Origin of the sequence: Isoptericola sp. AK164, from assembly GCF_029643425.1 — a bacterium.
Taxonomy (GTDB): domain Bacteria; phylum Actinomycetota; class Actinomycetes; order Actinomycetales; family Cellulomonadaceae; genus Isoptericola; species Isoptericola haloaureus.
In genome coordinates this window covers 738,359-793,312 of record NZ_CP119106.1, presented here as the reverse complement: position 1 = coordinate 793,312, position 54,954 = coordinate 738,359, and the positions used below count along the sequence as shown (strand labels likewise).

The 54,954-nt window shown below is 70.7% G+C and carries 63 protein-coding genes (2 of these 63 only partly in view); 7 read left to right on the top strand and 56 right to left on the bottom strand.

Annotated features, from left to right (window positions below; all coding sequences use genetic code 11):
- Together PO879_RS03650 and PO879_RS03645 are read left to right on the top strand one after the other, a co-directional pair.
- A protein-coding gene (locus PO879_RS03650; protein ID WP_278236568.1) for a cytochrome c biogenesis protein CcdA crosses the window boundary here: on the top strand, positions 1-443 show its 3' portion. It extends 397 nt beyond the left edge of the window; only the last 443 of its 840 coding nucleotides appear in the window; the start codon falls outside the window, past its left edge; its stop codon occupies positions 441-443.
- An 8-nt stretch (positions 444-451) separates the two neighbouring features.
- Positions 452-934 carry a glutathione peroxidase gene (locus PO879_RS03645; RefSeq protein WP_278236567.1) on the top strand — a complete coding sequence of 161 codons (483 nt, stop codon included), beginning with the start codon at positions 452-454 and terminating at the stop codon, positions 932-934.
- On the opposite strand, the gene PO879_RS03640 is transcribed toward PO879_RS03645, so the two are convergent.
- Positions 909-1,442: a GNAT family N-acetyltransferase gene (locus tag PO879_RS03640; RefSeq protein ID WP_278236566.1), complete on the bottom strand. Its 534-nt coding sequence runs from the start codon at positions 1,440-1,442 to the stop codon at positions 909-911. The two genes, PO879_RS03645 and PO879_RS03640, sit on opposite strands and share 26 nt — an antisense overlap.
- Positions 1,439-3,070: a bifunctional ADP-dependent NAD(P)H-hydrate dehydratase/NAD(P)H-hydrate epimerase gene (locus PO879_RS03635; protein WP_278236565.1), complete on the bottom strand. Its 1,632-nt coding sequence runs from the start codon at positions 3,068-3,070 to the stop codon at positions 1,439-1,441. Before PO879_RS03635 ends, PO879_RS03640 begins: the two co-directional genes overlap by 4 nt.
- A 73-nt stretch (positions 3,071-3,143) precedes the next feature.
- On the opposite strand from PO879_RS03635, the gene PO879_RS03630 reads away from it, so the two are divergent.
- Positions 3,144-4,214 carry a TIGR03560 family F420-dependent LLM class oxidoreductase gene (locus PO879_RS03630; protein WP_278236564.1) on the top strand — a complete coding sequence of 357 codons (1,071 nt, stop codon included), beginning with the start codon at positions 3,144-3,146 and terminating at the stop codon, positions 4,212-4,214.
- Between the two features lie 254 nt (positions 4,215-4,468).
- Here the strand turns inward: PO879_RS03630 and PO879_RS03625 are convergent, their stop codons facing one another.
- Together PO879_RS03625 and glmS are read right to left on the bottom strand one after the other, a co-directional pair.
- Positions 4,469-4,819, bottom strand: a complete 351-nt coding sequence (locus PO879_RS03625) for a holo-ACP synthase (RefSeq protein WP_278236563.1) — start codon at positions 4,817-4,819, stop codon at positions 4,469-4,471.
- Between the two features lie 31 nt (positions 4,820-4,850).
- Positions 4,851-6,737: a glutamine--fructose-6-phosphate transaminase (isomerizing) gene (glmS, locus tag PO879_RS03620; protein WP_278236562.1), complete on the bottom strand. Its 1,887-nt coding sequence runs from the start codon at positions 6,735-6,737 to the stop codon at positions 4,851-4,853.
- Positions 6,738-6,862: 125 nt separating this feature from the next.
- Between glmS and coaA the strand changes: the two genes are divergently transcribed.
- The gene (coaA, locus tag PO879_RS03615) at positions 6,863-7,837 is read left to right on the top strand and encodes a type I pantothenate kinase (RefSeq protein WP_278237448.1); all 975 of its coding nucleotides are present in this window, start codon (positions 6,863-6,865) and stop codon (positions 7,835-7,837) included.
- Here coaA and PO879_RS03610 read toward each other — a convergent pair.
- From PO879_RS03610 to rplM, 5 genes are all read right to left on the bottom strand, one after another.
- Complete coding sequence (locus PO879_RS03610) at positions 7,823-8,518, bottom strand: DedA family protein (RefSeq protein ID WP_278236561.1); 696 nt, start codon at positions 8,516-8,518, stop codon at positions 7,823-7,825. The genes coaA and PO879_RS03610 overlap by 15 nt on opposite strands.
- A gap of 184 nt (positions 8,519-8,702) precedes the next feature.
- A complete protein-coding gene (locus PO879_RS03605) occupies positions 8,703-9,317 on the bottom strand; it encodes a peptide deformylase (RefSeq protein ID WP_278237447.1) in 615 nt (204 codons plus the stop codon).
- A gap of 50 nt (positions 9,318-9,367) precedes the next feature.
- The gene (gene glmM, locus PO879_RS03600; RefSeq protein WP_278236560.1) at positions 9,368-10,732 is read right to left on the bottom strand and encodes a phosphoglucosamine mutase; all 1,365 of its coding nucleotides are present in this window, start codon (positions 10,730-10,732) and stop codon (positions 9,368-9,370) included.
- A gap of 142 nt (positions 10,733-10,874) precedes the next feature.
- Entirely contained in the window at positions 10,875-11,363 is a 489-nt protein-coding gene (gene rpsI / locus PO879_RS03595; RefSeq protein ID WP_278236559.1) for a 30S ribosomal protein S9, read from the bottom strand.
- 32 nt (positions 11,364-11,395) lie between these two features.
- On the bottom strand, positions 11,396-11,845 hold the full coding sequence (rplM, locus tag PO879_RS03590) for a 50S ribosomal protein L13 (protein WP_278236558.1): 450 nt from the start codon (positions 11,843-11,845) through the stop codon (positions 11,396-11,398).
- Between the two features lie 252 nt (positions 11,846-12,097).
- On the opposite strand from rplM, the gene PO879_RS03585 reads away from it, so the two are divergent.
- Positions 12,098-12,511 (top strand): DUF5709 domain-containing protein, encoded by a 414-nt coding sequence (locus PO879_RS03585; protein WP_278236557.1) that lies wholly within the window; start codon positions 12,098-12,100, stop codon positions 12,509-12,511.
- Positions 12,512-12,727: 216 nt separating this feature from the next.
- Here PO879_RS03585 and truA read toward each other — a convergent pair whose 3' ends face one another.
- Complete coding sequence (gene truA / locus PO879_RS03580; RefSeq protein ID WP_278236556.1) at positions 12,728-13,648, bottom strand: tRNA pseudouridine(38-40) synthase TruA; 921 nt, start codon at positions 13,646-13,648, stop codon at positions 12,728-12,730.
- Between the two features lie 28 nt (positions 13,649-13,676).
- Here truA and PO879_RS03575 point away from each other — a divergent pair, with 28 nt between their 5' ends.
- A complete protein-coding gene (locus PO879_RS03575) occupies positions 13,677-14,432 on the top strand; it encodes an ROK family protein (RefSeq protein WP_278236555.1) in 756 nt (251 codons plus the stop codon).
- On the opposite strand, the gene PO879_RS03570 is transcribed toward PO879_RS03575, so the two are convergent.
- The 31 genes from PO879_RS03570 to rpsJ form a co-directional block, all read right to left on the bottom strand.
- Complete coding sequence (locus tag PO879_RS03570) at positions 14,322-15,143, bottom strand: alpha/beta hydrolase (RefSeq protein WP_278236554.1); 822 nt, start codon at positions 15,141-15,143, stop codon at positions 14,322-14,324. The two genes, PO879_RS03575 and PO879_RS03570, sit on opposite strands and share 111 nt — an antisense overlap.
- Before the next feature lie 78 nt (positions 15,144-15,221).
- Positions 15,222-15,749 (bottom strand): 50S ribosomal protein L17, encoded by a 528-nt coding sequence (gene rplQ, locus PO879_RS03565; protein ID WP_278236553.1) that lies wholly within the window; start codon positions 15,747-15,749, stop codon positions 15,222-15,224.
- Between the two features lie 76 nt (positions 15,750-15,825).
- The gene (locus tag PO879_RS03560) at positions 15,826-16,839 is read right to left on the bottom strand and encodes a DNA-directed RNA polymerase subunit alpha (protein ID WP_278236552.1); all 1,014 of its coding nucleotides are present in this window, start codon (positions 16,837-16,839) and stop codon (positions 15,826-15,828) included.
- A gap of 139 nt (positions 16,840-16,978) precedes the next feature.
- On the bottom strand, positions 16,979-17,383 hold the full coding sequence (gene rpsK, locus PO879_RS03555) for a 30S ribosomal protein S11 (protein ID WP_171246390.1): 405 nt from the start codon (positions 17,381-17,383) through the stop codon (positions 16,979-16,981).
- 80 nt (positions 17,384-17,463) lie between these two features.
- Complete coding sequence (gene rpsM / locus PO879_RS03550) at positions 17,464-17,838, bottom strand: 30S ribosomal protein S13 (protein ID WP_278236551.1); 375 nt, start codon at positions 17,836-17,838, stop codon at positions 17,464-17,466.
- Positions 17,839-17,999: 161 nt separating this feature from the next.
- On the bottom strand, positions 18,000-18,113 hold the full coding sequence (gene rpmJ, locus PO879_RS03545) for a 50S ribosomal protein L36 (protein ID WP_171246392.1): 114 nt from the start codon (positions 18,111-18,113) through the stop codon (positions 18,000-18,002).
- 82 nt (positions 18,114-18,195) lie between these two features.
- Complete coding sequence (infA, locus tag PO879_RS03540; protein WP_020016137.1) at positions 18,196-18,417, bottom strand: translation initiation factor IF-1; 222 nt, start codon at positions 18,415-18,417, stop codon at positions 18,196-18,198.
- 286 nt (positions 18,418-18,703) lie between these two features.
- Complete coding sequence (gene map / locus PO879_RS03535; protein WP_278236550.1) at positions 18,704-19,579, bottom strand: type I methionyl aminopeptidase; 876 nt, start codon at positions 19,577-19,579, stop codon at positions 18,704-18,706.
- Positions 19,580-19,602: 23 nt separating this feature from the next.
- Positions 19,603-20,160, bottom strand: coding sequence for an adenylate kinase (locus PO879_RS03530; protein ID WP_278237446.1), 558 nt, complete (start codon positions 20,158-20,160; stop codon positions 19,603-19,605).
- An 80-nt stretch (positions 20,161-20,240) separates the two neighbouring features.
- Positions 20,241-21,539 carry a preprotein translocase subunit SecY gene (gene secY, locus PO879_RS03525; RefSeq protein WP_278236549.1) on the bottom strand — a complete coding sequence of 433 codons (1,299 nt, stop codon included), beginning with the start codon at positions 21,537-21,539 and terminating at the stop codon, positions 20,241-20,243.
- Between the two features lie 337 nt (positions 21,540-21,876).
- Complete coding sequence (rplO, locus tag PO879_RS03520) at positions 21,877-22,353, bottom strand: 50S ribosomal protein L15 (RefSeq protein ID WP_278236548.1); 477 nt, start codon at positions 22,351-22,353, stop codon at positions 21,877-21,879.
- Between the two features lie 2 nt (positions 22,354-22,355).
- Positions 22,356-22,538: a 50S ribosomal protein L30 gene (gene rpmD / locus PO879_RS03515; protein ID WP_172152853.1), complete on the bottom strand. Its 183-nt coding sequence runs from the start codon at positions 22,536-22,538 to the stop codon at positions 22,356-22,358.
- On the bottom strand, positions 22,538-23,203 hold the full coding sequence (rpsE, locus tag PO879_RS03510; RefSeq protein WP_278236547.1) for a 30S ribosomal protein S5: 666 nt from the start codon (positions 23,201-23,203) through the stop codon (positions 22,538-22,540). The genes rpmD and rpsE overlap by 1 nt, the downstream gene beginning before the upstream one ends.
- 43 nt (positions 23,204-23,246) lie before the next feature.
- A complete protein-coding gene (gene rplR / locus PO879_RS03505; protein WP_278236546.1) occupies positions 23,247-23,618 on the bottom strand; it encodes a 50S ribosomal protein L18 in 372 nt (123 codons plus the stop codon).
- Positions 23,618-24,154, bottom strand: coding sequence for a 50S ribosomal protein L6 (rplF, locus tag PO879_RS03500; RefSeq protein WP_278236545.1), 537 nt, complete (start codon positions 24,152-24,154; stop codon positions 23,618-23,620). Before rplF ends, rplR begins: the two co-directional genes overlap by 1 nt.
- A gap of 20 nt (positions 24,155-24,174) precedes the next feature.
- Positions 24,175-24,573, bottom strand: a complete 399-nt coding sequence (gene rpsH / locus PO879_RS03495) for a 30S ribosomal protein S8 (protein WP_278236544.1) — start codon at positions 24,571-24,573, stop codon at positions 24,175-24,177.
- 77 nt (positions 24,574-24,650) lie between these two features.
- On the bottom strand, positions 24,651-24,836 hold the full coding sequence (locus tag PO879_RS03490; protein WP_013837851.1) for a type Z 30S ribosomal protein S14: 186 nt from the start codon (positions 24,834-24,836) through the stop codon (positions 24,651-24,653).
- A 1-nt stretch (position 24,837) separates the two neighbouring features.
- The gene (gene rplE, locus PO879_RS03485; RefSeq protein WP_278236543.1) at positions 24,838-25,410 is read right to left on the bottom strand and encodes a 50S ribosomal protein L5; all 573 of its coding nucleotides are present in this window, start codon (positions 25,408-25,410) and stop codon (positions 24,838-24,840) included.
- The gene (gene rplX / locus PO879_RS03480) at positions 25,410-25,751 is read right to left on the bottom strand and encodes a 50S ribosomal protein L24 (protein WP_278236542.1); all 342 of its coding nucleotides are present in this window, start codon (positions 25,749-25,751) and stop codon (positions 25,410-25,412) included. Before rplX ends, rplE begins: the two co-directional genes overlap by 1 nt.
- A gap of 2 nt (positions 25,752-25,753) precedes the next feature.
- The gene (gene rplN / locus PO879_RS03475) at positions 25,754-26,122 is read right to left on the bottom strand and encodes a 50S ribosomal protein L14 (protein WP_278236541.1); all 369 of its coding nucleotides are present in this window, start codon (positions 26,120-26,122) and stop codon (positions 25,754-25,756) included.
- 135 nt (positions 26,123-26,257) lie between these two features.
- Positions 26,258-26,542, bottom strand: coding sequence for a 30S ribosomal protein S17 (gene rpsQ / locus PO879_RS03470; protein WP_278236540.1), 285 nt, complete (start codon positions 26,540-26,542; stop codon positions 26,258-26,260).
- A gap of 7 nt (positions 26,543-26,549) precedes the next feature.
- Positions 26,550-26,789, bottom strand: a complete 240-nt coding sequence (gene rpmC, locus PO879_RS03465; RefSeq protein WP_246246410.1) for a 50S ribosomal protein L29 — start codon at positions 26,787-26,789, stop codon at positions 26,550-26,552.
- Positions 26,789-27,208: a 50S ribosomal protein L16 gene (gene rplP / locus PO879_RS03460; RefSeq protein ID WP_278236539.1), complete on the bottom strand. Its 420-nt coding sequence runs from the start codon at positions 27,206-27,208 to the stop codon at positions 26,789-26,791. The genes rpmC and rplP overlap by 1 nt, the downstream gene beginning before the upstream one ends.
- 3 nt (positions 27,209-27,211) lie before the next feature.
- On the bottom strand, positions 27,212-28,045 hold the full coding sequence (rpsC, locus tag PO879_RS03455; protein WP_278236538.1) for a 30S ribosomal protein S3: 834 nt from the start codon (positions 28,043-28,045) through the stop codon (positions 27,212-27,214).
- The gene (rplV, locus tag PO879_RS03450) at positions 28,045-28,413 is read right to left on the bottom strand and encodes a 50S ribosomal protein L22 (RefSeq protein ID WP_278236537.1); all 369 of its coding nucleotides are present in this window, start codon (positions 28,411-28,413) and stop codon (positions 28,045-28,047) included. The genes rpsC and rplV overlap by 1 nt, the downstream gene beginning before the upstream one ends.
- Before the next feature lie 55 nt (positions 28,414-28,468).
- The gene (gene rpsS, locus PO879_RS03445) at positions 28,469-28,750 is read right to left on the bottom strand and encodes a 30S ribosomal protein S19 (protein ID WP_278236536.1); all 282 of its coding nucleotides are present in this window, start codon (positions 28,748-28,750) and stop codon (positions 28,469-28,471) included.
- 15 nt (positions 28,751-28,765) lie between these two features.
- Positions 28,766-29,602, bottom strand: coding sequence for a 50S ribosomal protein L2 (gene rplB, locus PO879_RS03440; protein WP_278236535.1), 837 nt, complete (start codon positions 29,600-29,602; stop codon positions 28,766-28,768).
- 31 nt (positions 29,603-29,633) lie between these two features.
- Positions 29,634-29,936 carry a 50S ribosomal protein L23 gene (rplW, locus tag PO879_RS03435; protein WP_278236534.1) on the bottom strand — a complete coding sequence of 101 codons (303 nt, stop codon included), beginning with the start codon at positions 29,934-29,936 and terminating at the stop codon, positions 29,634-29,636.
- Positions 29,933-30,631 (bottom strand): 50S ribosomal protein L4, encoded by a 699-nt coding sequence (rplD, locus tag PO879_RS03430; protein WP_278236533.1) that lies wholly within the window; start codon positions 30,629-30,631, stop codon positions 29,933-29,935. Before rplD ends, rplW begins: the two co-directional genes overlap by 4 nt.
- Positions 30,632-30,636: 5 nt before the next feature.
- Positions 30,637-31,290 (bottom strand): 50S ribosomal protein L3, encoded by a 654-nt coding sequence (gene rplC / locus PO879_RS03425; protein ID WP_278236532.1) that lies wholly within the window; start codon positions 31,288-31,290, stop codon positions 30,637-30,639.
- Positions 31,291-31,304: 14 nt separating this feature from the next.
- The gene (gene rpsJ, locus PO879_RS03420; protein ID WP_013837837.1) at positions 31,305-31,613 is read right to left on the bottom strand and encodes a 30S ribosomal protein S10; all 309 of its coding nucleotides are present in this window, start codon (positions 31,611-31,613) and stop codon (positions 31,305-31,307) included.
- Positions 31,614-32,106: 493 nt separating this feature from the next.
- On the opposite strand from rpsJ, the gene PO879_RS03415 reads away from it, so the two are divergent.
- Positions 32,107-33,153 carry a M12 family metallopeptidase gene (locus PO879_RS03415; protein ID WP_278236531.1) on the top strand — a complete coding sequence of 349 codons (1,047 nt, stop codon included), beginning with the start codon at positions 32,107-32,109 and terminating at the stop codon, positions 33,151-33,153.
- A gap of 106 nt (positions 33,154-33,259) precedes the next feature.
- Here PO879_RS03415 and tuf read toward each other — a convergent pair whose 3' ends face one another.
- The 15 genes from tuf to nusG all read right to left on the bottom strand — a co-directional run.
- The gene (gene tuf / locus PO879_RS03410; protein WP_278236530.1) at positions 33,260-34,456 is read right to left on the bottom strand and encodes an elongation factor Tu; all 1,197 of its coding nucleotides are present in this window, start codon (positions 34,454-34,456) and stop codon (positions 33,260-33,262) included.
- 126 nt (positions 34,457-34,582) lie between these two features.
- Complete coding sequence (gene fusA / locus PO879_RS03405; RefSeq protein ID WP_278236529.1) at positions 34,583-36,688, bottom strand: elongation factor G; 2,106 nt, start codon at positions 36,686-36,688, stop codon at positions 34,583-34,585.
- Between the two features lie 116 nt (positions 36,689-36,804).
- Positions 36,805-37,275, bottom strand: coding sequence for a 30S ribosomal protein S7 (gene rpsG / locus PO879_RS03400; RefSeq protein ID WP_278236528.1), 471 nt, complete (start codon positions 37,273-37,275; stop codon positions 36,805-36,807).
- Positions 37,275-37,649, bottom strand: coding sequence for a 30S ribosomal protein S12 (gene rpsL / locus PO879_RS03395; RefSeq protein WP_106267324.1), 375 nt, complete (start codon positions 37,647-37,649; stop codon positions 37,275-37,277). The genes rpsG and rpsL overlap by 1 nt, the downstream gene beginning before the upstream one ends.
- 476 nt (positions 37,650-38,125) lie before the next feature.
- Positions 38,126-42,007, bottom strand: a complete 3,882-nt coding sequence (locus PO879_RS03390) for a DNA-directed RNA polymerase subunit beta' (RefSeq protein ID WP_278236527.1) — start codon at positions 42,005-42,007, stop codon at positions 38,126-38,128.
- Between the two features lie 56 nt (positions 42,008-42,063).
- Positions 42,064-45,576 (bottom strand): DNA-directed RNA polymerase subunit beta, encoded by a 3,513-nt coding sequence (gene rpoB, locus PO879_RS03385; RefSeq protein ID WP_278236526.1) that lies wholly within the window; start codon positions 45,574-45,576, stop codon positions 42,064-42,066.
- Between the two features lie 446 nt (positions 45,577-46,022).
- Positions 46,023-46,415: a 50S ribosomal protein L7/L12 gene (rplL, locus tag PO879_RS03380; protein WP_278236525.1), complete on the bottom strand. Its 393-nt coding sequence runs from the start codon at positions 46,413-46,415 to the stop codon at positions 46,023-46,025.
- Positions 46,416-46,496: 81 nt separating this feature from the next.
- Entirely contained in the window at positions 46,497-47,027 is a 531-nt protein-coding gene (rplJ, locus tag PO879_RS03375; protein ID WP_278237445.1) for a 50S ribosomal protein L10, read from the bottom strand.
- A gap of 265 nt (positions 47,028-47,292) precedes the next feature.
- Complete coding sequence (locus tag PO879_RS03370) at positions 47,293-49,797, bottom strand: CHAT domain-containing protein (RefSeq protein WP_278236524.1); 2,505 nt, start codon at positions 49,795-49,797, stop codon at positions 47,293-47,295.
- 115 nt (positions 49,798-49,912) lie between these two features.
- Positions 49,913-51,652: a S8 family serine peptidase gene (locus tag PO879_RS03365; RefSeq protein WP_278236523.1), complete on the bottom strand. Its 1,740-nt coding sequence runs from the start codon at positions 51,650-51,652 to the stop codon at positions 49,913-49,915.
- Between the two features lie 67 nt (positions 51,653-51,719).
- A complete protein-coding gene (locus tag PO879_RS03360; RefSeq protein WP_278236522.1) occupies positions 51,720-52,217 on the bottom strand; it encodes a hypothetical protein in 498 nt (165 codons plus the stop codon).
- Positions 52,208-52,816 carry a sigma-70 family RNA polymerase sigma factor gene (locus tag PO879_RS03355; protein WP_278236521.1) on the bottom strand — a complete coding sequence of 203 codons (609 nt, stop codon included), beginning with the start codon at positions 52,814-52,816 and terminating at the stop codon, positions 52,208-52,210. Before PO879_RS03355 ends, PO879_RS03360 begins: the two co-directional genes overlap by 10 nt.
- A 259-nt stretch (positions 52,817-53,075) precedes the next feature.
- Positions 53,076-53,783 (bottom strand): 50S ribosomal protein L1, encoded by a 708-nt coding sequence (gene rplA, locus PO879_RS03350; protein WP_278236520.1) that lies wholly within the window; start codon positions 53,781-53,783, stop codon positions 53,076-53,078.
- 112 nt (positions 53,784-53,895) lie between these two features.
- Complete coding sequence (gene rplK, locus PO879_RS03345) at positions 53,896-54,327, bottom strand: 50S ribosomal protein L11 (protein ID WP_278236519.1); 432 nt, start codon at positions 54,325-54,327, stop codon at positions 53,896-53,898.
- A gap of 96 nt (positions 54,328-54,423) precedes the next feature.
- Positions 54,424-54,954 carry the 3' portion of a transcription termination/antitermination protein NusG gene (gene nusG, locus PO879_RS03340; protein WP_278236518.1) on the bottom strand. Its footprint extends 273 nt past the window's final position, so 531 of the gene's 804 nt are visible here — the last part of the coding sequence; the start codon falls outside the window, past its right edge — the gene reads right to left on this strand; it ends in the stop codon at positions 54,424-54,426.

Below are 54,954 nucleotides of genomic sequence, written 5' to 3'. Positions count from 1 at the left end.
TGGCGTCGCTGACCTGCACCATCGCGCCGTTCCTCGCCGTCGTCGTCACCGCGTTCCGCGCCGGGTCCGTGGGGCAGGGCGTCGCGCTGTTCGCCACCTACGCGGCCGGGATGGCGCTGCTCGTCGGCACGGCCGCCGTCGTCGTGGCCGTCGCGGGGGCCGGTGTCGTGGGTCGCGCCCGCCGTGCCGGACCGGTCCTGGCCCGCGTCGGCGGCGCCATCCTCCTCGTCGCGGGGCTGTACGTGGCCTGGTACGGGTTCTGGGAGCTGCGGGTCCTGTACGGCGGGGCCGGCACCGACCCGGTCGTCGAGGGTGCGGCCGCCGTCCAGCGCTGGCTGGCCTCGACCGCGGAGAGCCTGGGCTGGGTCGGTCTGCTGGCGGTGCTCGTCGTCGTGCTCGGGTCCGTGGCAGGCCTGACCTGGTGGCGTCGACACCGGGCATGATGGGACGCATGGACATCTACGAGATCCCGTTCGACCGGATGGACGGCACGACCGCGACGCTGGCCGAGCACCGCGACGACGTGGTGATGGTCGTCAACGTCGCCTCGCGCTGCGGCCTGACCCCGCAGTACACCGCCCTGGAGCAGCTCCAGCAGAAGTACGCCGAGCGCGGGTTCACGGTCGTGGGGTTCCCCAGCAACCAGTTCCTGCAGGAGCTGTCCACCGACGAGAAGATCGCGGAGTTCTGCTCGGCCACCTACGGGGTGACGTTCCCCGTGGTGTCCAAGGTCAAGGTCAACGGCAGGAACGCCCACCCGCTGTACGCCGAGCTGACGAAGACCCCGGACGCCGGCGGCCACGACGGCCGCATCCGGTGGAACTTCGAGAAGTTCCTCGTGCTGCCCGGTGGCGAGGTCCGCCGCTACTCCCCCAAGACCGTGCCGGACGACCCGGAGATCGTCGAGGTCATCGAGTCCCACCTGCCGCGCTGACCGGCGGGGCGGGTGCCGGCAGGTCGGCGCCCAGCAGCACCCCGACGCCGCCCGCGAACCGCACCCCGTGCAGCGCGGAGGAGCGCACCACCTCCCGGAACCCCCACGGTGCGTGCAGCGCGATCGACGCGGTGTTCGCGGCGTTGACCATGTAGTGCACCCGCCCGGCGCGCTCGGCCAGCCAGTCCATCCGCACGGCGGTCAGCGCCGTCCCGACACCGCGGCGCCGCCATGTCGGCTCGACGGTCACCCCGCCGAGGTAGTGGCCCGCCGGGGCGACGCCGTCGGACGTCGCGTGCACGTGGGTCTTGGCCCAGCCGACGACGGCGCCGGCGGCCTCGGCGACCACCACCAGCCGCTGCGGGTCGTGCAGGGCCGCCCGCACCCCGTCGAGGAGCTCACCGCGGCCCGCGGCCTCCTGGACGTCCTCGATCGCGAGCAGGTCCGCCGCGCGGGCCCGTCGCACCGACACGCCCGCGGGGCCGTCCGGCGCGGTCAGCGGCATCATCCTCGCTGCTCGAGCAGCCCGGCCACGGTGGCGGGCACCGCCGCGGCGACGTCCAGGGCGGCGACGGGGCCGCCGGGGTTCGCCCGCTCGGCCGCGAGCCCGTGCACCAGCGCGGCACCCGCCGCGACCTGGGCCGCGAGCGCCGGCTCGGCGACGATCTCCTCCGACCGGGCGGCGATCATCGTGCCCAGGATCCCCGCGAGCACGTCGCCGGCGCCGGCGGTGGCCAGCCAGCCGGGCGCGTCGGCCTGGGCCCAGGCACCGTCGGGGCCGACCACGAGGGTCACGCCGCCCTTGAGCAGCACCGTGGCACCGGTGAGCTCGTGGGCGCGCCGGGCCCAGTGCAGCGGAGCCGCCTCGACGTCGTCGCGGTGGACGTCCTCGCCGCGGGAGCGCAGCAGCCCGGCGAGCTCGCCGGCGTGCGGGGTCAGGACGAACCAGGGCGGGCTCGACTCCGCGAGCAGCGGCAGCCCGCCCGCGTCGACGACGGCGGGCACCGGCCCGTACGACGTCCCCGGCAGGTTCCCGGCGGCCACGGCGAGGCCGCCCCGCCCGCGGTCGTGCTGCCCGTCGTCGGCGGGGTCGTCGCGGTCGCGGGTGGTGGGGATCCCGGGGCCGACCACCCACGCCTGGACGCGCCCCGTCGCGGTGACGACCTCGGGGCGGGCGGCGAGGACGGCCCGCGCCACGGGGGCCGAGCCGCGGTAGCGCACCATGCCGGTGCCGGTGCGCACCGCGGCCGACGCGGCGAGGACGGCGGCCCCCGGGTAGGTGGCGGTGCCGGCCACCACTCCGACGACACCGCGGGTGTACTTGTGGTCGGCCGGGCCGGGCACCGGCCAGCGCGCGCCGACGTCGGCGGGCTCCAGGCGGCGGACGGCGGGCGGCCCGCTGGGATCCAGGCCGATGTCGACCACCGTCACCTCCCCGACGACGCGGGCGGCCGGCGGGAGCAGCAGGCCCGGTTTGGCGGCGCCGAAGGTGACGGTGCGGTCGGCCGCGAGCACGGGGCCGGGCAGCGTGCCGTCGTCGACCCCGATGCCGGAGGGCAGGTCGACGGCCACCACCCACGGGCGCCGCGCCCGCTCTCGGCCGCCCCCCGATGCTGTGGGCGTGGAATCTGCAGGCTCGGGACGTTCCGATCCTGCGGATCTCACGCCCACAGCACCCCGGGAGACGAGGGCGGAGACGAGGTCTCCGGCGAGCCCGCGCAGCGCGCCCCGGGCGCCGATCCCGAGCAGCCCGTCGAGGACGACGTCGGCGCCGGCAACGTCGGCGGCCACGGCCTCGGTCCGCTCCGGGACGGCGGGGAGGTCGACGACGGTCCCGGAGACGCCGCGCAGCGCGGCGAGCCCTCCCGCGTGGACCTTCTCGGAGGTGAGGACCGCGGTCACCGCGACACCGCGGCGCGCGAGGACCGCGCCGGCGTGCAGGGTGTCGCCGCCGTTGTTGCCCGCCCCGACCAGCAGGACCGCGCGCGCCCCGCGGACGTGCCGCCGTCGGGCGCGCAGGTCGGCCAGGACCTGCACCGCCAGGGCGAACGAGGCGCGCTCCATGAGAGGTTCGCCGGCCGCCAGGAGCGGTTCCTCGGCGGCGCGGACGTCGGCGGCGGTCCAGGCGGAGATCATGTCCTCGATCATGCCGCCTGACCGGGGCGGCTCGCAGCGGCGCGGCGGGCCGCAGGGGAATAGGCTCTCAGGCATGCGATTCGGACTCTTCATCCCGCAGGGCTGGCGGATGTCCCTCACGGACGTCCCGCCGGAGCAGCACTGGGAGACGATGCTGTCTCTCCTCCACTACGCCGACAACGCCGCGGCCGGCGAGGCGGTACCGGGCGGTGAGTTCGCCTGGGAGTCGGTGTGGGTCTACGACCACTTCCACACCGTACCCGTGCCCAGCACCGAGGCGACCCACGAGGCCTGGTCGCTGATGGCCGCCTTCGCGGCCGCGTCCCAGCGCGTCCGCCTGGGGCAGATGTGCACGTGCATGGCCTACCGCGAACCCACCTACCTCGCCAAGGTCGCCTCCACCGTGGACGCGATCTCCGGCGGCCGCGTGGAGATGGGGATCGGCGCCGGCTGGTACGAGCACGAGTGGCGCGCGTACGGGTACGGCTTCCCCACCGCCGGGGAGCGCCTGCGCGCCCTGGACGAGGGCGTGCAGATCATGGCGAACATGTGGCGCACGGGGTCCTCGGGCACGTTCACCGGCGAGCGGTACCAGGTCGACGGGGCGCTCTGCTACCCGCAGCCGCTGCAGCGGTTGGCCGTCGGCCCCTCGGACAGCTCGGGCGGCGCCGACCTCGTGCCGTCCATCCCGCTGTGGATCGCCGGCGGCGGGGAGCGGAAGACCCTGCGCACCGCCGCGAAGTACGCCCAGTACACCAACTTCGCCGGCGACCCGGAGGGCTTCGACCACAAGTCGCGCATCCTGGAGCAGCACTGCGCCGACGTCGGCACGGACTTCGGGGCGATCACGCGGTCGGCCAACTACAACGTGGTCATCGGCGAGAACCAGGCCGAGATCGACGACAAGCTGGCCTGGGTGGCCTCGCACTTCTCGCGGTACGCTCCGGGCGAGCCGGGCGAGCGCGAGATCGCCAACTGGCGCAACGGCCCCCTGGTCGGCACCCCGGAGCAGATCGTCGAGACGCTGCAGGACCTGAGGTCCCGCGGCATGACGTACGCGATCACCTACTTCGCGAACGCCGTCGGCGACCGCGAGCAGATCGAGCTGTTCCAGCGTCAGGTCATCCCCGAGCTCCAGGGCTGACCACTCCCCTGGGTTCGAGCCCGTCCCCGAGACGACGCTCCGTCGTCGAGATACCGTCCGGTCGTCGAGATACCGGCCCGTCGCCGTCGTCGGCGTCGATCGACCGGTATCTCGGCGACGGAGCGGTATCTCGAGGGGTCGGTCAGCCCTCGGCGCACGAGGGTCGGGCCGACCCTGCACTCGCCAGCTCGCTCCGGGTCAGCCCTCGGCACCCCCGGGTCGGGCCGACCCTGCACTCGCCAGCTCGCTCCGGGTCAGCCCTCGGCGACCACCATCGCCGAGGAGATCCCGGCGTCGTGCGAGATCGACAGGTGCCAGTGCCGCACCCCGAGCTCGTCCGCCCGCGCCTGCACCGAGCCGCGCAGCTCGACCTGGGGCGGCCCGCCGACCACACGGTGCACCGTCGCGTCGTGCCAGTGCATGGTCCCCGGCGCGCCGAGCGCCTTGGCGATGGCCTCCTTGGCCGCGAACCGGGCCGCCAACGACGACGCCGGCAGCTCCCGCTCGGCCTCGGTGAACAGCTTCTCGCGCAACCGGGGCGTGCGCTCCAGGGTCGCCATGAACCGCTCGACGTCCACGACGTCGATGCCCACCCCGATGATCACCGTGTCACCCCTGGTCACCCCTGCCGACGGGTCACTCGACGGTGACCGACTTGGCCAGGTTGCGGGGCTGGTCGACGTCGAGCCCCTTGGCGCCGGCGAGCGCCATCGCGAAGATCTGCAGCGGCACCACGGCGAGCAGCGGCTGGAGCAGCGACGGGGCCTGCGGGATCCAGAAGATCTCGTCGGCGTACTGCCGCACCGCGTCGTCGCCGTCCTCGGCGATCACCAGCGTGCGCGCCCCGCGCGCCCGGATCTCCTGGATGTTGGAGACGACCTTGGAGTGCAGCTGGTCGCGGCCCCGCGGGGAGGGCACCACGACGAACACCGGCTGGCCCTCGTCGATCAGGGCGATCGGCCCGTGCTTGAGCTCGCCCGCGGCGAAGCCCTCGGCGTGGATGTAGGCGAGCTCCTTGAGCTTCAGCGCACCCTCCATCGCCACCGGGTACCCGACGTGGCGGCCGAGGAACAGCACCTTGTCGGCGGCTTGCATCGACCGGGCGGTGGCCCGGACGTACTCGCCGCGCTCGATGACGGTCTGCACCTTGCGGGACATGTCGCGCAGCTCGTCGAAGAGCTGGGCGACCTCGTCGGGGAACTTGTTGCCGCGCAGCTGGGCCAGGTACAGCCCGAGGATGTAGGCGGCGGTGATCTGGGCCAGGAAGGCCTTGGTCGAGGCCACCGCGATCTCCGGACCGGCGTGCGTGTACAGCACGGCGTCGGACTCGCGCGGGATGGTGGAGCCGTTGGTGTTGACGATGGCGAGCACCTTGGCGCCCTGCTCGCGGGCGTGGCGCACCGCCATCAGGGTGTCCATGGTCTCGCCGGACTGCGAGATCGCCACCACCAGGGTGCGCTCGTCGACGATCGGGTCGCGGTAGCGGAACTCGTGCGCGAGCTCGACCTCGACCGGGATGCGGCACCAGTGCTCGATGGCGTACTTGGCCACGTGCCCGGCATAGGCCGCCGTCCCGCAGGCGATGACGATGATCTTGTTCACGCTGCGCAGCACGGACTCGTCGATGCGCAGGTCGTCGAGGATGATCCGGCCCGAGGAGTCCGTCCGGCCGAGCAGGGTGTCGGCGACGGCGTGGGGCTGGTCGTGGATCTCCTTGTCCATGAAGGAGTCGAAGCCGCCCTTCTCGGCGGCGGCCGCGTCCCAGTCGACGGTGAACCGCTTGCCCTCGGCCGGCGCGCCGTCGAAGTCGGTGACGGTCACCGCGTCCGGGGTGATCGTGACGATCTGGTCCTGGCCGAGCTCGAGCGCCTCCTTGGTGTGCTCCACGAAGGCCGCGACGTCGGAGCCGAGGAAGTTCTCCCCCGCGCCGAGGCCGACGACGAGCGGCGAGTCGTGCCGGGCGCCCACCACGGTCTGCGGGTCGTCGGCGTGCACGGCGAGCAGGGTGAAGGTCCCGGTGAGCTGGCGGGCGGTGGCGGCCATCGCGGTGGCGAGGTCACCGGCCGCCCGGTACTCGCGCGCCAGGAGCTGGGCGGCGACCTCCGTGTCCGTGTCGGACAGGAACGTGACGCCGTCGGTCGTCAAGGAGTCGCGCAGCTCGCTGTAGTTCTCGATGATGCCGTTGTGGATGACCGCGAGACGGTCGCCGTCGGCCAGGTGCGGGTGGGCGTTGGTGTCGGTGGGGCCGCCGTGGGTCGCCCACCGCGTGTGCCCGATCGCGGCCGTCGCGGCCGGCAGCGGGTGCGCCGCGATCTCCGCGACGAGGTTGTCGAGCTTGCCGGACTTCTTGGCGAACGCCGCCTCGGGGCGGCCGGGGCCGACGAGCGCCACGCCCGCGGAGTCGTACCCGCGGTACTCGAGTCGCTTCAGCCCGGCCAGGGCCACCTCCAGCGGACGCTCGCTCGCGTCCGGGCCTCCGGCGACGGCAGTACCAGTCCCGGCGTATCCGACGATGCCACACATGCGCCGGAGTCTACCCGCGCGCCCTGGGCGTCCCCGAGCACCGGATTGCCGTCATCGGTCCCGACTCGGGCAGAATCGTCCCTGTGACCTTCGCGAGCCAGCACAGCCCCGCACCCGGCGAACCGGTGCCGCCGCGGCCGCTGAGCGAGCACCTGTCCCGGTTCGCCCCCGCCTCGCCGTACGTGGACTTCGACCGCGCGGCGTGGAGCCGGCTGTCGGAGCAGACGCCGCTGCCGCTGACCGACGCCGACGTCGAGCGCCTGCGCGGCCTGGGCGACCCGATCGACCTGGCGGAGGTCGACGCCGTCTACCGGCCGCTGTCGCGGCTGCTGAACCTGTACGTGACGGCGACGGGCGGGCTGCACCGGGCGACCTCGACGTTCCTCGGCGAGGACCCGCCCCGGACCCCGTACGTCATCGGGGTGGCGGGCTCGGTCGCGGTCGGCAAGTCGACGACGGCGCGCGTCCTGCGCGAGATGCTGGCGCGCTGGCCGGAGACGCCGCACGTCGAGCTGATCACCACCGACGGGTTCCTCTACCCGAACGCGGAGCTGGAGCGGCGCGGGCTGATGACGCGCAAGGGGTTCCCCGAGTCGTACGACCGCCGCAAGCTCATCCGTTTCCTGTCCCGGATCAAGGCCGGCCAGGCCGAGGTCCGCGCCCCGGTCTACTCCCACGTCACCTATGACATCGTGCCGGGCGAGGAGACGGTGGTGCACCGTCCCGACGTGCTGATCGTCGAGGGGCTGAACGTGCTGCAGCCGGCGCGGTACTCCTCCATCGACGAGTCGACGGTGGCGGTGAGCGACTTCTTCGACTTCTCGATCTACGTCGACGCCCGCACCCGCACGATCCGCCAGTGGTACGTCGACCGCTTCCTCAAGCTCCGACGCACGGCGTTCAGCCGGCCCGAGTCGTACTTCCGGCGCTACGCCGAGCTGTCCGACACCGAGGCGACGGACCGCGCCCTGCACATCTGGGAGACCATCAACGCGGTCAACCTCGAGCAGAACGTGCTGCCCACCCGCAGCCGGGCCACGCTCGTCATGAGCAAGGGGGCGGACCACGCGGTCCAGCGGGTCAGGCTACGCAAGCTCTGAGTCGTCGCGGCCGACGGCGACCTCCTGGGGCAACGGCGCCTGCTCGCGCATCTCCTCCAGCACCTCTTCGCGCGGGGTGAAGACCTGCACGACCCGGTCGACCAGCAGCCCCAGCAGCCCGCCCCCGACGACGCCGACGGCCATGGCCAGCAGCGGGTCGTGGCCGAGCACGCCGGCGGCGGCCACCCCGATCAGCGTGGAGTAGGCGGACCAGAGCACCGCGGCGATCGCCGAGAAGATCATGAACCGGCGCTGGGGGTACGCCACGGCGCCGGCGGTCATGTTCACCGCGACCCGGCCGACCGGGATGTAGCGCGCGGCGATGATGAACACGGCACCGCGCCGCGAGAGCGCACGGCGCGCCCAGGAGACCGCCTTGCGGCCGCGCTGCGAGCGCAGCATGCCGATGCGGTCGGTCCCGACCCGGCGGCCCAGGACGTAGGCCAGGTTGTCGCCGAGCCAGGCGCCGACGCCGGCGATGGGCACGATGAGCCAGAGCCACGGCAGGCCGGTGGCCTGGGCGGAGATGACGAGGGTCACCAGGACGGACTCGCTGGGGACCGGCGGGAAGAAGCCGTCGATGAACGCCGAGGCGAACATCGCCGGGTAGATCCACAGCGACGCGGCGACCTCGAGGATCCATCCCTCGAGCTGCTCCAGCAGCGTCGTCAGACCCGGCACGCGTTTCCCTCGTTCGTCAGCCGGGCGTCCCCCCGGCGATGGGTGGCACCGACCGGTGCCCGGGAACCAGCGTAGGGGTCCGCGGGCACCTGGTGGGTCCGCCGGACGCCCCGACAGGCCCTGCGCCGCGAACGTTCACAGGGGATTCACAGAGCCGTCTCGCCCTGTCGACGTGGTCCCGTCCTCAGGCGCCGGGCAGGTCGAACCCGAGCTCCTGCGCGGCCCGGCCGGGGTCCGGGTCCCCGGCGAAGTGCCGCAGCAGGTTCTCGTTCGAGGTCAGCGACCGCGGGACCGCCGCGTCGAGGTAGAGGCGACCGTGCAGATGGTCGGTCTCGTGCTGCACGATCCGCGCGGGCCAGCCCGTCAGCACCTCGTCGAGCGCCGTCCCGTGCTCGTCCTGACCCGTCAGCCGGACCCGGCGGTGACGCGCGACGACGGCCTGCCAGCCCGCCACGGACAGGCACCCCTCGTAGAAGGGGACGTCGGGGGTGTCGTCGACCGGCGCACACCGGGGGTTGACCAGCACGCGGAAGGGCAGGGGGTGCCGGTCCCTCGGGTCGTCGGGGACGCCGGCGTCCTCGCACACGGCGATCGCCAGCCCGATCCCGACCTGCGGGGCGGCCAGCCCCACGCCGGGAGCCGCGTGCATGGTGCGACGCATCGCGCCCAGCAGCCGCGGCAGCACGTCGCCGAGCTGTCCGGTGTACGGCGCGGCCGGACGCCGCAGCACGGGGTCGCCGGCCTGCACGATCGGCAGCACGCCGGGGTGGTCGGTGCGCCCCTCGGCCACGTCGAGCAGGTCGGCGACGGCCTCGGCGAGCTCCGGACGGACCGGACCCGACCAGCCGGTCACAGGGCGAGCTGCTCCCGGACCACGGCCGCGAGCCGCTCCGCGACGCCGTCGGCCTGCGCCTGGCTGGCCGCCTCGACCATGACCCGCACGACCGGTTCGGTGCCCGAGGGTCGCAGCAGCACACGCCCCGTCTCGCCGAGCACCGCCTCGGAGGCCTCGACCGCCTCGACCACGCGCTCGTCCGTGCTGGCGCGGTTCTTGTCGACGTCCTTGACGTTGATGAGGGTCTGGGGCAGCCGCGGGATCTCTGCGGCCAGGTCGGCCAGCCGCTGACCGGAGGCCTTGACCCGCGCCGCCAGGTGCAGCGCGGTCAGGACGCCGTCCCCCGTCGTGGCGTGCTCGGCCAGGATGATGTGCCCCGACTGCTCCCCGCCGAGACCGAATCCGCCCGTGCGCATGTCCTCCAGGACGTAGCGGTCGCCGACGGCGGTCTGCCGGGTGGCGATCCCCGCGTCGCGCATCGCCAGCAGCAGACCGAGGTTGCTCATCACGGTGACCACGAGCGTGTCCTGCGGCAGACGGCCGTCCACGCGCAGCGACTTGGCCAGGATGCCGAGGATCTGGTCGCCGTCGACGAGCACCCCGCCGTGGTCGACGGCGAGGCAGCGGTCCGCGTCGCCGTCGAAGGCGACGCCGAAGTCGGCCTCGGCAGCGACGACCACGGCCTGCAGCTGCTCGGGGTGGGTCGAGCCGGCCTTCTCGTTGATGTTGCGCCCGTCCGGGCTGGCGTTGATGACCACGACGTCGGCCCCGGCCTGGCGCAGCGCCTCCGGGCCGACCTGGCTCGCGGCACCGTTGGCGGCGTCCACGGCGATGCGCAGGCCTTCCAGCGGCCGGTGGTCGGGCGTGGTGCCGATGCTGGCGGTGACGTGGTCGACGTACTGGCGGACGGCGATGCCCTGGTCGGCCCGGATCCGGCCGACGTCGGCACCGGTCGGGCGTTCGCGGCCCGTGCCGAGCAACGCCTCGATCTCGTCCTCGACGCCGTCGTCCAGCTTGAGCCCGCCGCGGGCGAAGAACTTGATGCCGTTGTCGGGCATCGGGTTGTGCGAGGCGGAGACCATGACGCCGAGGTCGGCCTGCATGGCGCTCACGAGGAAGGCGAGGGCCGGGGTCGGCACGACGCCGAGGTCGACGACGTCGACGCCGGAGCCGGCCAGACCTGCGCTCACGGCGGCCGAGAGGAACTCGCCGGACGCCCGGGGGTCGCGCCCCACGACGGCCTTGGGGCGGTGCCCCACGGTGTCGGTGCGACGTCCGAGCACGTCCGCGGCGGCGCTGCCCAGGTCGAGCGCCAGCTCGACGGTCACGTCGCGGTTGGCCAGGCCACGGACACCGTCCGTACCGAAAAGTCGTCCCATCAGTCCTCCTCGCCCCACATCCGGTCGATCCTAGCGGGCGGGGCACCCTGCCCCACTCCCTGCCCCGGGCGGCTCCGTCCCCGGGGACGCGAACGGCCCCGTCGGGCGGACCGACGGGGCCGTTCGTGCGAAGCGGCGACGATCAGCGCTTCGAGTACTGCGGAGCCTTGCGGGCCTTCTTGAGACCGGCCTTCTTGCTCTCCACCGCGCGCGCGTCGCGGGTGAGGAAGCCGGCCTTCTTGAGAGCGTCGCGGTTGGCCTCGCGGTCGATCTCGTTGAGGGCACGGGCGATCGCGAGACGCAGCGCGCCGGCCTGGCCCGAGGGGCCACCACCCGCGATGCGGGCGATGACGTCGAAGCGGCCCTCGACCTCGACCAGCTTCAGCGGGTCGTTGACGAGCTGCTGGTGCACCTTGTTCGGGAAGTACTGCTCGAGGGTGTGACCGTTGATCTTCCACTCACCGGAGCCGGGCACGAGGCGAACGCGCGCCACGGCCTCCTTGCGGCGGCCGAGGGCCTGCCCCGGGGCGGTGATGGACTGACCGCTGTTGGCCACGGGGGCCTCGGTCTCGGAGGTGTAGTTGCTGGGCGTGTTCTCGTCCAGCTCGGTGTCGACGGTGGTGTCAGCCACTGGTATTCCTTCGCTCGGCGTCGGGCAGCGGCTCAGGCCTGCTGCGAAAGCTGGGTGATCTCGAACGGCTGGGGCTTCTGCGCCGCGTGCGGGTGCTCCGCGCCGCGGTAGACCTTCAGCTTCTTGAGCTGCTCGCGAGCGAGCTTGGTCTTGGGAAGCATGCCGCGCACAGCCTTCTCGACGGCGCGCTCGGGGTTCTTCTCGAGCAGCTCGCCGTACGAGATCGAGCTGAGACCACCCGGGTACCCGGAGTGGCGGTAGGCCCGCTTGTTCTCGTGCTTGTTGCCGGAGAGGGCCACCTTCTCCGCGTTGATGACGACGACGAAGTCGCCGCCGTCCACGTGCGGGGCGAAGGTCGGCTTGTGCTTCCCGCGCAGGAGCGTGGCGACCTGGCTGGCCAGACGGCCCAGCACGACGTCGGAGGCGTCGACGACGTACCAGTCACGCTGGATGTCGCCGGGCTTCGGGGTGTAAGTACGCACGGTTGCGTCACCTTTTCGTGTTCGGTGTCGTCGGGCGAGAAGCGGCGCCCGATGAAGACAGCTGTTGTGCGCGGGTGCCCCGGGAACGTCCTGGCCTGGTGCCGTCGCACGGTGGGATCGCCGACGACACGGACGTTGGGGCATAGCACAACGACTCATCAGTCTAGCGGTGGCGGGGAGGAAGGGCAAAGCGACCTCGGTCACGTCCGGCCCCGGGCTGCAGACCGCCGCCCGGAGGTGCACGGTAGGAGCATGAGCGAGGACACCTCGGGCACGAGACCCGACCCGGAGAACGGAGCCGAGGGCGACAACGACCAGCTGTCGGCGGAGGACACCCTGGTCGACCGCGGCACGCAGGACGTCCTCGACGAGGGCTACTCGCCGCCGGAGCGCCCCCGGGCGAACCACTGGGGCGAGACGGCCTGGGAGGAGCTGACCGGGGAGCCGCTCGACCGTCGGCTGGCCGAGGAGCAGCCCGACTACTGGGAGGTGGACCCCCTCACCCATCCCGACACCACGCGGGCCGGACGCCTGGTCGCCGACGACGAGGCCGACCCCAACCAGGACGGTGGCCGGTCCAACGACCTCTACGGCACCGACGCGGGCGTCGACGGGGCGGGCGCGAGCGCCGAGGAAGCGGCGGTCCACTGGGTCGAGGAGCCGTAGCGCGTCCCGCGGGACGACAACGCGACCCCGGCGCGCCGTGTGCGGGCAGCCGGGGTCGCGTCGCCGCCGCAGACCGGGTCCCCCAGTCGCCCGTCCACGGGGCTCGTCAGGGGAGGTGCTCCCCACGTCCTCGGTGTCGAGTCCGATGTTCAGTCTAGGGAGCGGACCAGCACGCACGAGCGGGCCCGGCGGGTGAAGCAGGGGTGAAAACGGCGCTCACCGCCGCCCGTCGACCTCGTCGGCCCGACGGCGGGCCCGGATCCGCAGCGCCCTGCGACCCAGCTCGGCCTCCGCCACCGGGTAGGCCACGTGCTCGAGCGTCAGACCGCACGCCGGCGCGACCGCCGCGGCCGCGCCCCGGTCGCCGCCGGCGAGGACCGTCGCGGCGTCCGCGGCCGGACGCCGCCCCTCCCCCACGGCGAGCGACATCCCGACCAGGGCGCGCACCATCGAGTGGCAGAACGCGTCCGCCACGACCTCGGCGACCACCAGGCCGGCATCGGGGCCGTCGTCGGGCCGCGACCAGGAGAACCGGGTGAGCTCGCGGATGGTGGTCGCTCCCGCGCGCGGCTTGCAGAAGGCCGCGAAGTCGTGCAGGCCCGTCAGCGGGGCCGCCGCCGCGTCCATCGCGGCGACGTCCAGCGACCGCCGGTGCCACAGCACCCACTCGCGCTGCAGCGGGTCGCGCAGCGGGTGCTCGTCGGCGATGCGGTAGCGGTAGGTCCGCGACAGCGCCGAGAAGCGGGCGTCGAAGCCCGGGGGCGCGACCTCGGCCTCGTGCACCACGACGTCGCTCGGCAGGACTCCCGCCAGCCGGTCGACGAGGGCGCGGGCCGGCGTGCGGTCCGAGCGCCCCGGCATCGCGTCCCAGCGGTCGCGGGGCACGTCCACGTGGGCCACCTGGCCCCGGGCGTGCACCCCGGCGTCGGTGCGTCCGGCGACCGTGAGCCGCGGCCGCGGCAGGCCCAGCGGCTCCGTGCGCAGGATCGTGGCCAGCGCCTCCTCCAGGACGCCCTGGACGGTGCGCAGCCCGGGCTGCGCGGCCCAGCCGGCGAAGCCGGTCCCCGCGTAGGCGAGGTCCAGACGGACCCGCACGGTCGCGTCGTCGGGCGTCACCGGCGCGTTCGTGATGCTCACCCGGCCATTGTGCCCGGATGATGGTCCCGTGCCCGACCTCATGACCCTCGCCGTGGACTGCGGCGGCGGTGGCATCAAGGCCACCGTCCTGGACGACGCGGGGACGGCGCACGCCGACCCGGTCCGTGTACCGACCCCGTACCCGCTGCCGCCCGACCTGCTCGTGGACACGGTGGCCGCGATCGCGGCGGGACTGCCCCGCCCCGACCGCGTCACGGTCGGGCTGCCCGGGATGATCCGGCACGGGGTGGTCGTGCACACCCCGCACTACGTCACGCGCGCCGGCCCGCGCACCCGCGTCGACCCGGACCTGGTCGAGCGGTGGCGCAACGTCGACCTGCGCGCGGCGCTGCACGCGCGGCTCGACGTGCCCGCGCTGGTGCTCAACGACGCCGAGATGCACGCCGCCGGGGTCGTCGCGGGCAGCGGGATCGAGCTGGTGCTGACCCTGGGGACCGGCCTCGGCTCCGCCCTGTTCGACGGCGGCCGGCTGGCGCCGCACCTGGAGTGGTCCCGGGCACCCGTACGCCGCGGCACCACCTACGACGCGTACGTCGGCGAGCCGGAGCGCCGGCGGCTCGGCAACGGCCTGTGGTCGCGCCGCGTGGTCACCGTCGTCGACGGGCTGCGACCGGTGTTCTGGTGGGACCGGCTGTACCTCGGGGGCGGGAACTCACGGTGCCTGACGCCGGCCGCGCTGGACCGGCTCGGCGACGACGTCGTCGTCGTGCCGAACACCGCCGCGCTGGTCGGCGGGGTCCGCGCCTGGGACCTGGTCGGCTGACGACGCCGCCGCGTGCGCCTCGAGCAGCGCGCGCGAGAAGGCCACGGGGGCGTCCAGGCTCACCAGGTGCCGGGCCCGCGGCACGACGACGAGCCGGGCGTCCGCCCCGCTGGACCGCGCCGCGGCCAGCATCGAGCGTTCCTGGCCGCGGAAGTGGTCCCACTGGCCGTTCACCAGGCGCACCGGGCTGTACGCGCGCCGCAGTGCGGCCCGCGTGTCGAGCCGGCCGACCTGCTCGAGCACGTCCACCATCACCTCCAGCGCGAAGCCGCCGTCCCCGACGTCGCGCGCGGACTCCGGGTCCAGCAGGCCGCGGACGAAGAGGTCGTTGAGACGCGCTCCGCGGTCCGGCCACCGCTCGATCCACCGGGCGAGGACGAGCCATCCGGCCCGCAGCGGGGTGTCCGGGCTCGTGCTGCAGGAGGCGGCGAGCAGCCCGGCGCTCTGCCCCGGGTACCGGGCGCGGTGCTCGATCGCGACGTACCCGCCGAGGGACAGCCCCGCGACCAGCGCGCGGCCGCCCGCCGCGTCGACGGCCTCGCGCACCGTCTCGACGGCCTCGTCCAGCTCGAAGCGCGTCGCGCGACGGGCGCCGTGCCCGGGCAGGTCGGGAGCGACGGCGGGGACACCCGCCGCCCGGAGGCTCACCAGCTGCCGTCGCCACATCGTGTGCGAGGTGCGCGAGCCGTGCAGGAGCACCACCGGAAGCATGTCCTCACCGTAGGGACGACGAGGGCCCCGCACCAACGGTGCGGGGCCCTCGTCGTGTCCGGCCGGGAGGTCGGGAGGTCAGGCCTCCTTGGACTCCTCGGACTCGGCGGCCTTGTCCTCGGTGGCCTCGGGCGCCTCGGCGGCCGGGGTCTCCTCGGCGGTGTCGGCCGGCTTCTCGGCCTTCGACGACTTCGCGGACTTCTCGGCGGCCTTGGTGGCCTCCTTGACGACCGCCTGCTTCGGGCTCACGGGCTCGGTCACGAGCTCGATGACCGCCATCGGGGCGTTGTCGCCCTTGCGGTTGCCGACCTTCGTGATGCGCGTGTAGCCACCGTTGCGCTCGGCCATGGCCGGGGCGATCTCGGTGAACAGGGTGTGCACGACGGACTTGTCGCGCACGACGGTCTGGACCCGACGGCGGGCGTGCAGGTCACCGCGCTTGGCGAAGGTGATCAGACGCTCGGCGACCGGGCGCAGGCGCTTCGCCTTCGTCTCGGTGGTCGTGATGCGGCCGTGCTCGAAGAGAGCGGTCGCCAGGTTCGCGAGCATCAGCCGCTCGTGAGCCGGGCTCCCGCCGAGCCGCGGACCCTTGGTGGGGGTAGGCATTTCTGGTTCTCCTTGGATGTCGTTCCACACCGCGCGGCCCCGTCATGTCGAGCGGTGCCGCTGCAGGTGTGGTGCGTCAGTACGGCTGCTCGTCGGTGTACGACGCCTCGTCGTCCCCGCCGGCGAAGTACTGCGCCGAGGGGTCGAAGTCGAGCGGCGAGTCCTTGAGAGCAAGGCCCAGCTCCGCGAGCTTCTCCTTGACCTCGTTGATCGACTTGGCACCGAAGTTGCGGATGTCGAGCAGGTCCGCCTCGCTGCGCGCCACGAGCTCACCCACCTGGTGGATGCCCTCACGCTTGAGGCAGTTGTACGAACGGATCGTGAGGTTGAGCTCCTCGATCGGCAGCGCCAGGTCCGCGGCCAGCGCGGAGTCCGTCGGCGACGGGCCGATCTCGATGCCCTCGGCCTCGACGTTCAGCTCGCGGGCGAGGCCGAAGAGCTCGACGAGCGTCTTGCCGGCCGAGGCGAGCGCGTCGCGCGGGGCGATCGCGTTCTTCGTCTCGACGTCGACGATCAGCTTGTCGAAGTCGGTGCGCTGCTCGACACGGGTCGCCTCGACCTTGTACGTGACCTTGAGGACGGGCGAGTAGATCGAGTCCACGGGGATGCGGCCGATCTCGGCGTCCAGGGTCTTGTTCTGCGCGGCGGACACGTAGCCACGACCCCGCTCGACGGTCAGCTCGATCTCGAGCCGGCCCTCGTCGTTGAGCGTGGCGATGTGCAGGTCGGGGTTGTGCACCTCGACGCCCGCGGGCGGGACGATGTCCGCCGCGGTCGCCGCACCGGCGCCCTGCTTGCGCAGGTACATCACGACCGGCTCGTCGTTCTCCGAGGAGACGACGAGGTTCTTGATGTTGAGGATGATCTCGGTGACGTCCTCCTTGACACCCGGCACGGTGGTGAACTCGTGGAGCACACCGTCGATGCGGATGGAGGTGACCGCCGCGCCCGGGATGGACGACAGCAGCGTGCGACGCAGCGAGTTGCCGAGCGTGTAGCCGAAGCCGGGCTCGAGCGGCTCGATGGAGAAGCGCGAACGGTACTCCGAGATGACCTCTTCGGTCAGCGAGGGGCGCTGTGCGATGAGCACTGTGATGGTCCTTTCAGTGTGCGTCCGCCATATGACGCATCACGGATCCGCGGTCTACGCGGCCCCGGACGGGACTCGGTCCACCCGCCCGGGCAGGGCTTGAACCGACCGGGCACGGGGGCCCGGTCGGTTCGAGGGGTCAGACGCGGCGACGCTTCGGGGGACGGCAGCCGTTGTGCGCCTGGGGCGTGACGTCCTGGATCGAGCCGACCTCGATGCCGGTCGCCTGCAGCGAACGGATCGCGGTCTCACGACCCGAACCCGGGCCCTTGACGAAGACGTCGACCTTCTTGACGCCGTGGTCCTGGGCGCGGCGCGCGGCGGACTCGGCGGCGAGCTGGGCGGCGTAGGGCGTGGACTTGCGCGAGCCCTTGAAGCCGACGTGGCCGGCGGAGGCCCACGAGATCACGGCGCCCGACGGGTCGGTGATCGACACGATCGTGTTGTTGAAGGTGCTCTTGATGTGCGCCTGGCCGTGCGGGACGTTCTTCTTGTCCTTGCGACGCGGCTTGCGCGCGGCGGTCGAGCGGGACTTGGGAGGCATATGCGTTGATACTCCTGGTCTGAGGTCGTCGGACCGGGGCGAAGGTCAGCGGCGCTGACCCGCTCCACGGACTGCTGACGTCAGCGGGCCTTCTTCTTGCCCGCGACGGTGCGCTTCTTGCCCTTGCGGGTACGCGCGTTGGTCTTGGTGCGCTGGCCACGCACCGGCAGTCCGCGACGGTGACGCAGACCCTGGTAGGTGCCGATCTCCACCTTGCGGCGGATGTCGGCCGCGACCTCGCGGCGGAGGTCACCCTCGAGCTGGAAGTTGCCCTCGAGGTGGTCGCGCAGCGCGACGAGCTCGGCGTCGCCGAGGTCCTTCACGCGCGTGTCCGGGGAGATCCCGGTGGCCGCGACGGTCTGCTCGGCGCGGGTGCGACCGACGCCGTAGATGTAGGTGAGTGCGACGACGACCCGCTTCTCGCGCGGGAGGTCGACGCCGATCAGACGTGCCATTCCTGGCGACTCCTGTCCTTCGTCCAGAGGTCTACCGCACCAGCCTCCCGCGAGGACCGCGGGCCCCGGCCCCTGGACCGAGGGTTCTGCCGCTCAGCGAGCGGCGTCGTGATGGTGCGCTGAGCCACGCCGTCCGAGGACGACGCGGCAGGGGGGCGTGATCAGCCCTGGCGCTGCTTGTGGCGCTGGTTCGAGCAGATCACCATGACGCGACCGTGCCGGCGGATCACCTTGCACTGGTCGCAGATCTTCTTGACGCTCGGCTTGACCTTCATCAGTGTTCCTCTGCCGCCGGGCGACCGGGCCGTCAGGGCCGGACGCTCGCGCGGCGATGTCGATCGGGTGGGGGGATGACGACTACTTGTAGCGGTAGACGATCCGGCCACGGGACAGGTCGTACGGGCTGAGCTCCACCACGACGCGGTCCTCGGGGAGGATCCGGATGTAGTGCTGCCGCATCTTGCCCGAGATGTGGGCGAGGACCTTGTGACCGTTGCTCAGCTCCACGCGGAACATCGCGTTCGGCAGCGCCTCGATCACGCTGCCCTCGATCTCGATGACACCGTCCTTCTTTGCCATGTCCTCCGCTAACTCTCGTCTGTGTCTTTCGACGGACTGCAGCCACGCCCGGCCCGACCGCGGTCGGGTCACGAGGAGTTCTCGTCGAGGACGTGGATCGCGTGCTTCCGTTGGCGAGGGCCACGACCCCGGAGCTCGTGAGAGCCGGGGACGGGCACAAGAACGGAGTACACCCGACTAAATATCGTACCCCACGGATTCGCGTTGGCAAGCAGGTGTACGTCACACCGCACGCGGGTCCGCCGGTGCGCACCGGCCGGGTGCGCCGTGCGGGTGGGCAGCCCGGTCAGTCGAGGTCGACGGGGACGACGTCGAAGGCCGCCAGGCCCTCGCGACCGAGGTCGGCGGCGGTGAGCACCGCGATGCCGTCGTCCAGCACCGCGACCGTGTGCTCCCAGTGCGCGGCGCGGGCACCGTCGGCGGCCACCACGGTCCAGTCGTCCCCCAGCACCCGGGTCACCTCGGTACCCCGCGTCAGCATGGGCTCCACGGCCAGGCACATGCCCGCTCGGACCCGGGGCCCGCGGTCGGTCGCCCGGAAGTTGAGCACGTCCGGCGGCTGGTGCATCGCCGTCCCGATGCCGTGGCCCGTGTACTCCTCGACGATGCCGTAGGAGGTACCGACCAGCCCGCCCGCGGTCTCGGCGGCCATCTCGACGGCGTCGCCGACCTCGCCCACGCGCCGTGCGGACGCCAGGGCCGCGACGCCCGCCCACATCGCGCTGCGGGTCGCCAGCACGAGCGCGGCGTCGTCGGCGTCCAGCTCCCGGGCCCGCGGGTCGTCGGGCCCCAGGGCGCCGTCCGGGCCGATCTGGAACGAGACGGCCGAGTCGCCGTGCCAGCCGTCCACGATCGCACCGCAGTCGACGGACACCACGTCACCCACGGCCAGGGAGCGGGTCCCCGGGATCCCGTGGACGATCTCGTCGTTCACCGACGTGCAGATCGTCGCGGGGAAGCCGTGGTAGCCCAGGAAGGAGGGCGTCGCCCCGGCGGCGGCGATCACGTCGGCCGCCACCCGGTCGAGGTCACCCGTCGTCACCCCGGGGCGCGCTGCGGCCCGGACCGCGGACAGCGCGTCGGCGACGACCAGGCCGGCACGGCGCATCAGCCGGATCTCGGCGCGCGACTTCAGCTCGATCCGGGGACGGGAACGGAACACCTCGTTCAGCTTCTCGCCGGCCGTCAGCCGAACTGCTGCTCGAGGGCGGCGACGATCCGGTCGGTGACCTCGGCGATCTCGCCGATCCCGTCGACCTGGACCAGCAGGCCGCGCTCGGCGTAGGCGGCCGTCAGCGGCGCCGTCTCGGCCTCGTAGATGTCGAGCCGGCGGGCGATCGCGTCCGGGGTGTCGTCCTCGCGGCCCTCGACCTCGGCACGCTTGGCGATGCGCTGCAGCAGCTCCTCGCGGTCCGCCGTCAGCTCGATCACGCCGTCCAGCTCCCAGTCGAGCTCGCCGAGGATGCCGTCCAGCGCCTCGACCTGGTGGGCGTTGCGCGGGTACCCGTCGAGCAGGAAGCCGCCCTTGACGTCGTCCTCCGCGAGACGGTCGCGGACCATGGAGTCCGTGACCTCGTCGGGGACGAGCTCGCCCTTCGCGGAGTACTCCTGGGCCAGCCGGCCGAGCTCGGTGCCGCCCTTGATGTTCGCCCGGAAGATGTCACCGGTCGAGATGGCGGGGATCCCGAAGACCTCGGCGAGCCGGGCGGCCTGGGTGCCCTTGCCCGCGCCCTGCGGTCCCATGATCACCAGGCGGGTCACCCGTGCCTCGGGACGCTGGGAGCCGTGGAGCTCGCGACGGGTGGTCGGGGTGGTCGTCTCGGTCAACGGAGGAACCCTTCGTAGTGGCGCTGCTGGAGCTGGGAGTTCACCTGCTTCACGAACTCCAGCCCAACACCGACGATGATGAGGATCGACGTCCCGCCGAACGGGATGTTCGTCGTGACGCCGAGGAACACCAGCACCAACGTCGGGATCAGCGCGACGATGGCGAGATAGAGCGAACCGGCCGACGTGATGCGGGTGATCACGTAGTCCAGGTACTCGGCCGTGGGGCGCCCGGCACGGATGCCCGGGATGAAGCCGCCGTACTTCTTCATGTTGTCCGCGACCTCGTCCGGGTTGAACGTGATCGAGGTGTAGAAGAAGGCGAAGAAGATGATCATCGCGACGTAGAGCACGATGTACAGCGCCTGGTCCTGCTGGGCCAGGTTGTTCGAGATCCAGACGACCCAGTCCGCGGTCTGGTCGCCGAACTGGGCGATCAGCGCGGGGATCGCGAGGATCGACGCCGCGAAGATGACCGGGATGACGCCGGACATGTTGATCTTGATCGGGATGTAGGTGCTGGTCCCCCCGTACATCCGGCGGCCGACCATCCGCTTGGCGTACTGGACCGGGATGCGGCGCTGGGACTGCTCGACGAAGACGACCATGCCGATGACCAGCACGATCACGCCGATCATGATGATGAAGTTCAGGGGGCCGTTCGCACCGCCGGCGATCGACCAGAGGGCCGTCGGGAAGCTGGCGACGATCGAGGTGAAGATCAGCAGCGACATGCCGTTGCCGATGCCGCGCTCGGTGATGAGCTCGCCGAGCCACATCACCAGACCGGTGCCCGCCGTCATGGTGATCACCATCAGGGCGGCGGTCCAGAAGCTGTCGTCGACGACGACGTCGAGGTTGCAGCCGGGGAAGAGGAGGCCGGTACGAGCCGTGGTCACGATCGTCGTCGACTGCAGGATCGCCAGGGCGATCGTCAGGTACCGCGTGTACTGCGTCAGCTTCGACTGGCCGGACTGCCCCTCCTTGTGGAGGGCCTCGAACCGCGGGATGACGACACGCAGGAGCTGCGTGATGATGCTGGCGGTGATGTAGGGCATGATCCCCAGCGCGAACACCGACAGCTGCAGGAGGGCTCCGCCGCTGAAGGTGTTGACGAGGCCGAGCAGCGAGGTGCTGTCCTCCAGGGAGGCCACGCACTGCTGGACGTTGCCGTAGTCGACGCCCGGCGTCGGGACGAACGACCCCACGCGGAACAGCGCCATGATCGCGATCGTGAACAGCAGCTTGCGCCGCAGGTCCGGTGTCCGGAAAGCCCGGCCGAATGCGCTGAGCACCTATCCTCCTGACCCGCCGGAGCGGGGTGTCGTGTCGCCGGTCGACCGGCGAGGTGTGGCGCACGACGCCCGCGGGGCGGCCCCGCGACGTCGACGCGCCGACTCGGTCGTGGTCCGGCCGGGTTCGCCGACCTCCCCGCACTCACGGCGTGCGGGACGGACCGTGACGGATTCTACGTGTCCCGGCGAGTGATGTGGACCACGGATTCCGGTCGAAGGTAGCAGACCGGGACAATCCAGCCCACCGGATGTCGTCCCGCCGGGTGTCCGTCACCCCACCCGGCGGAGACGCGCAAGGGCCGGTGGCGCGTGTGCGCCACCGGCCCTGCGACGGACCTCAGTCCTCGGAGACCGAGCCGCCGGCCGCCAGGACCTTGTCCTTGGCGGAGCCGGAGATCGCGTCGACCGCGACGTCCAGCTTGACGGTGATCTCCCCCGTGCCGAGAACCTTCACCGGCTGGCCGGAGCGGACCGCGCCCTTGGCGACGAGATCGTCGACCGTGACGGAGCCCCCCTCCGGGTACAGCGCGGCGAGCTTGTCCAGGTTGACGACCTGGTACTCGACGCGGAACGGGTTCTTGAAGCCACGCAGCTTCGGCAGACGCATGTGCAGCGGCATCTGCCCACCTTCGAAGCCCGCGGGCACCTGGTAACGAGCCTTGGTGCCCTTGGTGCCGCGACCCGCCGTCTTGCCCTTCGACGCCTCACCACGACCCACACGGGTCTTGGCCTTCTTGGCGCCGGGAGCCGGACGCAGGTGGTGGACCTTCAGCGGCTGCGACTGCGCGCCCTTGTCCTGGGTGCTGTCGGCCATGATCAGTCGACCTCCTCGACGGTGACGAGATGCGCCACCGTGGTGACCATGCCACGGATCTCCGGACGGTCCTCCTTCACGGCGATGTCGCCGATCCGCTTGAGGCCGAGGGTCCGCAGCGTGTCACGCTGGTTCTGCTTGCCGCCGATGGCGGACTTGACCTGGGTGACCTTGAGACGGGCCATCACGCACCCACCTTCTCGTCGGCCTTCTTCTCCGACTGCGCGGCCAGGCCGGCGGCCTGCGCACGCAGCAGCGGAGCCGGGGCGACGTCCTCGAGCGGCAGACCACGACGAGCGGCCACGGCGGCCGGCTCCTCGAGGCCCTGGAGGGCCGCGACGGTGGCGCGCACGATGTTGATCGCGTTCGACGAGCCGAGCGACTTGCTCAGCACGTCGTGGATCCCGGCGCACTCCAGCACGGCGCGCACCGGACCACCGGCGATCACACCGGTACCCGGGGAGGCCGGACGCAGGAAGACGACACCGGCCGCCTCCTCGCCCTGGACCTGGTGCGGGATGGTGCCCTGGATGCGGGGGACGCGGAAGAAGTTCTTCTTCGCCTCCTCGACACCCTTGGCGATCGCCGAGGGCACCTCCTTCGCCTTGCCGTAGCCGACACCGACGGTGCCGTCGCCGTCGCCCACCACGACCAGCGCGGTGAAGCTGAAGCGGCGGCCGCCCTTGACGACCTTGGCGACGCGGTTGATGGTCACCACGCGCTCGACGAAGGCGTTGCGGTCGTCGCCGCGGTTGTTGCGGCGGTCGTCGCGCCGGTTGGAGCGGCGACCGTCGTTCTTGGACTCGTTGGCGCCCTGGGGGGCGCCGGTGTTGCGCTGCCCTGCAGCCATCAGAGGATCCTCATCTTCCGTGCGAACTTGCGAGCGTCAGCCATCACAGAGCCAACCCCGCTTCCCGTGCGCCGTCGGCGACCGCAGCCACCCGACCGTGGTACTTGTTGCCGCCACGGTCGAAGACCACGGCGTCGACACCGGCGGACTTCGCACGCTCGGCGACGAGCTCGCCGACCTTGCGGGCCTTGGCGGTCTTGTCGGCGTCCAGCGCACGCAGGTCGGCCTCGAGCGTCGAGGCGGAGGCCACGGTCTTGCCGACCGTGTCGTCCACGACCTGCGCCACCATGTGACGCGACGAACGGGTCACGACGAGGCGGGGACGCTCCGCGGTGCCCTTGATCTTCTTGCGCAGGCGAAGGTGACGACGCTGACGAGCGACGCTCTTGCCCTTGCCGAGAACCTTGAGAGCCATCACTTACCAGCCTTTCCGACCTTGCGACGGACGACCTCGTCGGCGTACCGCACACCCTTGCCCTTGTAGGGCTCGGGGCGGCGGATCTTGCGGATGTTCGCAGCGACCTCGCCGACCTGCTGCTTGTCGATGCCGGCGACCGAGAACTTCGTCGGGCTCTCGACCGCGAAGGTGATGCCCTCCGGCGCCGAGACCGTGACGGGGTGCGAGAACCCGAGCGCGAACTCGAGGTCCTGGCCCTTGGCCACCACGCGGTAACCGGTACCGACGATCTCGAGCTTGCGCTCGTAACCGTTGGTCACACCGGTGACCATGTTGGACAGCAGGGTGCGGGTCAGGCCGTGCAGCGACCGGGACTCGCGCTCCTCGTCGGGACGCGAGACCTTGATGCCGTCCTCGGTCTGCTCGACGGTGATCGGCGCGGGAACCGTGTGCTCCAGGGTGCCCTTGGGCCCCTTGACGGTCACCAGCGCGCCGCTGATGGTGATCTCCACGCCGGACGGGACCGGAACGGGGAGCTTGCCGATTCGAGACATTGGCGTCTCTCCTTTCCGGATTACCAGACGTAGGCGAGGACTTCGCCGCCCACGCCCTTGTCCTGCGCCTGACGGTCGGTCAGGAGGCCGGACGAGGTGGACAGGATGGCCACGCCGAGGCCACCGAGGACCTTCGGGAGGTTGGTGGACTTCGCGTAGACGCGCAGACCGGGCTTGGACACACGGCGCACGCCGGTCAGCGCGCGCTCACGGCTCGGGCCGTACTTGAGGGTCAGGGTGAGGTTCTTGCCCACCTGAGCGTCCTCGACGGTCCAGCCGGTGATGTAACCCTCGGCCTGCAGGATCTCCGCGATGCGCGACTTCAGCTTCGAGAACGGCATCGTGACCGTGTCGTGGTGCGCCGAGTTCGCGTTGCGCAGACGCGTCAGCATGTCTGCGATCGGGTCGGTCATAGTCATTGGGCTCTAGCCCTTCCTCGCCGGGGTATCCGTGCGGCGCCCGCCAGGGCGCCGCACGGACCTACGGCGTAGTGGTTTTACCAGCTGCTCTTGGTGACGCCGGGGAGCTCGCCACGGTGGGCCATCTCCCGCAGGCAGATCCGGCACAGGCCGAACTTGCGGTAGACCGAGTGCGGCCGGCCGCAGCGCTGGCACCGGGTGTAGGCACGCACGGCGAACTTCGGCTTGGCGTTCGCCTTGTTGATCAGGGCCTTCTTCGCCATATCAGTTCTCCTTGAAGGGGAAACCGAGACGGCGCAGCAGGGAGCGGCCCTCGTCGTCGGTCGTCGCCGTCGTCACGATCGTGATGTCCATGCCCCGGACACGGTCGATCTTGTCCTGGTTGATCTCGTGGAACATCGACTGCTCCGTGAGACCGAACGTGTAGTTGCCGTGGCCGTCGAACTGCTTCGGGCTCAGTCCGCGGAAGTCGCGGATGCGCGGCAGCGCGATCGAGAGCAGGCGGTCGAGGAACTCCCACATGCGGTCACCACGCAGGGTGACGTGCGCGCCGATCGGCATGCCCTCGCGCAGCTTGAACTGCGCGATGGACTTCTTGGCACGGTTGATCGCCGGCTTCTGGCCGGTGATCGCGGTCAGGTCGCGGATCGCGCCCTCGATGAGCTTGGAGTCGCGCGCAGCGTCCCCGACACCCATGTTGACGACGATCTTGGTCAGACCGGCGACCTGCTGGACGTTCTGGTGGTCGAACTCGTCCTTGAGGGCGGAGAGGATCTCCTCGCGGTACTTCTGCTTGAGGCGCGGCAGGGCCGGGGCCTCGAGAGTCGTCTCGGTCATCAGATGTCCTTCCCGGAGCGCTTGGCGTAGCGGACGCGCACCGTGCGGGTGCGACCGTCCTGCTCCACCTCCTCGAGGCGGAAGCCGACGCGGGTCGGCTTCTTCGTCTCGGGGTCGACCAGCATCACGTTGGACACGTGGATCGGGGCCTCGACGGTCTCGAGGCCACCCGTGCGGGTGCCGCGAGCCGACTGGCCGGCCTTCACGTGCTTGGTCACGCGCTGGATGCCCTCGACCACGATGCGGTCCGAGTCCGTGAGCACCTCGAGCACGCGACCCGTCTTGCCCTTGTCGCGACCGGCGGTGACGATCACCTGGTCGCCCTTCTTGATCTTCGCCATGGTCAGAGCACCTCCGGAGCCAGCGAGATGATCTTCATGAACCGCTTGTCGCGCAGCTCACGGCCGACCGGGCCGAAGATGCGGGTCCCACGGGGCTCGCTGTCGCCCTTGAGGATGACGGCGGCGTTCTCGTCGAACTTGATGTAGGAACCGTCGGGACGACGGCGCTCCTTGGCGGTCCGGACGATGACGGCCTTGACGACGTCGCCCTTCTTCACGTTGCCGCCCGGGATCGCGTCCTTGACGGTGGCGACGATGGTGTCGCCGATACCGGCGTAGCGACGGCCGGAGCCACCGAGAACACGGATGGTGAGGATCTCCTTGGCACCCGTGTTGTCGGCGACACGCAGTCGCGACTCCTGCTGGATCATCGATTGATCTCCTGTCGTCGAGCTGGTTCTCTGCCCGGGAGGTCCCGGGCGAGCCTGGCCGAACGGATAGTTGCTGTGGTGGGGACCCGGCGCATACGTGTGTCACACCGCGCCCCCACCGAGAAAGGTCTGTGCTTACTTGGCCTTCTCGAGGATCTCCACAAGGCGCCACCGCTTGGTCGCGGACAGCGGGCGGGTCTCCATGATGACGACGAGGTCGCCGATACCGGCCGTGTTCTCCTCGTCGTGCACCTTCACCTTGTTCGTACGGCGCATGACCTTGCCGTAGAGCGGGTGCTTCTTGCGGTCCTCGACCTCGACGACGATGGTCTTCTCCATCTTGTCGCTGACGACGTATCCGCGGCGCACCTTGCGGCTGGCCCGCTCCTCGGTGGTCACCGTCTCGGTGTTCTCGCTCATCAAAGCCTCACTCACTCACGCTCGGGGCCGTACGGATGCCGAGCTCGCGCTCCCGCAGGACCGTGTAGATCCGCGAGATGTCGCGCTTGACCGCCTTGAGGCGGCCGTGCGACTCGAGCTGGCCGGTGGCGGCCTGGAAGCGAAGGTTGAAGAGCTCTTCCTTCTGCTCCTTGAGCTTCGCGACGAGGGTCTCGTCGTCGAAGCCGTCGAGGTCGGCGGGGGCCAGGCCCTGGGTACCGATAGCCATCAGTTCGCACCACCTTCGCGCACCACGAAACGGCACTTCATCGGAAGCTTGTGCATCGCGCGGCGCAGGGCCTCGCGTGCCAAGTCCTCGGGGACGCCGGCCAGCTCGAAGACGATGCGGCCGGGCTTGACGTTGGCGACCCACCACTCGGGCGAGCCCTTGCCGGAACCCATGCGGGTCTCAGCCGGCTTCTTGGTCAGCGGGCGGTCCGGGTAGATGTTGATCCAGACCTTGCCGCCACGCTTGATGTGACGGGTCATCGCGATACGAGCAGCCTCGATCTGGCGGTTCGTGACGTAGGCGGGCTCGAGGGCCTGGATGCCGTAGTCGCCGAACGAGATCGTGGTGCCACCCTTGGCCACGCCGGAGCGCTTGGGGTGGTGCTGCTTGCGGTGCTTGAGCCTGCGCGGGATCAGCATGACTCAGGCCTCCGTTCCGGACTCGGGGGCCGCGGCCTGCTCGGCCGGGGCCGGCGCGTCGGACGCCTCGCCGGAGCTCTGCTTCGGCTGCGACGGACGCTCGTTGCGGTCGTTGCGACGACCACGACGCTCGCCGCCACGGCCGCCACCACGGCCCTGTCGGGGCGCGGAGGCCGCCTGCTGAGCAGCGAACTCCTTCTCGGTGAGGTCGCCCTTGTAGATCCAGACCTTCACGCCGATGCGACCGAAGGTGGTACGGGCCTCGAAGAAGCCGTAGTCGATGTTCGCGCGCAGGGTGTGCAGCGGCACGCGACCCTCGCGGTAGAACTCCGACCGGCTCATCTCGGCGCCGCCGAGACGGCCCGAGACCTGGACCCGGATGCCCTTCGCGCCGGCACGCTGCGCGGACTGGATGCCCTTGCGCATGGCGCGACGGAAGGAGACGCGGCTCGCCAGCTGCTCGGCGATGCCCTGCGCGACGAGCTGCGCGTCGATCTCGGCGTTCTTGACCTCGAGGATGTTGAGCTGGACCTGCTTGCCCGTCAGCTTCTCGAGCTCGCCGCGGATGCGGTCCGCCTCGGCGCCGCGGCGGCCGATGACGATGCCGGGACGCGCCGTGTGGATGTCCACGCGGACGCGGTCACGGGTGCGCTCGATCTCGACCTTGGCGATGCCGGCGCGCTCGAGACCGGTGCTCATGAGCTTGCGGATCTCGACGTCCTCGCGGACGTAGTCGCGGTACCGCTGACCAGGCTTGGTGCTGTCGGCGAACCAGCGCGACCGGTGGTCGGTGGTGATGCCGAGGCGGTACCCGTGCGGGTGAATCTTCTGCCCCACTATCGGGCCCCTTCCTTCTGCTCGCGCGGTGCGACGACCACGGTGATGTGGCTGGTGCGCTTGAGGATGCGGCTGGCACGCCCCTGCGCACGGGGGCGGAACCGCTTGAGGGTCGGGCCCTCGTCCACGTACGCCACGGAGACCACGTAGTCGGCCTCGTCGAAGCGCTCGTTCGCGCGGTCGGCCTTCACCCGGGCGTTGGCCACAGCGGACTCGACCACCTTGCGGATGGGCTCGCTCGCCGCCTGCGGCGCGAACTTCAGCACCGCGACGGCCTCAGCGGCCTGCTTGCCACGGATGAGGTCGACGACGCGCCGGGCCTTCATGGGCGTGACACGGACGAACCGCGCCTGCGCCTTGGCTTCCATTGCTGTCCTGCTTCCTTTTCTCAGACAGTCCGAGTCGCTACCGACTGACCGGGGGTCAGCGGCGGCGACCCTTCCTGTCGTCCTTCACGTGGCCGCGGAAGTTCCGCGTGGGGGCGAACTCGCCCAGCTTGTGACCCACCATGGCCTCGGTCACGAAGACCGGGACGTGCTTGCGACCGTCGTGGACGGCGAAGGTGTGGCCGAGGAAGTCGGGCGTGATGACCGACCGACGGGACCAGGTCTTGATGACGTTCTTGGTCCCCTTCTCGTTCTGACCGTCCACCTTCTTCTGCAGGTGGTCGTCGACGAAGGGGCCCTTCTTCAGGCTACGAGGCATCTGTCAGGCTCCTTTTCAGCGCTTCTTGCCGGTGCGACGACGGCGGACGATCAGCTTGTCGCTGGGCTTGTTCGGACGGCGGGTCCGGCCCTCGGGCTGGCCCCAGGGGCTCACCGGGTGACGGCCACCGGACGTGCGGCCCTCGCCACCACCGTGCGGGTGGTCGACGGGGTTCATCACGACACCGCGGACGGTCGGGCGGACGCCCTTCCAGCGCATGCGGCCGGCCTTGCCCCAGTTGATGTTCGACTGCTCGGCGTTGCCGACCCAGCCGATGGTCGCGCGGCAGCGCAGGTCGACGTTCCGGATCTCGCCGGACGGCATGCGCAGCTGGCCGTAGGGGCCGTCCTTGGCGACGAGCTGGACCGAAGCGCCCGCGCTGCGGGCGATCTTCGCGCCGCCACCGGGGCGGAGCTCGACGGCGTGGATGACGGTACCCGTCGGGATGTTGCGCAGCGGCAGGTTGTTGCCGGGCTTGATGTCGGCACCCGCGCCGGCCTCGACCGTGTCGCCCTGCGCCAGCTTGTTCGGCGCGATGATGTAGCGCTTCGTGCCGTCGGCGTAGTGCAGCAGCGCGATGCGCGCGGTGCGGTTCGGGTCGTACTCGATGTGCGCGACCTTCGCCGGCACGCCGTCCTTGTCGTGACGACGGAAGTCGATCACGCGGTAGGCGCGCTTGTGGCCACCGCCCTTGTGCCGGGTGGTGATCCGGCCGGAGCTGTTGCGGCCGCCGGTCTTGGACAGCGGACGAACCAGCGACTTCTCCGGCTCCGAGCGGGTGACCTCGACGAAGTCGGCAACGCTCGAGCCACGGCGGCCGGGCGTCGTCGGCTTGTGCTTACGGATTCCCATGGAAGTAGTCCTCGATCTGCTCTCGTGCGGCTCAGCCGACCGGACCGCCGAAGATGTCGATCGACCCCTCGCGGAGGGTGACGATCGCACGCTTCGTGTCCTTGCGCTTGCCCAGGCCGTAGCGCGTACGACGCGCCTTGCCCTTGCGGTTGATCGTGTTCACCGAGGCGACCTTGACACCGAAGACCTTCTCGACCGCGATCTTGATCTCGGTCTTGTTGGCGCCCGGGTCCACGACGAAGGTGTACTTGCCCTCGTCGAGGAGGTTGTAGGACTTCTCGGAGACGACCGGCGCGATCAGGATGTCGCGCGGGTCCTTCGTCACGGCGGTCACTTGGTGGCCTCCTTCTCGGACGCGGCCTCGGTCTCGGTCGCGACGGCCTTCGCCGACTTGCCCGTCGCCGGGCCGGCCAGGAACGCCTCGAGCGCGCCGGAGGTGAAGACGACGTCGTCGGAGACGAGGACGTCGTAGGTGTTCAGCTGGTCCGCGGTGAGCAGGTGGACCTGCTCCAGGTTCCGCAGCGACTTGACGGTCAGCTCGTCCGAGCGCTCGGTGACGACCAGCACGTGCGTGCGGTCGGTGAGCGCGGCGAGCGTGCCGAGGGCCGCCTTGGTGGACGGCTTGTCGTCGACGCCGAACCCGGCGACCACGTGGACACGGCCGGCGCGAGCGCGGTCGGAGAGGGCACCGCGCAGGGCGGCGGCCTTCATCTTCTTCGGCGTGCGCTGGTCGTACTTGCGCGGCTGCGGGCCGTGGACGGTGCCACCGCCGGCGAACTGCGGGGCGCGGGTCGAACCCTGGCGGGCGCGGCCGGTGCCCTTCTGCTTGTAGGGCTTCTTGCCACCGCCGCGCACGTCGGCGCGGGTCTTGGTGGCGGCCGTCCCCTGGCGGGAGGCCGCGCGCTGCGCGACGACCACCTGGTGGATCAGCGGGACGTTCGTGGCGACGTCGAACACCTCGGCGGGGAGCTCGGCGGTGCCGGCCTTCTTGCCCGAGGCGTCGAGCACGTCGACGGTCAGGTTAGCCATCGGTCTCAGGCTCCCTTCGCGGCGGTACGGACGAGGACGATGCCGCCCTTCGGACCCGGGACCGCGCCCTTGACGAGCAGCAGGCCCTTCTCCGCGTCGACCGCGTGGACGGTCAGGTTCTGGACGGTCTTGCGGGCGTGGCCCATGCGACCGGCCATCCGCATGCCGCGGAACACGCGCGACGGCGTGGCCGCGCCACCGATCGAACCCGGCTTGCGGTGGTTGCGGTGCGCACCGTGCGAGGCGCCGACGCCGGAGAAGCCGTGGCGCTTCATGACACCGGCGGTGCCCTTGCCCTTGGTGGTGCCGACGACGTCGACCACCACGCCGGCCTCGAAGGCCTCGGCGGTGATCTCCTGGCCGAGCGTGTACTCGGCGGAGTCGTCGGTACGGATCTCGGCCACGTGGCGGCGCGGCGTGACGCCGGCCTTCTCGAAGTGGCCCTTGAGCGGCTTGGTGACCTTGCGCGGGTCGATCTGGCCGGCGGCGAGCTGGACGGCCGCGTAGCCGTCGGACTCCGCGTTGCGGACCTGCGTCACCACGTTGGTGGGGACGGCGACGACGGTGACCGGGACGAGCTTGCCGTCCTCGTTCCACGTCTGGGTCATGCCGAGCTTGGTGCCGAGCACCGCGGTCACGTTCTTCTGCTGGTTGGTCATGATCTCTTCCAGCCTCAGAGCTTGATCTCGATGTTCACGTCGGCCGGCAGGTCGATGCGCATCAGCGAGTCGACAGCCTTCGGCGTGGGGTCGATGATGTCGATCAGCCGCTTGTGAGTACGCATCTCGAAGTGCTCACGGCTGTCCTTGTACTTGTGAGGCGACCGGATGACGGTGAAGACGTTCTTCTCCGTCGGCAGCGGCACCGGGCCCACGACCGTCGCACCAGCGCGAGTGACCGTGTCGACGATCTTGCGCGCCGAGCTGTCGATCACCTCGTGGTCGTAGGACTTGAGCCGGATGCGGATCTTCTGTCCCGCCATGGCGTCGTCTGACTCTCTCTCTCGAACCGCTACTGTCCGACCCCCGCGCTCGGGCGTGTCGCTTTGAGCGACAGAACCGTGCGCATACCTGTCCGGCATGGGGGCCGTGGATGTGGCCCGCGGTGCGGGCCACGACGTATGCCAAGCCTGTCGAAGACATGTGTCCGTGGGGCGCTCACGCGCGTCGACAGCCGGCATCCCCACGACTCCCCCGAGGGGAGACCGCGCCCGGCGCCACCGCGGACCCGGAGGTCTCGGCTGGCACCGTGGTGCTACACACTGTTCGACACGAGAAAGAACGCGCCCGTGACAGGCAACCTGACTAGTGTGGCACACACCCGACGCGTGGCCAAGTCCTGGCCGATGTGACCTGCGTCGTATCACGGCGCCCGGTGTGCCCGTCCCTCATTCTAGGCGGCGCTCGACCGCCCGCGACGGCGACCCACGCTCCCGCGGGACACCGACGCTCCCGGACCCGGAGGAAGTGACCGCCATGACACGCCCCGACCGACCCGCGGACGGCTGGACCTACTGCGACGTCCGACCGCAGTCCCGCCCCGCGCTCCCCCCGGACCTCAACCCGCGCCGCGCCTCCCTCATCCACGTCACGCGGGCGAAGTGGGTCAACGGCACCGTCCTGCACTACTGGCTCGAGCCGGCGGCACCGCAGGCGCAGCACCAGGCGGTGCGCGACGCCTTCCGCACGTGGGAGGACCTCGGCATCGGCCTGCGCTTCGTCGAGGTCGACGACGCCGACCGCGCCGAGGTGCGCATCGCGTTCGACCAGGGCGCCGGCAGCTGGTCCTACGTCGGCAAGGACGTGCTGGGGATCCCGCAGCACGAGGCCACGATGAACTTCGGCTGGGACCTGACGACGTCGTGGGGGGCCGTCACCGCGCTGCACGAGATCGGACACACGCTCGGCTTCCCCCACGAGCACCAGAACCCGAACGCGGGCATCGTGTGGGACGAGCAGCGCGTGCTCCAGGAGTTCACGGGCCCGCCGAACAGCTGGACCGAGGACCAGGTGCGGCACAACATCCTGCGCAAGCTCTCCCCCGAGCAGGTCGAGGGCTCGGCGTGGGACCCCGAGTCCGTCATGCACTACCCCTTCGACCCGGGCCTCATCGTCTCCCCGGAGCAGTACGGCCGCGACGGGATCCCCGCCCCGGACGGGCTGTCGGACGACGACCGCGAGTGGGTGCTGCGCTGGTACCCGGGGCTCGAGCCCGACCTGCCCACGCTCGAACCGGGCCGCTCGGTACCGCTGGAGCTCGCGCCCGCCGGGCAGGCCGACCTCGTGGTCCGCCCCACGGCCACCCGGGAGTACCGCGTGGGTACGTTCGGCGACGCCGACACGCTGCTGGTCCTCTTCGAGGAGGTCGACGGCGAACCGGTCTTCCTCGCGGGCGACGACGACAGCGGGACCGACCGCAACGCCCTGGTCACCGTGCGGCTCCGCGCCGGCCGCAGCTACGTCGTCCGGGTCCGCCTGTACTGGGCCTGGGCGGCGGGGACGACGGCCGTCATGCTCTGGTGACCACCCCCGCAGGCACGACGAAGGGCCCGGGCATCGTGATGATGCCCGGGCCCTGCGTCATGACCGGCCGGCGTCGGTCAGTGCCGGGACGCCGTCCGGCGGCAGATCACTTGAGGATCTTGGTGACCCGGCCGGAACCGACCGTGCGGCCACCCTCACGGATGGCGAAGCCGAGGCCCTCCTCCATGGCGATCGGCTGGATCAGCTCGACCGTCATCTCGGTGTTGTCGCCCGGCATGACCATCTCGGTGCCCTCGGGCAGCTCGATGACGCCCGTGACGTCGGTGGTCCGGAAGTAGAACTGCGGACGGTAGTTCGAGTAGAACGGGTTGTGACGGCCGCCCTCGTCCTTGGCCAGGATGTAGACCTGGGCCTCGAAGTTGGTGTGCGGCGTGATCGAACCCGGCTTCACGACGACCTGGCCGCGCTCGACGTCCTCACGCTTGAGACCACGCAGCAGCAGACCGGTGTTGTCGCCCGCCTGGGCCTGGTCCATCTGCTTGTGGAAGGTCTCGATACCGGTGACGGTCGTCTTCTGCGGCGAACGGATACCGACGATCTCGACCTCGGAGTTGATGTCGAGCGAGCCACGCTCCACCTTGCCGGTGACGACGGTGCCGCGACCGGTGATGGTGAAGACGTCCTCGATCGGCATGAGGAACGGCTTGTCGAGGTCGCGCTGCGGCTCGGGGACGTTCTCGTCCACGGCCTCCATGAGCTCCAGGATCTTCTTGGTCCACTCGGGGTCGCCCTCGAGGGCCTTCAGACCGGAGACGCGGATGACCGGGGCGTTGTCACCGTCGAAGTCCTGCGACGACAGCAGCTCGCGGACCTCCATCTCGACGAGCTCGAGGATCTCCTCGTCGTCGACCATGTCGGCCTTGTTCAGCGCCACGAGCAGGTAGGGAACGCCCACCTGGCGGGCCAGGAGGACGTGCTCGCGCGTCTGCGCCATCGGGCCGTCGGTGGCGGCGACCACGAGGATCGAACCGTCCATCTGGGCGGCACCGGTGATCATGTTCTTGATGTAGTCGGCGTGACCCGGCGCGTCGACGTGCGCGTAGTGACGGTTCGGCGTCTCGTACTCGATGTGCGCGATGTTGATCGTGATACCGCGCTGCTTCTCCTCCGGCGCGGCGTCGATCTCGTCGAACGCCTTGAGCTGGTTCGCCGGCAGGTCCGGGTACGTCTCAGCGAGCGTCTTCGAGATCGCGGCGGTCAGCGTCGTCTTGCCGTGGTCGACGTGACCGATCGTGCCGATGTTGACGTGCGGCTTGGTCCGCTCGAACTTGGCCTTAGCCACTGGGTCCTCCTGGGACTTGGGTAGATGTTCCGAACGATTGCGAGTGTCGGCCGATCAAGCCTAACCCTCGGGGCGTTGCGGTTTCCTACAGGTTGATGGTTGTGCAGGTGTTCGACCTGTGGGGACTCACTCGCCCCGGGTCTTCTTGATGATCTCGTCAGCCACGGCCTTGGGGACCTCGGCGTAGCTGTCGAACTGCATCGAGTACACGGCGCGGCCCTGCGTCTTGGAACGCAGGTCACCGATGTACCCGAACATCTCGCTCAACGGTACCTGGGCGCGCACGACCTTGACGCCGGTCGCGTCCTCCATGGACTGGATGAGTCCACGCCGCGAGTTGATGTCGCCGATGACGTCGCCCATGTACTCCTCGGGCGTGCGCACCTCGACGGCCATGACGGGCTCGAGCAGAACCGGGTCGGCCCGCTTGACGCCCTCCTTGAACACCATGGATCCGGCGATCTTGAACGCCATCTCCGAGGAGTCGACGTCGTGGTACGCACCGTCGAGGAGCGTGGCCTTGACGCCGACGACCGGGAAGCCGGCCAGGACACCCTGCTGCATGGCCGCCTGGATACCGGCGTCCACCGACGGGATGTACTCGCGCGGCACGCGACCACCGGTGACCTCGTTGGCGAACTCGTACAGCTCGCCCTCGGCGGTGGTCTCCAGCGGCTCGAAGTTCACGATGACCTTCGCGAACTGACCCGAACCACCGGTCTGCTTCTTGTGCGTGTAGTCGATCTTCTCCGCCTTGCGACGGATCGTCTCGCGGTACGCGACCTGCGGCTTGCCGACGTTCGCCTCGACCTTGAACTCGCGCTTCATGCGGTCCACGAGGATGTCGAGGTGGAGCTCGCCCATGCCGCCGATGACGGTCTGGCCGGTCTCCTCGTCGAGCTTGACGCGGAAGGTGGGGTCCTCGTCGGCGAGCTTCTGGATCGCCGTCGAGAGCTTCTCCTGGTCGGCCTTCGTCTTCGGCTCGATGGCCACGTCGATGACCGGCTCCGGGAAGGTCATCGACTCGAGGATGACCGGGGAGTCGGAGGCGCTGAGGGTGTCACCGGTGGTGACGTCCTTCAGGCCGATGAAGGCGTAGATGTGACCGGCCTGCGCCTCGGGGACGGGGTTCTCCTTGTTGGAGTGCATCTGGAAGAGCTTCCCGATGCGCTCCTTCTTCCCCTTGGTGGTGTTGAGCACCTGGGCGCCCTGCTCGACCTTGCCGGAGTACACGCGGACGTAGGTGAGCTTGCCGAAGAACGGGTGCACGGCGACCTTGAACGCCAGGGCCGAGAACGGCTCCGAGGCGTCCGCGTGACGCTCGATGACCTTCTCCTCGTCCTTGACGTCGTGGCCCTGGACGGCCGGGACGTCGAACGGGGAGGGCAGGTAGTCGATGACGGCGTCGAGCATGGGCTGGACGCCCTTGTTCTTGAACGCCGAGCCGCACAGCACCGGGAAGGCCTCGGAGTTGACCGTCATCTTGCGGATGCCGGCCTTGAGCTCGTCGGTCGTGAGCTCCTCGCCGCCGAGGTACTTCTCGAGCAGGTCCTCGTCGGACTCCGCGACGGCCTCGATGAGCTCGTTGCGGTACTCCTCGGCCTTGGCCTGCAGGTCGGCGGGGATCTCCTCGACCTCGTAGGTCTCGCCCAGCTTGGTCTCGCCGTGCCAGACCAGCGCCTTCATGCTCAGCAGGTCGACGACGCCGATGAAGTCGTTCTCGGCACCGATCGGGAGCTGGAGCACCAGCGGCTTGGCCTTGAGGCGCTCGACGATCGTCTTGACCGTGAAGTAGAAGTCGGCGCCCAGCTTGTCCATCTTGTTGACGAAGCAGATGCGCGGGACGTCGTACTTGTCGGCCTGACGCCAGACGGTCTCCGACTGGGGCTCGACGCCCTCCTTGCCGTCGAAGACGGCGACGGCGCCGTCCAGGACGCGGAGCGACCGCTCCACCTCGACCGTGAAGTCGACGTGGCCCGGGGTGTCGATGATGTTGATCTGGTTGTCGTTCCAGTAGCAGGTCGTCGCGGCCGACGTGATCGTGATGCCGCGCTCCTGCTCCTGCTCCATCCAGTCCATCGTCGACGCGCCGTCGTGCGTCTCACCGATCTTGTAGTTCACACCCGTGTAGTACAGGATGCGCTCGGTGGTGGTGGTCTTGCCGGCATCGATGTGAGCCATGATGCCGATGTTGCGGACCTTCTTCAGGTCGGTCAGCACGTCGAGTGCCACGGTGTCTTACCCCTCGGGTCAGTGGGACGTCGGGAACCGGTGCCGGAGGCCGGCCGCCAGCCGGTTCCGGGAGCGGCTGACGACCCCGGGGCGGACCCCGGGGCCGTCAGCACGCATCACCAACGGTAGTGCGCGAAGGCCTTGTTGGACTCGGCCATCTTGTGCATGTCCTCGCGACGCTTGACCGCGGCGCCCAGGCCGTTCGACGCGTCGAGGATCTCGTTCATGAGTCGCTCGGTCATCGTCTTCTCGCGGCGGGCCCGCGAGAAGTCGGTGAGCCACCGCAGCGCGAGAGTCGTGGAGCGCGAGGGACGGACCTCGACCGGCACCTGGTAGGTCGCACCGCCGACGCGGCGGGAGCGGACCTCGAGGGCCGGACGGACGTTCTCCAGCGCGCGCTTGAGCACGACGACCGGATCCTGGTCGGTCTTGGTCCGCACGCCCTCGAGGGCGCCGTACACGATCGCCTCGGCGGTGGACTTCTTGCCGTCGAGCAGGACCTTGTTGATCAGCTGCGTGACGACGGGCGACCCGTAGACGGGGTCGACGATGAGCGGCCGCTTGGGGGCCGGACCCTTACGAGGCATCAGGCCTTCTCCTTCTTCGCGCCGTACCGGGAACGCGCCTGCTGGCGGCCCTTGACACCCTGGGTGTCGAGGGCGCCGCGCACGATCTTGTAGCGGACACCGGGGAGGTCCTTCACACGACCGCCGCGGACGAGCACGATCGAGTGCTCCTGGAGGTTGTGGCCGACACCGGGGATGTAGGCGGTGACCTCGATGCCGGAGGAGAGCTTCACACGCGCAACCTTGCGGAGCGCCGAGTTCGGCTTCTTGGGGGTGGTGGTGTACACACGGGTGCACACGCCGCGCCGCTGCGGGGAACCCTTGAGCGCCGGAGTCTTCGACTTCCCGGCCTTCGAGGTCCGGCCCTTGCGGACGAGCTGCTGGATCGTAGGCACTACGTCTCCGTCGTCTCTCGAGCTCTCGGGGGCCTCGCCGGCCCCCGACTGGTGGTCTGTACTGGCTTGTGCGCGCCGATCGCATGCGGCACCCGCGGCCCTCACGGACCGCCACGCCACGTACCACCGGCTCGATGGCCCGGGGTGCGCTCGCGACCCTCGTGGAGGAGCGAGCGTTCGTCCCGGGATACCCGTGCGATCGTCGGCGGCGCGTCCGGGAGGTCCTCCGAGCAGCAGCTCGGGTGACCGACGGATGCACGGCACGACGGCACGGGCACGGCTTCCTAGATTACCCGCGGAAGCAAGCGGGGTCAAAGGGTGAGACGACGCCACGGTTGTGACGTCGGTCGCCCCGCGGACGGGACGCGGCGAGGGGAGACCTCCCCGACCCGGTCGTCGGCGTTCCCGAAGTGGAGGGCGCACAGCGCCCGTGAACGCGACCGGGTCGGGGAGGTCTCCCCTCGCCAGGTGTCAGGTCAGCGGAAGTCGCCGAAGTCCAGGTCCTCCAGCGGGATCGCCTCGCCCGAACCCATGCCGAGGGTCGGGAAGTCGATCTCGTCGTAGCCGAAGCTCGGGTAGAGCTCCGCCTTGGCCTGCTCGGTCGGCTCGACCTCGATGTTGTGGTACCGGGCGAGCCCCGTACCGGCCGGGATGAGCTTGCCGATGATGACGTTCTCCTTGAGGCCCAGCAGCGGGTCGCGACGACCGCTCATCGCCGCCTCGGTGAGCACCCGGGTGGTCTCCTGGAAGGAGGCCGCCGAGAGCCACGAGTCGGTGGCGAGCGAAGCCTTCGTGATACCCATCAGCTCCGGACGGCCGGCGGCCGGCTGGCCACCCTCCGCCACGGCCGCGCGGTTGGCGTCCTCGAACCGGACACGCTCGGCGAGCTCGCCGGGCAGCAGGTCCGAGTCACCGGCGTCGAGCACGGTCACGCGGCGCAGCATCTGGCGCACGATGACCTCGATGTGCTTGTCGTGGATGTCCACGCCCTGCGACCGGTAGGTCTCCTGGACCGCGTCCACGAGCTGCTTCTGCGCGGCACGCGGGCCGAGGATGCGCAGCACCTTCTTCGGGTCGACGGCGCCCTGGACCAGCTGGGTACCGACCGCGACGTGGTCGCCGTCGGCGATCAGCAGGCGCGCACGCTTGGTGACCGGGTACTTGATCTCCTCGCCGCCGTCGTCCGGGGTGAGCACGATGTGCCGGGTCCGCTCGGTGTCCTCGATGGACACGCGACCGGTGTACTCGGCGATCGGCGCCTCACCCTTCGGGGTACGGGCCTCGAAGAGCTCGGTCACACGGGGCAGACCCTGCGTGATGTCGTCCGCGGAGGCCACACCACCGGTGTGGAAGGTCCGCATGGTCAGCTGCGTACCGGGCTCACCGATGGACTGCGCGGCGATGATGCCCACGGCCTCGCCGATGTCCACGAGCTTGCCCGTGGCCAGGGAGCGGCCGTAGCACTTGGCGCAGGTGCCGACGCGCGACTCGCAGGTCAGGACCGAGCGGACCTTGACCTCCTCGATGCCGGCGGCGATCACCTGGTCGATGATGACGTCGCCCGCGTCGCTGCCCGGCTCGGCGAGCACCGTGCCGTCGGGCGCCACGACCTGGGTCGCGAAGGTGCGCGAGTAGATCGACGTCTCCACGCGGCCGTCCGGGACGAGCTGGTCACCGATGCGCTCGGCGACCGGCAGCATCAGGCCGCGCTCGGTCCCGCAGTCCTCCTCGCGGATGATGACGTCCTGGGAGACGTCCACGAGACGACGGGTCAGGTAGCCGGAGTCCGCGGTACGCAGCGCCGTGTCGGCCAGACCCTTGCGGGCACCGTGCGAGGCGATGAAGTACTCGAGGACGGAGAGGCCCTCGCGGTAGTTGGACTTGATCGGGCGCGGGATGATCTCGCCCTTCGGGTTGGCCACCAGACCGCGCATACCGGCGATCTGACGCACCTGCATCCAGTTACCGCGAGCACCGGAGGACACCATCCGGTACAGCGTGTTGCGCGTGTCGTTCTCGAGGTTGTCGCGCATGACCGCGGCGATCTTGTCGGTCGCCTGGGTCCAGATCTCGATGAGCTCCTGACGACGCTCGTCGTCGGTGATGAGGCCCTTCTCGTACTGGCCCTGCACCTTCAGCGCGCGCGCCTCGTGCTCGTCGAGGATCTCGTTCTTCTCCACCGGCATGGCGACGTCGGAGATCGAGATCGTCACGCCGGAGCGCGTGGCCCACCGGTAGCCGGCGTCCTTCAGCGCGTCCAGCGACGTGGCGACGTCCACCTTGGGGTACCGCTCGGCGAGGTCGTTGACGATCGTCGAGAGCTCCTTCTTGCCGACGACCTCGTTCTGGAACGGGTAGTCGGTCGGCAGGGCCTCGTTGAACAGGGTGCGACCGAGGGTGGTCTCGAACAGCAGCTGCTGGCCGGGCTCCCAGCCCTCGGGGGCCTCGAAGCCGCGGCGCGGCGGCACGAGGTCCGACATCCGCATCTTGATCGTCGCGTTGATGTCGAGCTCGTCCCGGTCGAAGGCCATGATGGCCTCGGCCTGGGTGCCGAACACGCGACCCTCGCCGACGGCACCGGGCCGCTCGGCCGTCAGGTGGTGCAGACCGATGATCATGTCCTGCGAGGGCATGGTCACCGGACGGCCGTCCGACGGCTTGAGGATGTTGTTGCTCGAGAGCATGAGGATGCGGGCCTCGGCCTGCGCCTCGGCGCTCAGCGGCAGGTGGACCGCCATCTGGTCACCGTCGAAGTCGGCGTTGAACGCGCCGCACACGAGCGGGTGCAGGTGGATGGCCTTGCCCTCGACGAGCTGCGGCTCGAACGCCTGGATGCCCAGACGGTGCAGCGTGGGCGCACGGTTGAGCAGCACCGGGTGCTCGGTGATGACCTCTTCGAGGACGTCCCACACCACGGGGCGGGTGCGCTCGACCATGCGCTTGGCCGACTTGATGTTCTGGGCGTGGTTGAGCTCGACCAGACGCTTCATGACGAACGGCTTGAACAGCTCGAGCGCCATCTGCTTCGGCAGGCCGCACTGGTGCAGCTTGAGCTGCGGGCCGACGACGATGACCGAACGGCCGGAGTAGTCGACGCGCTTGCCGAGCAGGTTCTGGCGGAACCGGCCCTGCTTGCCCTTGAGCATGTCGGAGATCGACTTCAGCGGGCGGTTGCCCGGACCCGTGACCGGGCGGCCACGACGGCCGTTGTCGAACAGCGAGTCGACGGCCTCCTGGAGCATCCGCTTCTCGTTGTTGACGATGATCTCCGGCGCGCCCAGGTCCAGCAGCCGCTTGAGGCGGTTGTTGCGGTTGATGACGCGGCGGTACAGGTCGTTCAGGTCCGACGTCGCGAAGCGGCCACCGTCGAGCTGCACCATCGGGCGCAGGTCCGGCGGGATGACCGGCACGGCGTCGAGCACCATGGCCGTCGGCGAGTTCGTCGTCGTCAGGAACGCGTTGACGACCTTGAGCCGCTTGAGGGCGCGCGTCTTGCGCTGACCCTTGCCGGTGCGGATGGTCTCGCGCAGCGACTCGGCCTCGGCGTCCAGGTCGAAGTTCTCCAGGCGCTTCTGGATCGCCTGGGCACCCATGGCGCCCTCGAAGTACGTGCCGTAGCGGTCCACCAGCTGGCGGTACAGCATCTCGTCGCCCTCGAGGTCGGCGACCTTGAGGTTCTTGAAACGGTCCCAGACCTGCTCGAGGCGGTCGAGCTCCTGGTCCGCACGCTTGCGCAGCTGCGCCATCTCGCGCTCGGCGGCGTCGCGGACCTTGCGGCGCGCGTCCGCCTTGGCCCCCTCGGCCTCGAGCTCGGCGAGCTCGCTCTCGAGCTTCGTGGCACGCAGGTTGATGTCGTTGTCGCGCCGGTCGGTGATCTCCTTCTTCTCCAGGTCGATCTCGTTCTGGAGGTTCGGGAGGTCTTCCTGGCGCGCCTCGTCGTCGACCCACGTGATCATGTAGGCCGCGAAGTAGATGACCTTCTCCAGGTCCTTCGGGGCGAGGTCGAGCAGGTAGCCGAGGCGGGACGGCACACCCTTGAAGAACCAGATGTGCGTGACCGGGGCGGCCAGCTCGATGTGGCCCATGCGCTCACGGCGCACCTTGGAGCGCGTGACCTCCACGCCGCAGCGCTCGCAGATGATGCCCTTGAAGCGCACGCGCTTGTACTTGCCGCAGTAGCACTCCCAGTCCCGGGTGGGGCCGAAGATCTTCTCGCAGAAGAGTCCGTCCTTCTCCGGCTTCAGGGTGCGGTAGTTGATGGTCTCGGGCTTCTTCACCTCACCGTGCGACCAGGAACGGATGTCGTCGACCGTGGCCAGGCCGATACGCAGCTCGTCGAAGACGTTGACGTCGAGCAAGATGTCCTACTTCCTCAAAGCTTTCGGATGATTCCGTGGATCAGCTGGTCGCTGGATCAGATCTCGTCGACGGTGGTCGCCGAGTTCGGACGGCGGGAGAGGTCGATGCCGAGCTCCTCCGCGGCGCGGTACACCTCGTCGTCGGACTCCTTCATCTCGATCGAGGAGCCGTCGCTGGACAGCACCTCGACGTTCAGGCAGAGCGACTGCATCTCCTTGAGGAGGACCTTGAAGGACTCCGGGATGCCCGAGTCGGGGATGTTCTCGCCCTTGACGATCGCCTCGTAGACCTTGACGCGGCCCGGGATGTCGTCGGACTTGATCGTCAGCAGCTCCTGGAGGGTGTACGCGGCGCCGTACGCCTCGAGCGCCCACACCTCCATCTCGCCGAAGCGCTGACCACCGAACTGCGCCTTACCGCCCAGCGGCTGCTGGGTGATCATCGAGTACGGACCGGTCGAGCGCGCGTGGATCTTGTCGTCGACCAGGTGGTGGAGCTTCAGGATGTACATGTAGCCCACCGCGACCGGGTCCGGGAACGGCTCGCCGGAACGACCGTCGAACAGCGGCGCCTTGCCGTCCAGGCCGACCATGCGGTCGCCGTCACGGTTCGGCAGCGTGGTCGAGATCAGCCCGCGGAGCTCGTGCTCCTCCAGACCGTCGAACACCGGCGTCGCCACGGGGCGGCCGGGCTCGGAGCTGCGCGCGTGCTCGGGCAGCTCGTCGCGCCACTCGAGGTCGTCGCCCTCGGCCAGCTCGACGTCCCACCCACGGCTGGCGACCCAGCCCAGGTGCGTCTCGAGGACCTGACCGACGTTCATGCGGCCGGGCACACCGAGCGGGTTGAGCACGATGTCGACCGGGGTGCCGTCGGGCAGGAACGGCATGTCCTCCTGCGGCAGGATCTTGGCGATGACGCCCTTGTTGCCGTGACGGCCGGCGAGCTTGTCACCGACGGTGATCTTGCGGCGCTGGGCGATGTAGACCCGCACGAGCTGGTTCACGCCGGCGGGCAGCTCGTCGCCGTCCTCGCGGTTGAACTCGCGCACGCCGATGACGGTGCCGGACTCGCCGTGCGGCACCTTCAGGGAGGTGTCGCGGACCTCGCGGGCCTTCTCGCCGAAGATGGCGCGCAGCAGGCGCTCCTCCGGGGTCAGCTCGGTCTCGCCCTTCGGGGTGACCTTGCCGACCAGCACGTCGCCGGCGCCGACCTCGGCACCGATGCGGATGATGCCGCGCTCGTCGAGGTCCGCCAGCACGTCCTCGGAGACGTTCGGGATGTCCCGGGTGATCTCCTCGGGCCCGAGCTTGGTGTCGCGGGCGTCGACCTCGTGCTCCTCGATGTGGATCGAGGACAGGACGTCGTCCTCCACGAGGCGCTGCGACAGGATGATCGCGTCCTCGTAGTTGTGACCCTCCCAGGACATGAACGCCACGAGCAGGTTGCGGCCGAGCGCGAGGTCGCCCTCGTCCGTGGCCGGACCGTCGGCGAGGACGGACCCGACCTCGACCCGCTGGCCGGCGTCGACCAGCACGCGCTGGTTGTAGTTCGTGCCCTGGTTCGAGCGGCGGAACTTGGCCACGCGGTACGTGGTCGTCGTCGCGTCGTCGTTCTCGACCGTGATGAGGTCGGCCGAGACCTGGGTGACGACACCGGGCTTGGTGGCGACGATGACGTCACCGGCGTCGATCGCGGCGCGGCGCTCCATGCCGGTACCCACCAGCGGGGCCTCGGAGCGGACCAGCGGCACCGCCTGGCGCTGCATGTTGGCGCCCATGAGCGCACGGTTGGCGTCGTCGTGCTCGAGGAACGGGATGAGCGCCGTCGCGACGGAGACCATCTGCCGCGGGGAGACGTCCATGTAGTCGACCTCGGAGGCCGGGACGTCGTCGGTCTCGCCGCCCTTGGTGCGGACCAGCACGCGGTCGAAGGCGAAGGAGCCGTCCTCGTTCAGCGTGGTGTTCGCCTGGGCGATGACGTAGCTGTCCTCGTCGTCCGCGGTGAGGTAGACGACCTCGTCGGTCACCTTGCCGGCCAGGACCTTGCGGTACGGCGTCTCGATGAAGCCGAACGCGTTGATCCGGCCGAACGAGGCGAGCGAGCCGATCAGACCGATGTTCGGGCCTTCCGGCGTCTCGATCGGGCACATGCGGCCGTAGTGCGACGGGTGGACGTCGCGGACCTCCATGCCGGCGCGGTCGCGGGACAGACCGCCCGGGCCGAGGGCGGACAGACGCCGCTTGTGCGTCAGGCCGGCCAGCGGGTTGTTCTGGTCCATGAACTGCGACAGCTGCGAGGTGCCGAAGAACTCGCGGATCGAGGCGACGACAGGGCGGATGTTGATCAGGGTCTGCGGCGTGATCGCCTCGACGTCCTGCGTGGTCATCCGCTCGCGGACCACACGCTCCATCCGGGACAGCCCGGTGCGCACCTGGTTCTGGATGAGCTCGCCGACCGCACGGATGCGGCGGTTGCCGAAGTGGTCGATGTCGTCGGTCTCGACGCGCACGTCGTACGGCTCCCCGTCCCGCGTGCCCGGGAGGGAGGACTTGTCGGCGTGCAGCGCGGCGAGGTACTTGATGGTGGCGACGACGTCGGCCAGCGACAGCGTGCTGTCGCTGAGCTCGGCGGTGACCCCGACCTTCTTGTTCAGCTTGTAGCGGCCGACCTTCGCCAGGTCGTAGCGCTTGGGGTTGAAGTAGAAGTTCTCCACGAGCGCGCGGCCGGCCTCGACCGTCGGCGGCTCACCCGGGCGGATCTTGCGGTACAGGTCCACGAGGGCCTCGTCCTGGGTGTGGACGTGGTCCTTCTCCAGGGTGTCCAGGATCGTGGGGAACTCGCCGAACTCCTCGCGGATCTCCGACTCGGTCATGCCGAGCGCCTTGAGCAGCACCGTCACGGGCTGCTTGCGCTTGCGGTCGACGCGGACGCCGACGGCGTCGCGCTTGTCGATCTCGAACTCGAGCCAGGCACCGCGGGACGGGATGATCTTCGCGGAGAAGACGTCCTTGTCGCTGGTCTTGTCGGGCGTGCGCTCGAAGTAGACGCCGGGGGAACGGACGAGCTGCGAGACGACGACGCGCTCGGTGCCGTTGATGACGAAGGTGCCGCGGTCGGTCATGAGCGGGAAGTCGCCCATGAACACCGTCTGGCTCTTGATCTCACCCGTCGTGTAGTTGACGAACTCGGCCGTCACGAACAGCGGCGCCGAGTAGGTGAAGTCCTTCTCCTTGCACTCCTCCACCGTGTACTTCGGGGGCTCGAAGCGGTGGTTGGCGAAGGACAGGGACATCGACTGGCCGAAGTCCTCGATCGGGGAGATCTCCTCGAAGATCTCCTCCAGACCGGAGGACTCGGGGACGTCGTGGCGTCCGGCCTCGATCGCGGCCTCGACCCGGGCTTGCCAGGACTCGTTGCCCAGCAGCCAGTCGAAGCTCTCGAGCTGGAGGCCGAGCAGGTCCGGCGCCTGGAGGGGTTCGTGGATCCGGCCGAACGAGAGTCGGCGGGAGGCGGTACGGTTCGCGATAGCGTCGGCGGACGGAGCAGAAGGGGTGCGCGAGGCAGCCAAGAGGGGTCCTTCCCTGCAGTTCGATGGCACGCTGTACGCTCTGTCGTGCGACGGACGTCCGAACCGCGGGCGACGAGGCCCCGGGGGTCACGACAGGTGACCCGACAGGCGGGTGATCATCGGCGGGAGGAACGTCTGGGCACAGGCGAGCGCAAAGCGCTAGCGTAGCCGAAATCTTCAGTCCTGTCCACTCGCGCCGGTACGCGAGCGGACGCCCTCGGATTCCGTCGGTTCTGAGGACGTTGTCTCGGTGGCCGCCATATGCCGCCCAAGAAACGGTGCCTTCCCACGTTACTCCCCCGGCAGCGAAGCCGCCAGACCCCCGCGCGAGCCGTGCGTCACACCGTTCCGCGCACGACGAAGGCCCGCACCCCAGGGGGTACGGGCCTTCGTACGTGACGTCCGGCGGACCGGATCATCGGTGAGTGCGGCTCACGCCGCGCGACTCACTTGAGGGTGACGGAAGCACCGGCGCCCTCGAGCGCCTCCTTGGCCTTCTCGGCGGCGTCCTTGTCGACACCCTCCAGGACCGGCTTCGGCGCGCCGTCGACCAGGTCCTTGGCCTCCTTGAGACCGAGGGACGTGAGGGCGCGCACCTCCTTGATGACCTGGATCTTCTTGTCGCCGGCACCCTCGAGGATGACGTCGAACTCGGACTGCTCCTCCTCGGCGGGGGCGGCGTCGCCGCCACCGGCCGGGGCGCCGGCGACGACCGCGGCGGCCGGGGCGGCGGCGGTGACGTCGAACTTCTCCTCGAAGGCCTTCACGAACTCGGAGAGCTCGATGAGGGTCAGCTCCTCGAACTGGGCCAGGAGCTCGTCAGTGCTGAGCTTCGCCATGATGGCGTTCCTTTCATTCAGCGCTTCGCGGGCCGGTCGGCCCGCCAGAAGCAGGGGTTGTGTTCCAGCGCGTCCGCCTGATCAGGCGGCAGCGCCCGCCGATTCCTGCTTCTGACGCAGGGCATCGATGACTCGGGCGACCTGGGTCGGCTTGGCGTTGAAGGCGTAGGCAGCCTGGCTGATCTTGGCCTTCATCGCGCCGGCCGCCTTGGCCAGCAGAACCTCGCGGGACTCGAGGTCCGCGAGCTTCGTGATCTCCGCAGCGGTCAGGGCGTTCCCCTCGAGGACACCGCCCTTGATGACCAGTGCGGGGTTCGCCTTGGCGAAGTCACGCAGACCCTTCGCGGCCTCGACCGGGTCACCGGTCACGAACGCGATCGCGGACGGACCCTGGAGGTCGGCGTCGAGACCCTCGACACCGGCTTCCTTGGCCGCGATGCTGGTCAGCGTGTTCTTCACCACGGCGTAGGTTGCGTTGCCGCTGAGCGACCGACGCAGCTCCTGGAGCTGAGCGACGGAGAGCCCGCGGTACTCGGTCAGCACGGCCGCGTTGGAGTCACGGAGCTTGTCCGCGATCGACGCGACGGCGGCTGCCTTGTCCGGCCTCGCCATGGCAATCCTTCCGGTGGTGGAGCCACCGGTCACCCCGGGAAAGAGAAAGAGCCCCGGCGCAGGCGCACGGGGCTCGGATGCTCACGGCCGCAGCCGTGGGATCGTCGTCGTGTCACCTACGCAGGCCTCCGCACTCTCGCGGGACTTCGGTCTTCGGCCTCTCGGAACGAGTCCGGGCAGCCTGGGACGACCGGCGGTCTTGGGTTACCCGAGAACTCTACACGACGACGACGCCCGGGCGGCACCCGCCGTCACGAGGCGCTCGTCACACCGTGGCGGTCGTTTCCTGCACGTCGCGCTCGACGGCCAGCGGGCCGAAGCAGACGAGGGGGACGGGCTCGGGCTCCGACGCCACGGCGAGGGCCAACGCCGTGGCCGGTTCCCGGCCGTCGCGCAGCGCTGAGTGCAGCCGCGGCATGACGCGTGCCGCGACCTCGTCCCGCAGCGGCGCGACCGCCGCGACGACCGCTCGCGCCCCGAGGCGCAGCAGGACGCTCGTCAGCCCGAGCGGCTCGCCGCCCAGACGCACGGAGGCACGTCCGACCTCGCAGGCGGACAGCACGACGACCGTCCCCCGCAGGTTCACGCCGTCCAGCTCGTGCGCGTACAACGGTCCGTCCGCGAGCCGGACGAAGGAGAACAGCGGGTTGTCGGGCTCGTGGACGCCGTGCGCGGCGAGGTGCACCACCTGGACGTCGGCGAGGGAGTCGCGGACGGCCGCGCACGTCGCGCGCTCCCCGGTCCGCGGATCGGCCGTCGCCCACTCCTCGGCGACGAGCCGCGCCTCGTCGTCTGCCGCGGCGAGACCGGGCCCCGCGACGACCAGCGCGCGCGCCGTCCGGACCCGGCGACTGCTGTCGACCGGTCCGTAGCGTGCCACCCACGAGTCGACGCTGGTCGCGATCCCCGCGCGGGACGGCAGGGACGCCCACGGCACCGCCAGCAGGCCGTCGCGCGCCGCGACGTGCAGCGGTCCGTGCACCTCCAGCGGCCCCAGCAGCAGGTCGTCGAGCCGCTCGAGGGACCGCCGGGCCGAGGCCGCGGCCACCTCGCGCATCGGGGCGGGGATGAGCCCGTTGGCCAGCACGTCGACGTCCTGACGGACCCGGCGGGCCAGCTCGGCCGCCTCGGCCGACGAGCCGAGCTCGACCAGCCGCGCGCCCGTCGCGTCGAGCCGCACCGCCGTCACGCGCTCGGTCAGCAGGTAGGACACCACGACGGCGTTCGAGCACGCCGCACGCAGGTCTCGGATCAGGTCACGGGCGGTCGTCGGCTCGGGTATCGTCCGGTCCCCCGTCCCCGCGAGCTGCCACGACCGTCGTCGCGCTCGCTGCTGCAGCCGATGGGCGTCCGCCGACCGCTTCGCGGCCCGCGCCCGGTCGCCGGGGTCCGTGCTCGTCGCGAGCTCCCGGGCGTCCTCCGCGGCCGCACGGGCCATGGTCAGGAGCTCGGCCAGCTGCTCGTCGTCGGGTGGGCGCACCCGAGCGGCTCCCGCGTACGCCGCTCGCCCCCTCTCCAGGGCGTCGAAGACGGCCCGCGGTCGCCGTGTGGCCAGCGCCGCCTCGACGTCGACGCGCGCGATCCGGGTCCCGTGCGCCGCCGCGGCGGTGACCGTGTCGACCGAGCCGAGACGTGCTCGGTGGTCAGCGAGCACGCGATGGCCGCGGCGGACGGCCAGCAGGCCGCGACGCCGGTCGCCGCCGGCGAACGCCACCTGGGCGCGGACCGACTCGTGATGGATGCGCAGCGGGAGCGGGCTGCTCCCGAGCCGCGGCACCTCGCCCACGATCTCGGCCGCCCGGTCGTGGTCGCCGGCGAGCAACGACCACTCCGCGGCGAGCAGCCGGGCCGCCACGGCGGCCTCGCGGCTCGGTGCCGCGGACTCGTCGCCGCCCTCCGACGCCAGGGCGAGGGCGTCGTCGCGCCGTCGACGCAGCGCGGTGCGGCGCGCCGTCCCGCGCTCACGGTCCAGGGCGAGCCTGGCCTCCAGCGCCGTGATCCGTGCCGCCAGAGCCCAGGAGTCGTTGCCCACGCGCGCGAACGCCCGGCGCGACCGCCCGGCCCACCGCAGCGCCTCCTCCGGTCGGCGCAGCAGGATCGCGCAGCGCGCCCGCGCCAGGAGAGCGTCGGCCATCTCGCCGGTCAGGTCCTCGGCCGAGAGGATGTCGGCGGAGTCCGCGAGCACCTTCTCCGCCTCGGTGACGAGTCCCGCGTCGAGGAGGACCTGGGCGCGTCCCACCTCGGACCAGCCGTCCGGCCCCTCGGGCTGGAGCGCCGACGACTCCTCCATGTTCCGCAGCGCGCGGTGGAAGTCTCCGCGCAGGTAGTAGGCGAAACCTATGTTGAACGACGCGAACGCGGCATAGCGGTCGTTGCCGTCGAGGCGGGCGTGGTGGAGAGCGATCTGGTGGTGGCGCAGGTCGGCGTCGAGGTCGCGCAGCTCGCCGGCAGCCGCACCGCGGTTGATGTGCAGGACGGCCAGGTCGCGGTGGTTCTCGGGGTCGGCCGCCGACAGCGCGCGGTCGAAGGCGGCGGCGGCACCTCGCGCGTCGCCGGACCTCAGCAGGAGCAGACCGTCCTGGCCGTGCGCCACCGCGGACAGCTCGTGGTGGCCGCCCGCCTCGGCCACGACGAGCGCCTCGGCCACGAGCCGTCGGGCACCGTCGAGGTCTCCGGAGAGCCCGTAGGTGCAGGAGGCCTCGCCCACGAGCGCCCGCACCCGCAGGTCGACCACCCAGGCGCCGTGCAGGGCGGGGTCGAGCGGCGACACGTCGCGCAGCAGCGACCGGTAGGCACGCGAGGCCGGACGGACCCGCGAGGCAGCGTTGTGCTCCTGCGCCTCGCGGAGCCGCTCGTCGAGCGCCGCCCTGTCGATCTCCTACCTCCTACGCACCGTCCCCGCCCGCCCGGTCGAGTGCGACCGTCCTGGTCACAGCATCCCACGCACCGTCGACCCCCACCTCGCCGCGGGCGCCCGTCCGCAGCCGGGCGGCAGCGACCTCGCCCGCGAGGTAGGGGGCCGAGAACGACGTCCCGCTCCACGTGGCGAAACCGCCGGTGAAGTCGTCGGGGTCGACCGTGGCCCGGGTCCCCGGCCGGAGACGCTCGGCGACCGAGGCCTCCGGGGTCTCGGGCCCGTCGAGCGTCGTGGGCATCGTCGACAGCACGGCGGCCCCCGGGCGGATGCACGTCACCCACGGACCGTCGTTGCTGAAGATGGCGGTCGTGCCGTCCGGGTTGGCCGCACCGGCGACGAGCAGCGGTGGGTGCCGGTCCGAGAGCTGGCCTCCGTCGACGGGTCGAAGCGCGTCGGCGTCCTGCTGCAGGTGCGGTGCCCAGGCGGCCGGGAACATCGGACGGGTGGTCCCGTCGTTGCCCGAGGCGAGCACGACGACCACCCCGGCCCGGCGCAACGCGCGCAGCACGCGGCGCAGAGGCCCGTCGTAGCCGTAGTCCTCCGGCTGCTCGTGGTAGTAGCCCATCGCCAGCACGACGACGTCGACCTGGTGGTACCCCGGGTCACCGGCGACACCGCGCCGGTGGAACCGCAGCAGCCGCCACAGGGTGTGCAGCACCTCCCACTCGGGGATGTCGCCGGACCCGCCGAACGCGCGCACGGCCATCAGTACGGCGTCGGGGCACACCTGGTGCACGACACCGGCCATGAAGGTGCCGTGACCGGCCACGGGATCGAGCGGACCCGTCAACGGGTCGACGCTCAGGCCGCCGAAGTCCGCGTCCGCGGTGGCGTGTCGCGGGACGGGGAAGGTGCCCACCGGACGGCCGTCGAGCGTCGCCGTGCGCACCACGACGGCGCTGTCCTGCGGGTCGTGCGGGTCGTAGTCACCGAACCAGTCGTGCGACCCGACACCCGTGTCGACGACGGCGACCACGGGTCGCCGCGTCCCGTCGGCGGCGTGCCACGGCGTCGGCCCGTCGGCCAGCGACCGGCGGGGCGGCGCTCCCAGGTATCCCACCGGTGTCAGACCGCCGCTGCCGGCGACCCCGTACTCGTCGATCGCGCCGAACGGCAGCGGGGTGCTCCGTGGCCGCGCGACCGGCACGAACGGCAGCGGGGTGGAGCGGTGACGCTGCGCCCGCAGCACGTGGTCCAAGCCGACGCGGGGGGTCGGACGGTCTCCCTCGTCGGCGTCGTCACGCTCGTCGAGCGCACCGAGCTCGCCGACGATCCGCTCCAGGACCTGCCAGACGTCGACCTCGACGTCGTCGTCGCGCAGCGGGACCAGGCGCAGTGCGTAGCCGAACGTCTCGTCGTCGACCTCGTCCCCGGCGAGGTCGCCCAGGGTGCCGTCGTAGACGACGCGGTACCCCATCTCGGTCGCGATCCGCCGCACGCCGTCGAGCCAGCTCGTCGGCTCGCCCTCGCCGGCCCAGTCGTCCAGGGCGACCATCGCTCCCTGCCCGCCGGCACCGAGCGCGGCGGCCTCCGGGACGACACGGCGGCGCAGGTCCTCGGGCAGCCCGCCCCGGACGATGAGCCGGTCGGCCACGTAGTCGGTCTCCCGGACCCGGGACGCGCCCGGGCTCCGTCGGACCCGGTCGGGGTCCAGGTGACGGACCGGGCGCCGCCCGCCGGCCGCGTCCTCGATGGTCGTCTCGCTCACGTGCTCCTCCTCGAGTCCGGGCACGGCGAACCGGCCCTGATGTCCTGATCAGTCCTCGGTCGACGGGCTACAGCTCGATGACGGGCGTCGTCACCGGCGTCTCGCCCTGGTGCACCAGAAGGCTCGCCGGCCCCCGGGGGACGTCCTCGAGGACGAAACGTCCGTCCTCGTCGGACAGGGTGGCGCGCTCCTCGTCGGGTCGGCGCAGCACGATCTCCAGGGCCTCGGCCGGTGCCATCCAGCCGTCGATCCTGACCGTCCCGGCGGCCGCGCCCGCCGACAGGGCGATCATCACCGTCAACCGCTCGTGGGTGAACGTGATGGTGCGCGTCTCCACCGGGGCGTCGCTGCGGACCGACCCGACCGGGGTCTCGACGACCTGCAGCTCCATGACCTCGGCCTCCAGGCCGGCGAGCGTCATGGCGAACAGCGCACGCTCGGCGAGCCCGTGCGGGGCGGGGTCGAGGCGGTCGTCCAGCTCCGCGACGCGCGCGAGCAGCGCGACGTCGGACGCGTCCAGCGGTACGTCGGCACCGGGCACGTCGTCGAACTCGGTCATGTCCATGAGGTCTCCCCTCGTTCGGTGAGGACGGTGCGCAGCTTGGCCAGGCACCGTCCCCGCGTGGCGCCGATGCTCCCGATCGGCATCCCGATCGCGGCGGAGATGGACCGGTAGTCCGGACGGTCGGCGAGCGAGACGAGTCGCAGCAGCTCCTGGCACCGTTCCGGCAGCTCGCGCAGCGCAGCCCACAGGGTGCGGTCGCGCTCGTTGCGCAGCAGCTCCGCCTCGGGACCCGGCGCGGGGTCCGGGAGGGTCGTCGCGGTCTCGGCGTCGTCGTCCGGCAGCCCGGTGCGGCGCATGTCGTCGGTCCGGTCCTTGCGGACCGCCTCCCACGCCGCACGGCGTGCGGTCACGAGCAGCCACTTCAGGGTCGCCTTCGGCTCGCTGATCGAGTCGACGTGACGCACGAGCGCGGCCCACGTCTGCTGCACCACGTCGTCGGCCGCCTCCCGCGAGACGCCCTGGGACCTGACCGTGCGCCACAGCAACGGTGACGCCTCCCGGACGAAGTCGGTCATCGCACCCGGCCGCCCCTCGCGGTACTCGATCACCGCCACGGCGGCTCGGTCTCCCAGGCTGGACGTCTCGGCTGGACGCGTCATGGCTCCTCGCGTGGTGTGCGTGATGCTCCCCGACCCGGTGGTAGCCGACTCAGGCGGACCCGACGAGCCTAGGGCGGCGTCCCGCCGCCCACGCTCCCCCGTGCCCGCACCCATGAGATTTCACCCTCCGCTCGGCAGTGTCATCACCAGGGAGGCGGCGCCCCTGCTCCTGATACACGTCGAGCCGGACATCTCGGCGGGGACGCAGAACGGCCCGGCACCCTCGAGGGTGCCGGGCCGTTCGTCGCGCGTCCGAGGATCAGGCCTCGGTGAGCTTCGCCGTCTTCGACGGGTCGACCGGGATGCCCGGGCCGAACGTCGTCGCGAGGGTCGCCTTGGAGATGTAGCGGCCCTTCGAGGACGACGGCTTCAGACGCAGGACCTCGTCCAGCGCCGCCGCGTAGTTCTCCACCAGCGCGGTCTCGTCGAACGAGGCCTTGCCGATGATGAAGTGCAGGTTCGCGTGCTTGTCGACGCGGAACTCGATCTTGCCGCCCTTGATGTCGGACACGGCCTTGGTGACGTCCATGGTCACGGTGCCGGTCTTCGGGTTCGGCATGAGGCCGCGGGGGCCGAGCACCTTGCCGAGACGACCGACCTTGCCCATGAGGTCCGGGGTCGCGACGGCCGCGTCGAAGTCGGTGTAGCCACCGGCCACCTTCGCGATGAGCTCGTCGCCGCCGACCTCGTCCGCACCGGCCGCGGCGGCCTCCTCGGCCTTGGCCGCGTTCGCGAAGACGATCACGCGAGCGGTCTTGCCGGTGCCGTGCGGCAGGTTGACCGTGCCACGGACCAGCTGGTCCGCCTTGCGCGGGTCGACACCCAGCCGGAACGAGACCTCGACGGTCGAGTCGGCGTTCTTCGAGGCGGTCTCCTTGGCGAGCTTCACGGCCTCGAGGGGGGTGTACAGGTTGTCGCGGTCGATCTTCGCCGCGGCGGCGCGGTACGCCTTGCTGCGCTGTGCCATCTGCGTTCTCCTTGCTGCAGTCGTGGTCGTCGGGTCTGCGCGGACCCTCCCACGTGCCCGACGACTGTCGTCGGGACTTCGTCCTCCCGGCCGCGGGGCCGGGATTCCAGGATCAGTCCTGGACGGTGATGCCCATGGAGCGGGCGGTGCCGGCGATGATCTTCTTCGCGGCCTCGATGTCGTTCGCGTTGATGTCCGGCATCTTGGTCTCGGCGATCTCGCGGACCTGGTCCTGCGTGAGCTGGGCGACCTTGGCGCTGTGCGGGGTCGCCGAGCCCTTGGCCACACCGGCGGCCTTCTTGATGAGCTCCGCGGCCGGCGGCGTCTTCGTGATGAAGGTGAAGGAGCGGTCCTCGTAGACCGTGATCTCCACCGGGATGACGTTGCCGCGCTGCGACTCGGTCGCCGCGTTGTAGGCCTTGCAGAACTCCATGATGTTCACGCCGTGCTGACCCAGCGCGGGGCCGATCGGCGGGGCCGGGTTCGCCGCCCCGGCCTGGATCTGGAGCTTGATGAGGCCGGAGACCTTCTTCTTGGGAGGCATGTTGCTACCACTTTCTGTTGCTGGGCCGACGCCGTGGGCGATGACCCGGTTGCAGGGGTGCCGCTCGCGCGGCGCACCGGAGGTCCGGTGCGTCGGTCAGATCTTGGCGACCTGGTTGAACGACAGCTCGACCGGGGTCTCCCGGCCGAAGATGGACACGAGGACCTTGAGCTTCTGGGCCTCGGCGTTGATCTCGGAGATCGTCGCGGGCAGCGTGTCGAACGGACCATCGGTGACGGTGACGGACTCGCCGACCTCGAAGTCGACCTCGATGGCGGGCTGCGCAGCCGCGCCGCCACCCTTCTCGGCGGCCGCGGCGGGCTTCGCCGGGGCCTCCTCGAGCATGGTCGGCGCGAGCATGCCGAACACCTCGTCGAGCGACAGCGGGACCGGCTGGTGGGTGTGTCCCACGAACCCGGTCACGCCCGGCGTGTGGCGCACCGCGCCCCACGACTCGTCGGTGAGGTCCATGCGCACCAGGACGTACCCCGGGATCCGCACGCGGCGGACGGACTTCTTCTGCCCGTTCTTGATCTCGGTGACGTCCTCCATGGGGACCTCGACCTGGAAGATGTAGTCCTCCATGTTCAGGCTCTGGGTGCGGTTCTCCAGATTGACCTTCACACG

Coding starts and splice junctions, on each gene's coding strand:
- PO879_RS03490 (WP_013837851.1), bottom strand. CDS start 24,836: ATGGCGAAGAAGGCCCTGATCAACAAGGCGAACGCCAAGCCGAAGTTC.
- glmS (WP_278236562.1), bottom strand. CDS start 6,737: ATGTGTGGCATCGTCGGATACGCCGGGACTGGTACTGCCGTCGCCGGA.
- PO879_RS03640 (WP_278236566.1), bottom strand. CDS start 1,442: ATGATGCCGCTGACCGCGCCGGACGGCCCCGCGGGCGTGTCGGTGCGA.
- PO879_RS03645 (WP_278236567.1), top strand. CDS start 452: ATGGACATCTACGAGATCCCGTTCGACCGGATGGACGGCACGACCGCG.
- rplQ (WP_278236553.1), bottom strand. CDS start 15,749: ATGCCTACCCCCACCAAGGGTCCGCGGCTCGGCGGGAGCCCGGCTCAC.
- rpsH (WP_278236544.1), bottom strand. CDS start 24,573: ATGACTATGACCGACCCGATCGCAGACATGCTGACGCGTCTGCGCAAC.
- PO879_RS03635 (WP_278236565.1), bottom strand. CDS start 3,070: ATGATCTCCGCCTGGACCGCCGCCGACGTCCGCGCCGCCGAGGAACCG.
- rplP (WP_278236539.1), bottom strand. CDS start 27,208: ATGCTGATCCCGCGCAGGCTCAAGCACCGCAAGCAGCACCACCCCAAG.
- rplE (WP_278236543.1), bottom strand. CDS start 25,410: ATGACCGAGACGACTCTCGAGGCCCCGGCCCTGCCGCGCCTCAAGCAG.
- PO879_RS03530 (WP_278237446.1), bottom strand. CDS start 20,160: ATGGGACCGCAGGGCGCGGGCAAGGGCACCCAGGCCGCCCGGCTCGCC.
- rpsM (WP_278236551.1), bottom strand. CDS start 17,838: ATGGCACGTCTGATCGGCGTCGACCTCCCGCGCGAGAAGCGGGTCGTC.
- rplC (WP_278236532.1), bottom strand. CDS start 31,290: ATGACCAACCAGCAGAAGAACGTGACCGCGGTGCTCGGCACCAAGCTC.
- rplF (WP_278236545.1), bottom strand. CDS start 24,154: ATGTCTCGAATCGGCAAGCTCCCCGTTCCGGTCCCGTCCGGCGTGGAG.
- rpsQ (WP_278236540.1), bottom strand. CDS start 26,542: ATGAGCGAGAACACCGAGACGGTGACCACCGAGGAGCGGGCCAGCCGC.
- rpmC (WP_246246410.1), bottom strand. CDS start 26,789: ATGGCTATCGGTACCCAGGGCCTGGCCCCCGCCGACCTCGACGGCTTC.
- PO879_RS03360 (WP_278236522.1), bottom strand. CDS start 52,217: ATGGACATGACCGAGTTCGACGACGTGCCCGGTGCCGACGTACCGCTG.
- rpsJ (WP_013837837.1), bottom strand. CDS start 31,613: ATGGCGGGACAGAAGATCCGCATCCGGCTCAAGTCCTACGACCACGAG.
- PO879_RS03415 (WP_278236531.1), top strand. CDS start 32,107: ATGACACGCCCCGACCGACCCGCGGACGGCTGGACCTACTGCGACGTC.
- PO879_RS03630 (WP_278236564.1), top strand. CDS start 3,144: ATGCGATTCGGACTCTTCATCCCGCAGGGCTGGCGGATGTCCCTCACG.
- rpmD (WP_172152853.1), bottom strand. CDS start 22,538: ATGGCCCGTCTCAAGGTCACCCAGGTCAAGTCCGCCATCGGCGGCAAG.
- rplN (WP_278236541.1), bottom strand. CDS start 26,122: ATGATCCAGCAGGAGTCGCGACTGCGTGTCGCCGACAACACGGGTGCC.
- rplJ (WP_278237445.1), bottom strand. CDS start 47,027: ATGGCGAGGCCGGACAAGGCAGCCGCCGTCGCGTCGATCGCGGACAAG.
- rpsE (WP_278236547.1), bottom strand. CDS start 23,203: ATGGCTGCAGGGCAGCGCAACACCGGCGCCCCCCAGGGCGCCAACGAG.
- rpsS (WP_278236536.1), bottom strand. CDS start 28,750: ATGCCTCGTAGCCTGAAGAAGGGCCCCTTCGTCGACGACCACCTGCAG.
- rpsG (WP_278236528.1), bottom strand. CDS start 37,275: ATGCCTCGTAAGGGTCCGGCCCCCAAGCGGCCGCTCATCGTCGACCCC.
- PO879_RS03570 (WP_278236554.1), bottom strand. CDS start 15,143: ATGCTTCCGGTGGTGCTCCTGCACGGCTCGCGCACCTCGCACACGATG.
- rplD (WP_278236533.1), bottom strand. CDS start 30,631: ATGGCTAACCTGACCGTCGACGTGCTCGACGCCTCGGGCAAGAAGGCC.
- PO879_RS03585 (WP_278236557.1), top strand. CDS start 12,098: ATGAGCGAGGACACCTCGGGCACGAGACCCGACCCGGAGAACGGAGCC.
- rplL (WP_278236525.1), bottom strand. CDS start 46,415: ATGGCGAAGCTCAGCACTGACGAGCTCCTGGCCCAGTTCGAGGAGCTG.
- rplV (WP_278236537.1), bottom strand. CDS start 28,413: ATGGAAGCCAAGGCGCAGGCGCGGTTCGTCCGTGTCACGCCCATGAAG.
- PO879_RS03355 (WP_278236521.1), bottom strand. CDS start 52,816: ATGACGCGTCCAGCCGAGACGTCCAGCCTGGGAGACCGAGCCGCCGTG.
- rplR (WP_278236546.1), bottom strand. CDS start 23,618: ATGGCTCTCAAGGTTCTCGGCAAGGGCAAGAGCGTCGCTCGTCAGCGT.
- rplO (WP_278236548.1), bottom strand. CDS start 22,353: ATGGCCGACAGCACCCAGGACAAGGGCGCGCAGTCGCAGCCGCTGAAG.
- rplB (WP_278236535.1), bottom strand. CDS start 29,602: ATGGGAATCCGTAAGCACAAGCCGACGACGCCCGGCCGCCGTGGCTCG.
- rplX (WP_278236542.1), bottom strand. CDS start 25,751: ATGGCGAAGATCAAGAAGGGCGACCAGGTGATCGTCACCGCCGGTCGC.
- infA (WP_020016137.1), bottom strand. CDS start 18,417: ATGGCAAAGAAGGACGGTGTCATCGAGATCGAGGGCAGCGTGATCGAG.
- rpsK (WP_171246390.1), bottom strand. CDS start 17,383: ATGCCTCCCAAGTCCCGCTCGACCGCCGCGCGCAAGCCGCGTCGCAAG.
- rplA (WP_278236520.1), bottom strand. CDS start 53,783: ATGGCACAGCGCAGCAAGGCGTACCGCGCCGCCGCGGCGAAGATCGAC.
- glmM (WP_278236560.1), bottom strand. CDS start 10,732: ATGGGACGACTTTTCGGTACGGACGGTGTCCGTGGCCTGGCCAACCGC.
- rplK (WP_278236519.1), bottom strand. CDS start 54,327: ATGCCTCCCAAGAAGAAGGTCTCCGGCCTCATCAAGCTCCAGATCCAG.
- rpmJ (WP_171246392.1), bottom strand. CDS start 18,113: ATGAAGGTCAAGCCGAGCGTCAAGAAGATCTGCGACCAGTGCAAGGTG.